General features: G+C 54.4%; 57 protein-coding genes and 2 tRNA genes (2 of these 59 cut by a window edge). 28 read left to right on the forward strand and 31 right to left on the reverse strand.

Annotated elements, in window-relative coordinates:
* Positions 1 to 462, forward strand: the final stretch of a protein-coding gene (gene agp / locus HV127_RS18485; protein WP_182237783.1) for a bifunctional glucose-1-phosphatase/inositol phosphatase. 786 nt of this gene lie to the left of the window's left edge; the window shows 462 of its 1,248 coding nt (coding positions 787-1,248); the start codon falls outside the window, past its left edge; the stop codon is at positions 460 to 462.
* 158 nt (positions 463 to 620) lie between these two features.
* Here the strand turns inward: agp and HV127_RS18490 are convergent, their stop codons facing one another.
* Entirely contained in the window at positions 621 to 848 is a 228-nt protein-coding gene (locus tag HV127_RS18490) for a YccJ family protein (RefSeq protein WP_142512388.1), read from the reverse strand.
* 10 nt (positions 849 to 858) lie between these two features.
* Complete coding sequence (gene wrbA, locus HV127_RS18495) at positions 859 to 1,455, reverse strand: NAD(P)H:quinone oxidoreductase (protein WP_181482736.1); 597 nt, start codon at positions 1,453 to 1,455, stop codon at positions 859 to 861.
* Between the two features lie 361 nt (positions 1,456 to 1,816).
* Between wrbA and HV127_RS18500 the strand changes: the two genes are divergently transcribed.
* Both HV127_RS18500 and HV127_RS18505 read left to right on the forward strand, forming a co-directional pair.
* Entirely contained in the window at positions 1,817 to 1,990 is a 174-nt protein-coding gene (locus HV127_RS18500; protein ID WP_110277165.1) for a general stress protein, read from the forward strand.
* A gap of 160 nt (positions 1,991 to 2,150) precedes the next feature.
* Entirely contained in the window at positions 2,151 to 3,095 is a 945-nt protein-coding gene (locus tag HV127_RS18505) for a DMT family transporter (protein WP_182237785.1), read from the forward strand.
* A 295-nt stretch (positions 3,096 to 3,390) separates the two neighbouring features.
* On the opposite strand, the gene rutG is transcribed toward HV127_RS18505, so the two are convergent.
* Genes rutG through rutA form a run of 7 tightly spaced genes read right to left on the reverse strand, consistent with a single transcriptional unit; the run spans position 3,391 to position 8,812 of the window.
* Entirely contained in the window at positions 3,391 to 4,713 is a 1,323-nt protein-coding gene (gene rutG, locus HV127_RS18510) for a pyrimidine utilization transport protein G (protein WP_182237787.1), read from the reverse strand.
* 21 nt (positions 4,714 to 4,734) lie between these two features.
* Positions 4,735 to 5,229: an NADH-dependent FMN reductase RutF gene (gene rutF / locus HV127_RS18515; RefSeq protein WP_112215192.1), complete on the reverse strand. Its 495-nt coding sequence runs from the start codon at positions 5,227 to 5,229 to the stop codon at positions 4,735 to 4,737.
* A 9-nt stretch (positions 5,230 to 5,238) separates the two neighbouring features.
* Positions 5,239 to 5,829: a malonic semialdehyde reductase gene (locus HV127_RS18520; protein WP_182237789.1), complete on the reverse strand. Its 591-nt coding sequence runs from the start codon at positions 5,827 to 5,829 to the stop codon at positions 5,239 to 5,241.
* Positions 5,826 to 6,629 carry a pyrimidine utilization protein D gene (rutD, locus tag HV127_RS18525; RefSeq protein ID WP_182237791.1) on the reverse strand — a complete coding sequence of 268 codons (804 nt, stop codon included), beginning with the start codon at positions 6,627 to 6,629 and terminating at the stop codon, positions 5,826 to 5,828. Before rutD ends, HV127_RS18520 begins: the two co-directional genes overlap by 4 nt.
* Complete coding sequence (gene rutC, locus HV127_RS18530) at positions 6,626 to 7,018, reverse strand: pyrimidine utilization protein C (protein ID WP_182237793.1); 393 nt, start codon at positions 7,016 to 7,018, stop codon at positions 6,626 to 6,628. The genes rutD and rutC overlap by 4 nt, the downstream gene beginning before the upstream one ends.
* A complete protein-coding gene (gene rutB / locus HV127_RS18535) occupies positions 7,011 to 7,721 on the reverse strand; it encodes a pyrimidine utilization protein B (protein WP_182237795.1) in 711 nt (236 codons plus the stop codon). The genes rutC and rutB overlap by 8 nt, the downstream gene beginning before the upstream one ends.
* Complete coding sequence (rutA, locus tag HV127_RS18540) at positions 7,721 to 8,812, reverse strand: pyrimidine utilization protein A (protein ID WP_182237797.1); 1,092 nt, start codon at positions 8,810 to 8,812, stop codon at positions 7,721 to 7,723. Before rutA ends, rutB begins: the two co-directional genes overlap by 1 nt.
* Positions 8,813 to 9,095: 283 nt before the next feature.
* Between rutA and rutR the strand changes: the two genes are divergently transcribed.
* Complete coding sequence (gene rutR, locus HV127_RS18545; protein ID WP_142512394.1) at positions 9,096 to 9,734, forward strand: HTH-type transcriptional regulator RutR; 639 nt, start codon at positions 9,096 to 9,098, stop codon at positions 9,732 to 9,734.
* On the opposite strand, the gene HV127_RS18550 is transcribed toward rutR, so the two are convergent.
* The gene (locus tag HV127_RS18550; protein WP_182237799.1) at positions 9,731 to 10,126 is read right to left on the reverse strand and encodes a lysozyme inhibitor LprI family protein; all 396 of its coding nucleotides are present in this window, start codon (positions 10,124 to 10,126) and stop codon (positions 9,731 to 9,733) included. The two genes, rutR and HV127_RS18550, sit on opposite strands and share 4 nt — an antisense overlap.
* On the opposite strand from HV127_RS18550, the gene HV127_RS18555 reads away from it, so the two are divergent.
* Entirely contained in the window at positions 10,126 to 10,389 is a 264-nt protein-coding gene (locus HV127_RS18555) for a hypothetical protein (protein ID WP_182237801.1), read from the forward strand. The two genes, HV127_RS18550 and HV127_RS18555, sit on opposite strands and share 1 nt — an antisense overlap.
* A 17-nt stretch (positions 10,390 to 10,406) precedes the next feature.
* On the opposite strand, the gene putA is transcribed toward HV127_RS18555, so the two are convergent.
* Positions 10,407 to 14,369, reverse strand: coding sequence for a trifunctional transcriptional regulator/proline dehydrogenase/L-glutamate gamma-semialdehyde dehydrogenase (gene putA, locus HV127_RS18560; RefSeq protein WP_182237804.1), 3,963 nt, complete (start codon positions 14,367 to 14,369; stop codon positions 10,407 to 10,409).
* 555 nt (positions 14,370 to 14,924) lie between these two features.
* On the opposite strand from putA, the gene putP reads away from it, so the two are divergent.
* Together putP and HV127_RS18570 are read left to right on the forward strand one after the other, a co-directional pair.
* Positions 14,925 to 16,433 (forward strand): sodium/proline symporter PutP, encoded by a 1,509-nt coding sequence (gene putP, locus HV127_RS18565; RefSeq protein WP_110277510.1) that lies wholly within the window; start codon positions 14,925 to 14,927, stop codon positions 16,431 to 16,433.
* Between the two features lie 112 nt (positions 16,434 to 16,545).
* Complete coding sequence (locus tag HV127_RS18570) at positions 16,546 to 16,980, forward strand: DUF3574 domain-containing protein (protein ID WP_181482726.1); 435 nt, start codon at positions 16,546 to 16,548, stop codon at positions 16,978 to 16,980.
* A 145-nt stretch (positions 16,981 to 17,125) separates the two neighbouring features.
* On the opposite strand, the gene HV127_RS18575 is transcribed toward HV127_RS18570, so the two are convergent.
* Positions 17,126 to 18,310, reverse strand: a complete 1,185-nt coding sequence (locus tag HV127_RS18575) for a nucleoside transporter C-terminal domain-containing protein (RefSeq protein WP_182237806.1) — start codon at positions 18,308 to 18,310, stop codon at positions 17,126 to 17,128.
* 273 nt (positions 18,311 to 18,583) lie between these two features.
* Between HV127_RS18575 and efeU the strand changes: the two genes are divergently transcribed.
* The 4 genes from efeU to phoH all read left to right on the forward strand — a co-directional run bounded on the left by efeU (position 18,584) and on the right by phoH (position 23,180).
* Positions 18,584 to 19,414: an iron uptake transporter permease EfeU gene (gene efeU / locus HV127_RS18580; RefSeq protein ID WP_110277513.1), complete on the forward strand. Its 831-nt coding sequence runs from the start codon at positions 18,584 to 18,586 to the stop codon at positions 19,412 to 19,414.
* 46 nt (positions 19,415 to 19,460) lie between these two features.
* Positions 19,461 to 20,597: an iron uptake system protein EfeO gene (efeO, locus tag HV127_RS18585; protein ID WP_182237808.1), complete on the forward strand. Its 1,137-nt coding sequence runs from the start codon at positions 19,461 to 19,463 to the stop codon at positions 20,595 to 20,597.
* 4 nt (positions 20,598 to 20,601) lie between these two features.
* On the forward strand, positions 20,602 to 21,882 hold the full coding sequence (gene efeB / locus HV127_RS18590; RefSeq protein ID WP_182237810.1) for an iron uptake transporter deferrochelatase/peroxidase subunit: 1,281 nt from the start codon (positions 20,602 to 20,604) through the stop codon (positions 21,880 to 21,882).
* 509 nt (positions 21,883 to 22,391) lie between these two features.
* Positions 22,392 to 23,180 (forward strand): phosphate starvation-inducible protein PhoH, encoded by a 789-nt coding sequence (gene phoH / locus HV127_RS18595; RefSeq protein ID WP_181421921.1) that lies wholly within the window; start codon positions 22,392 to 22,394, stop codon positions 23,178 to 23,180.
* Positions 23,181 to 23,231: 51 nt separating this feature from the next.
* Here the strand turns inward: phoH and HV127_RS18600 are convergent, their stop codons facing one another.
* The 4 genes from HV127_RS18600 to HV127_RS18615 form a co-directional block, all read right to left on the reverse strand.
* Positions 23,232 to 23,525, reverse strand: coding sequence for a YciI family protein (locus HV127_RS18600; protein ID WP_182237812.1), 294 nt, complete (start codon positions 23,523 to 23,525; stop codon positions 23,232 to 23,234).
* A 138-nt stretch (positions 23,526 to 23,663) separates the two neighbouring features.
* Positions 23,664 to 23,751: transfer RNA gene (locus HV127_RS18605), tRNA-Ser, on the reverse strand.
* A 145-nt stretch (positions 23,752 to 23,896) separates the two neighbouring features.
* Positions 23,897 to 24,574 (reverse strand): isochorismatase family protein, encoded by a 678-nt coding sequence (locus HV127_RS18610; protein ID WP_182237814.1) that lies wholly within the window; start codon positions 24,572 to 24,574, stop codon positions 23,897 to 23,899.
* A gap of 19 nt (positions 24,575 to 24,593) precedes the next feature.
* Positions 24,594 to 25,454 (reverse strand): pirin family protein, encoded by an 861-nt coding sequence (locus HV127_RS18615; protein WP_182237816.1) that lies wholly within the window; start codon positions 25,452 to 25,454, stop codon positions 24,594 to 24,596.
* Positions 25,455 to 25,568: 114 nt separating this feature from the next.
* Between HV127_RS18615 and HV127_RS18620 the strand changes: the two genes are divergently transcribed.
* On the forward strand, positions 25,569 to 26,474 hold the full coding sequence (locus tag HV127_RS18620) for a LysR family transcriptional regulator (protein ID WP_182237818.1): 906 nt from the start codon (positions 25,569 to 25,571) through the stop codon (positions 26,472 to 26,474).
* A 166-nt stretch (positions 26,475 to 26,640) separates the two neighbouring features.
* On the opposite strand, the gene HV127_RS18625 is transcribed toward HV127_RS18620, so the two are convergent.
* Positions 26,641 to 26,728 (reverse strand) — tRNA-Ser (locus HV127_RS18625).
* A 268-nt stretch (positions 26,729 to 26,996) separates the two neighbouring features.
* Here HV127_RS18625 and ghrA point away from each other — a divergent pair.
* The 7 genes from ghrA to HV127_RS18660 all read left to right on the forward strand — a co-directional run bounded on the left by ghrA (position 26,997) and on the right by HV127_RS18660 (position 31,794).
* Positions 26,997 to 27,935 (forward strand): glyoxylate/hydroxypyruvate reductase GhrA, encoded by a 939-nt coding sequence (ghrA, locus tag HV127_RS18630; RefSeq protein WP_182237820.1) that lies wholly within the window; start codon positions 26,997 to 26,999, stop codon positions 27,933 to 27,935.
* Between the two features lie 85 nt (positions 27,936 to 28,020).
* A complete protein-coding gene (locus HV127_RS18635) occupies positions 28,021 to 28,758 on the forward strand; it encodes a phosphatase (RefSeq protein WP_182237822.1) in 738 nt (245 codons plus the stop codon).
* A 22-nt stretch (positions 28,759 to 28,780) separates the two neighbouring features.
* Positions 28,781 to 29,335 (forward strand): molecular chaperone, encoded by a 555-nt coding sequence (locus HV127_RS18640; protein WP_181482718.1) that lies wholly within the window; start codon positions 28,781 to 28,783, stop codon positions 29,333 to 29,335.
* Between the two features lie 103 nt (positions 29,336 to 29,438).
* On the forward strand, positions 29,439 to 29,921 hold the full coding sequence (locus HV127_RS18645) for a DUF1097 domain-containing protein (RefSeq protein WP_182237824.1): 483 nt from the start codon (positions 29,439 to 29,441) through the stop codon (positions 29,919 to 29,921).
* A 280-nt stretch (positions 29,922 to 30,201) separates the two neighbouring features.
* Entirely contained in the window at positions 30,202 to 30,507 is a 306-nt protein-coding gene (locus tag HV127_RS18650) for a type 1 fimbrial protein (RefSeq protein ID WP_182237826.1), read from the forward strand.
* Positions 30,508 to 30,596: 89 nt separating this feature from the next.
* Positions 30,597 to 31,121 carry an O-acetyl-ADP-ribose deacetylase gene (gene ymdB, locus HV127_RS18655; RefSeq protein WP_182237828.1) on the forward strand — a complete coding sequence of 175 codons (525 nt, stop codon included), beginning with the start codon at positions 30,597 to 30,599 and terminating at the stop codon, positions 31,119 to 31,121.
* Between the two features lie 82 nt (positions 31,122 to 31,203).
* Positions 31,204 to 31,794 (forward strand): TetR/AcrR family transcriptional regulator, encoded by a 591-nt coding sequence (locus HV127_RS18660; RefSeq protein WP_182237830.1) that lies wholly within the window; start codon positions 31,204 to 31,206, stop codon positions 31,792 to 31,794.
* 39 nt (positions 31,795 to 31,833) lie between these two features.
* Here HV127_RS18660 and mdoC read toward each other — a convergent pair whose 3' ends face one another.
* Entirely contained in the window at positions 31,834 to 32,994 is a 1,161-nt protein-coding gene (gene mdoC / locus HV127_RS18665) for a glucans biosynthesis protein MdoC (RefSeq protein ID WP_182237832.1), read from the reverse strand.
* A gap of 252 nt (positions 32,995 to 33,246) precedes the next feature.
* Here mdoC and mdoG point away from each other — a divergent pair, with 252 nt between their 5' ends.
* The 3 genes from mdoG to HV127_RS18680 all read left to right on the forward strand — a co-directional run bounded on the left by mdoG (position 33,247) and on the right by HV127_RS18680 (position 37,615).
* Positions 33,247 to 34,800: a glucans biosynthesis protein MdoG gene (mdoG, locus tag HV127_RS18670; RefSeq protein WP_112217198.1), complete on the forward strand. Its 1,554-nt coding sequence runs from the start codon at positions 33,247 to 33,249 to the stop codon at positions 34,798 to 34,800.
* Entirely contained in the window at positions 34,793 to 37,321 is a 2,529-nt protein-coding gene (gene mdoH / locus HV127_RS18675; RefSeq protein WP_112217199.1) for a glucans biosynthesis glucosyltransferase MdoH, read from the forward strand. The genes mdoG and mdoH overlap by 8 nt, the downstream gene beginning before the upstream one ends.
* A gap of 66 nt (positions 37,322 to 37,387) precedes the next feature.
* On the forward strand, positions 37,388 to 37,615 hold the full coding sequence (locus HV127_RS18680; protein ID WP_182237834.1) for a YceK/YidQ family lipoprotein: 228 nt from the start codon (positions 37,388 to 37,390) through the stop codon (positions 37,613 to 37,615).
* On the opposite strand, the gene HV127_RS18685 is transcribed toward HV127_RS18680, so the two are convergent.
* The 3 genes from HV127_RS18685 to HV127_RS18695 all read right to left on the reverse strand — a co-directional run bounded on the left by HV127_RS18685 (position 37,616) and on the right by HV127_RS18695 (position 40,441).
* Positions 37,616 to 38,002 (reverse strand): MysB family protein, encoded by a 387-nt coding sequence (locus HV127_RS18685; protein ID WP_182237836.1) that lies wholly within the window; start codon positions 38,000 to 38,002, stop codon positions 37,616 to 37,618. It lies immediately after the preceding gene.
* A gap of 92 nt (positions 38,003 to 38,094) precedes the next feature.
* Positions 38,095 to 39,345: a multidrug efflux MFS transporter MdtG gene (gene mdtG / locus HV127_RS18690; protein WP_182237838.1), complete on the reverse strand. Its 1,251-nt coding sequence runs from the start codon at positions 39,343 to 39,345 to the stop codon at positions 38,095 to 38,097.
* Positions 39,346 to 39,520: 175 nt separating this feature from the next.
* Complete coding sequence (locus HV127_RS18695) at positions 39,521 to 40,441, reverse strand: Kdo(2)-lipid IV(A) acyltransferase (RefSeq protein WP_182237840.1); 921 nt, start codon at positions 40,439 to 40,441, stop codon at positions 39,521 to 39,523.
* Between the two features lie 208 nt (positions 40,442 to 40,649).
* Here HV127_RS18695 and HV127_RS18700 point away from each other — a divergent pair, with 208 nt between their 5' ends.
* Positions 40,650 to 41,714 (forward strand): rhodanese-related sulfurtransferase, encoded by a 1,065-nt coding sequence (locus HV127_RS18700; RefSeq protein WP_181482709.1) that lies wholly within the window; start codon positions 40,650 to 40,652, stop codon positions 41,712 to 41,714.
* Here the strand turns inward: HV127_RS18700 and HV127_RS18705 are convergent.
* The 8 genes from HV127_RS18705 to mdtH form a co-directional block, all read right to left on the reverse strand.
* A complete protein-coding gene (locus HV127_RS18705) occupies positions 41,700 to 41,813 on the reverse strand; it encodes a DUF2770 family protein (RefSeq protein WP_182237842.1) in 114 nt (37 codons plus the stop codon). The two genes, HV127_RS18700 and HV127_RS18705, sit on opposite strands and share 15 nt — an antisense overlap.
* Before the next feature lie 75 nt (positions 41,814 to 41,888).
* Positions 41,889 to 43,007 carry an N-methyl-L-tryptophan oxidase gene (solA, locus tag HV127_RS18710; RefSeq protein WP_182237844.1) on the reverse strand — a complete coding sequence of 373 codons (1,119 nt, stop codon included), beginning with the start codon at positions 43,005 to 43,007 and terminating at the stop codon, positions 41,889 to 41,891.
* 125 nt (positions 43,008 to 43,132) lie between these two features.
* Positions 43,133 to 43,387, reverse strand: a complete 255-nt coding sequence (gene bssS, locus HV127_RS18715; RefSeq protein ID WP_004101039.1) for a biofilm formation regulator BssS — start codon at positions 43,385 to 43,387, stop codon at positions 43,133 to 43,135.
* A gap of 285 nt (positions 43,388 to 43,672) precedes the next feature.
* Positions 43,673 to 43,918, reverse strand: a complete 246-nt coding sequence (gene dinI, locus HV127_RS18720) for a DNA damage-inducible protein I (RefSeq protein WP_110277098.1) — start codon at positions 43,916 to 43,918, stop codon at positions 43,673 to 43,675.
* Positions 43,919 to 43,990: 72 nt separating this feature from the next.
* A complete protein-coding gene (pyrC, locus tag HV127_RS18725; RefSeq protein WP_182237846.1) occupies positions 43,991 to 45,037 on the reverse strand; it encodes a dihydroorotase in 1,047 nt (348 codons plus the stop codon).
* Between the two features lie 122 nt (positions 45,038 to 45,159).
* Positions 45,160 to 45,720, reverse strand: a complete 561-nt coding sequence (locus HV127_RS18730) for a lipoprotein (protein ID WP_182237848.1) — start codon at positions 45,718 to 45,720, stop codon at positions 45,160 to 45,162.
* A gap of 136 nt (positions 45,721 to 45,856) precedes the next feature.
* Positions 45,857 to 46,504: a glutaredoxin 2 gene (grxB, locus tag HV127_RS18735; protein ID WP_182237851.1), complete on the reverse strand. Its 648-nt coding sequence runs from the start codon at positions 46,502 to 46,504 to the stop codon at positions 45,857 to 45,859.
* Between the two features lie 65 nt (positions 46,505 to 46,569).
* Complete coding sequence (mdtH, locus tag HV127_RS18740; protein ID WP_182237853.1) at positions 46,570 to 47,778, reverse strand: multidrug efflux MFS transporter MdtH; 1,209 nt, start codon at positions 47,776 to 47,778, stop codon at positions 46,570 to 46,572.
* Between the two features lie 229 nt (positions 47,779 to 48,007).
* On the opposite strand from mdtH, the gene rimJ reads away from it, so the two are divergent.
* From rimJ to murJ, 4 genes are all read left to right on the forward strand, one after another.
* Complete coding sequence (gene rimJ / locus HV127_RS18745) at positions 48,008 to 48,592, forward strand: ribosomal protein S5-alanine N-acetyltransferase (protein WP_182237855.1); 585 nt, start codon at positions 48,008 to 48,010, stop codon at positions 48,590 to 48,592.
* A 9-nt stretch (positions 48,593 to 48,601) separates the two neighbouring features.
* Complete coding sequence (locus tag HV127_RS18750) at positions 48,602 to 49,249, forward strand: YceH family protein (protein WP_182237857.1); 648 nt, start codon at positions 48,602 to 48,604, stop codon at positions 49,247 to 49,249.
* Positions 49,250 to 49,251: 2 nt separating this feature from the next.
* On the forward strand, positions 49,252 to 50,175 hold the full coding sequence (locus HV127_RS18755; RefSeq protein WP_182237860.1) for a Gfo/Idh/MocA family oxidoreductase: 924 nt from the start codon (positions 49,252 to 49,254) through the stop codon (positions 50,173 to 50,175).
* A gap of 112 nt (positions 50,176 to 50,287) precedes the next feature.
* Positions 50,288 to 51,823: a murein biosynthesis integral membrane protein MurJ gene (murJ, locus tag HV127_RS18760; protein ID WP_112217210.1), complete on the forward strand. Its 1,536-nt coding sequence runs from the start codon at positions 50,288 to 50,290 to the stop codon at positions 51,821 to 51,823.
* A gap of 53 nt (positions 51,824 to 51,876) precedes the next feature.
* Here murJ and HV127_RS18765 read toward each other — a convergent pair whose 3' ends face one another.
* Entirely contained in the window at positions 51,877 to 53,091 is a 1,215-nt protein-coding gene (locus tag HV127_RS18765) for an MFS transporter (RefSeq protein WP_182237862.1), read from the reverse strand.
* 109 nt (positions 53,092 to 53,200) lie between these two features.
* Here HV127_RS18765 and HV127_RS18770 point away from each other — a divergent pair, with 109 nt between their 5' ends.
* Positions 53,201 to 54,136, forward strand: coding sequence for a LysR family transcriptional regulator (locus HV127_RS18770; RefSeq protein WP_182237864.1), 936 nt, complete (start codon positions 53,201 to 53,203; stop codon positions 54,134 to 54,136).
* Positions 54,137 to 54,177: 41 nt separating this feature from the next.
* On the opposite strand, the gene rne is transcribed toward HV127_RS18770, so the two are convergent.
* Positions 54,178 to 56,003, reverse strand: the 3' portion of a protein-coding gene (gene rne / locus HV127_RS18775) for a ribonuclease E (protein ID WP_182237866.1). Its footprint extends 1,417 nt past the window's final position; only the last 1,826 of its 3,243 coding nucleotides appear in the window; its start codon lies off the right edge, out of view; it ends in the stop codon at positions 54,178 to 54,180.

The following is a 56,003-nucleotide window of genomic DNA, read 5'->3' on the forward strand; positions in this document are numbered from 1 at the left end:
GTGCTGTCGAAGCTGAAAAACGGTTACCAGGATAGCCTGTTTACTTCCCCAGAAGTAGCGCGCAACGTGGCTAAACCGCTGGTCAAATACATTGATAACGCGCTGGTGGGTGATGCAACAAAGGCAGCGAAAGTGACGCTGCTGGTAGGCCATGACTCCAATATCGCCTCGCTGCTGACGGCGCTGGATTTTAAACCTTATCAGCTGCATAACCAGTATGAGCGCACGCCGATTGGCGGCAAGCTGGTGTTCCAGCGCTGGCACGATAACAGCGGCAACCGCGATTTGATGAAAATTGAGTATGTCTATCAAAGTACCGAGCAGTTGCGCAATGCCGACGCGCTGACCCTGCAATCACCGCCGCAGCGGGTGACGCTAGCGCTGAACGGGTGTCCGGTTGATGATAACGGCTTCTGTCCGATGGATACCTTCAAAAAGGCGATGGCCGAGGCGACGAAGTAACGAAGGTAATAAAAAACCCGGAGCAATCCGGGTTTTGCAGCTGACGGTTGAGCAAGACTTTGTAGCCCGGACAGGCGCAACGCGCCGCCTCCGGGAAGCTCATGCAATAACTCCCGGAGGCGGTACTGCGTACCTGTCCGGGCTACAACGACAGATAGTCAGACGTTTTTGCGCTCAATGGTTTGCTCGCCCCAGAACAGGGAATCTTTATCCGTTTTGGCGAAAGCGCGGGGCAACACTTCATCGCTGCCTTCTTCCCAGATTTTCTCCGCAAGCTTCTCATCGTAATTGGCTAATTCAAAAATTGCCTCGGCAATTTCGGGAGAGGTATTGCGTAAACTTGCCCATTCACCCACGCGGTGGGCTTTAGCTTCTTGAGTCGGCATGCTTTTCCTCCTAACCGTTTAATTTAACCGCCAGACCGGCGACATGTTCACCCTGATAGCGGGCAATCGCCAATTCTTCTTCGCTTGGCTGACGAGAACCATCGCCACCGGCAATGGTTGTTGCACCGTATGGCGTACCGCCGCGAACCTGCGACACATCAAACAGCTCCTGGGCACCGTAGCCAATCGGCACAATAATCATCCCGTGATGGGCAAGGGTGGTCCAGGTGGAGGTAATGGTTTGCTCCTGACCGCCGCCGGTACCGGTCGAACTGAATACGCTGGCCAGCTTGCCGTACAGCGCGCCGGATGCCCACAGGCCGCCGGTCTGATCAAGGAAGGTGCGCATCTGTCCGGACATGTTGCCGAAACGAGTTGGGGTACCAAAGATGATGGCGTCATACTCTGCCAGCTCCTGTGGCGTGGCAACGGGGGCGTTTTGTGTTTTCCCGCCTGCTTTGGCAAAAATCTCTGCCTGCATGGTTTCCGGCACGCGCTTCACGACCACTTCGACACCGTCAACTCGGTTTGCCCCTTCAGCGACGGCATGCGCCATGGTCTCGATGTGTCCATACATTGAATAATAAAGCACCAGAATCTTAGCCATTTGCATCACTCCTCGGTTGCGTTATAGACCAGTTACTTGACTGGCTACCTTTAAAGATAAGACCTCTGGCGAAGAGTGCAAATGCAACAATCATTTGTTTGATTTATAACAAAATTGCAAAGATTAAAGGTTGTTGCAAAAAGATACATATTTAACCCGACGTTTTTCGGCAATCATAAGAGGCGCTTAGCGAACGCCCGGCATGGCAATGGTCGTTCTTATGGAAAATCTATTTCAGGATGTGACTATATCCATTGAGCAGGGTTTTCATTCGCTAACCTTAAAGGCACGCGATACGACACCTGTATCGTGGAGGCTACGGTCTTGTGATTCACTAATGCAGCATGTATGGAGGTCCATAATGGCAAACCATCGTGGCGGTGCCGGCAACTTTGCCGAAGACCGTGAAAGAGCATCAGAAGCCGGTCGTAAAGGTGGCCAGCATAGCGGGGGGAACTTTAAAAACGATCCCCAGCGTGCTTCCGAAGCTGGCAAGAAAGGAGGGAAAAACAGTCACGGCAACCGTGAGAGTTAGCGGTTAATCTGACTGTTTCCTGATGGGGGTTAATCTCCCGGGCCCGACCCCATCACCCTCGCCGCCGACATGTTGTCGGCGGTTTTTTTATGGGTGAATGGTTGCCTCTGCGGGGGGCAGACTGCACACTAGCGGGCTATTTATTATGATTGGCTGTGTGATGTCTTCGTTTAAATTCTCCCTTACCCGCCAGGAAGCCATCCTGCTTGTTATCACCATGTTCTGGGGTGGTACGTTTCTCGCCGTTCAGTATGCGGTGACGCTAAGCGGGCCGCTGTTCTTCGTCGGACTGCGTTTTGGTACCGCCGCGCTGGCGGTCGCTTTACTGTCGCTGCGTACATTACGCGGCCTGACATGGCTGGAGCTAAAAGCGGGCGTGGCGATAGGTATCTCGATTGCGCTGGGCTACGGACTGCAAACCTGGGGGTTGCAGTCGATCTCCAGCAGTAAATCGGCGTTTATTACCGCCATGTACGTGCCGCTAGTGCCGCTATTGCAATGGCTGTTCCTCAGACGGATGCCGGGGATGATGTCCTGCGTAGGTATTGTGCTGGCGTTTATCGGCCTGATCCTGCTGGCCGGCCCGGAGAGTAACCTGCTGGCGCTGGGTGTCGGCGAGATGATCACTCTTGCCAGCGCGGTGGCGATTGCGGCAGAAATTATTCTGATTAGCGCCTGGGCGGGGAAGGTGGATATTCGCCGGGTGACGGTAGTTCAGCTGGCGACGGCGTCGCTGGTGGCGTTTGCTGGTATGGCCCCAGTTGGAGAAAGCATTCCGCCGATGACGCCGGGGCTGATTGGCGTTGCGCTGGGATTAGGCATCTTCAGCGCCATTATTCAGGTGACCATGAACTGGGCGCAGCGCAGCGTGTCGCCGACGCGGGCAACGCTGATTTACACCGGAGAACCGGTGTGGGCGGGGTTGTTTGGCCGTATTGCCGGAGAGCGTTTGCCGCTGCTGGCGCTGGTGGGCTGCGTGTTTATTCTGGCGGGCGTGCTGGTTAGCGAGCTGAAGTGGAAGCGGAAAAAGATCCTGCCGCCAGAGAAGCTCCCGGATGGCGGCGTGAACGCCTTATCCGGGATGAGGGATCGTGCCGAACCTTAGCTGAGTATTCCCGGAGGCGGTGCTGCGCACCTGTCCGGGCTACCAGATCGCAGACGGCGATGGACCTGTAGCCCGGGCAAGGCGCCCTGCGCCGCCCCGGGAGCACAGCGCAGGATGGTATAATTTCCCGGAGGCGGTGCTGCGCACCTGTCCGGTCTACCAGATCGCAGACGGCGGTGGACCTGTAGCCCGGGCAAGGCGCCCTGCGCCGCCCCCGGGAGCACAGCGCAGGATGGCATAATTTCCCGGAGGCGATGCTGCGCATCTGTCCGGGCTACAGGTACGTGCCAGCGGGTTAAACAGGGGTGACGTCAGGTTGTTTGACTTCATGCTGACGGCGGTTAAGCAGGGCGTGGAGCAGAATCGCGCCGAATGTCGCCGTACCGATCCCGCCGAGGGTAAAGCCGCCCAGCGATAGCGCAAAATCACCCGCGCCCAGTACCAGCGTCACAGCGACCATAATCAGATTGCCGTTCTGGCTCAAATCCACCCGGTTTTGTACCCAAATCCGCGCACCCGCGACGGCAATCAAACCAAACACCACAATGGATGCGCCGCCGATAACCGGCCCGGGAATGGTGTGGATCAGCGCACCGAATTTCGGCGAAAATCCGAGCAGCATCGCAATCACCGCCGCCGCGACGAACACCAGCGTGGAGTACACTTTGGTCACCGCCATCACGCCGATATTCTCTGCATAGGTCGTGACGCCGCTGCCGCCAACCGAACCTGAAAGCATGGTTGCCAGCCCGTCGCCGACGAACGCGCGCCCCATATACGGGTCCATATTGCGCCCGGTCATCCCGGCAACCGCCTTCAGGTGGCCGAGGTTTTCCGCTACCAGAATCACTGCGACCGGTGCGATCAGCATCATCGCCTGGCTGTTAAACGTCGGAGTGGTAACCTGCGGCATGCCAAACCACGCCGCCTGCTCAAGCAGGCCAAAATCGAGCGGCTTGCCCAGCCCAAGCACGTTCGCCAGCAGCGCGTAGAGCGCGCAGGCGACAATCAGCCCAACGAGGATCAGCAGCCGCTGCAGCATCCCGCGGGTAAACACTGCTACCAGGCCGATGCACAGAACGGTCAGCACCGCCATCCAGCCGTCGAACGGCGTTGCCGACACGCTGCGCACCGCGATGGGCGCGAGGTTCAGGCCAATCGCCATCACTACCGCGCCGGTAACGACCGGCGGCATCATCCGCTCAATCCAGCGGGTGCCGATCTTCATCACTACCAGGCCAATCAGGGTATAAACCAGCCCGCAGATAATAATGCCGCCCAGCGCGACGCTCAGGTGTGGGTTCAGCCCCTGACCGTTGAAACCGGTGACGGCGATGACCACGCCGACGAAGGCGGCACTGGAGCCAAGATAGCTCGGCACGCGCCCGCCGGTAACCAAAAAGAACAGCAACGTACCAACGCCTGACATTAGGATCGACAGGTTGGGATCCAGTCCCATCAGGATTGGCATCAACACGGTTGCGCCAAACATCGCCACCGCGTGCTGAACGCCCATCACCACGGTTTGCCCGGCAGACAGCCGTTCATCGGGAGCGACGACGCCGGACGCGGCGGAGGGGGAGGTTAACTGCCAGCGAGGAAAATCGAAGAGAGCCATGATGAGATCCTGGGTTTAAGGTTAACAGGCCGGGCGCATTAGCGTGTGGTAGCCGCGGTCGAACCACATCAGTCCGCGCGGGTCCGGATGGCGAACAATTGCCGCCACTTCACAAAACAGAATGTCGTGAGTCCCGACGCTAACAATCTGGCTGATGCGGCAGTCAAAGCTCACTAGCGCCTGTTCCAGACGCGGGCAGCCGGTCGCTCCGGTTTGCCAGTCGGCGGCGGCGAAGCGCTCCGCCATCGGCGTTTTGCCGCCAAACATGTTCGATAATCCCTCCTGGCCGGCCGCCAGCGTGTTGACGCACAGCGCTTGGTGCTGGCTGAATATCGGCCAGACCGAGGCTGAGCGATTCAGACACACCAGCAGCGTGGGCGGCGCGTCGGTGACGCTGCAGACGGCGCTGGCGGTAAACCCCGCGCGGCCTGCCGGGCCATCGGTGGTAATAATGTTAACTGCTGCACCGACGTGGGCCATGGCGTCGCGAAAGCTTTGTTTATCGGTAATAGACATGCGGGCTCCTTATGCCAGCTGGCAGGCATCATCAAAGGGCAGACGCGGCAGGCGAGCGTACAGTTTGCTGGTATCGCCGTAGCCGATATTAATCAGCAGGTTGCTTTTCCAGCCGCCGTCGGCAAAAAACGCCGCATCGACCTTTTCGCGATCGAAACCCGACATTGGACCGGTATCCAGGCCCAACGCCCGACAGGCGAAAATCAGATATGCCGCCTGTAATGAGCTGTTGCGAAAGGCCGTCTCTTCCGCCAGCTGTGGACTGGAGGTGAACCAACTACGGGCGTCACCGTGGGGAAACAGCTCCGGCAGGCGGTCATAGAACGCGCTGTCCCAGGCCACAATCGCGGTGACCGGGGCCTGCATGGTCTTCTCCAGATTGCCGCTGGACAGGGTCGGGCGCAGTGTCTCTTTGCCCTCCGGGGTGCGGATAAAAACGATACGCGCCGGTGAGCAGTTGGCGGAGGTGGGCCCCATTTTCATCAAGGCGTAGATTTCACGCAGCTGGTCGTCGGTGACCGGTTTGTCCAGCCAGCCGTTGTGGGTTCGGGCATCGGTAAACAGCGTGGCGCAGGCGGCCAGGCTAATGGCTTCGCTCATAGATTCTCCTTGGTAACGGGCAGCAGGCTGGCCAGCCCGTCGCATAAAATAGGGTTAAAGTTGGCGGTGTCAGTGACGTTACAGGCGTGGCCGCCCCAGGCCATTTCCACCCGTTGGCTGGCGGGGATTGCCGCTTGCAGCACGCGGGAGCAGGAGGCCGGAACCAGCAGATCGTCAGCCGCGCTGATAATGAGCGTCGGGCAGGTTATTGCCGCTGCCCGCCGTGAAAAGTCGGCCTGCTTAAGGGCATTGAGTCGTTTGAGCAGATTATCTTTGCCCTGAAAATGGCTGATGGCGAGCGCGTCTTCGGCCTCGAGGCGCGGCAGGCGCGCGGCCATCCACTCCGCCGGATAGAGAAACAGCGGCTGCGCTTCGACCCATGCCTGAGCGCCGCCCGCGTGCAGCAGGCGCTCGCGCACCAGAAAGCAGCGACGGGTATGCGGGGAGAGCGTCAGCCAGCCGTTAATCAGCACGAGGGCGCTGACCGATTCGGGAAAATCCAGCGCCAGCTGCAGGCCAATCAGCGCGCCCAGCGCGTGACCGACCAGGGCAAAACGTGAAACTCCCGCCTCTTGCAGCGCCGCGTACAGCTCCTGCGCCATGGTCGCCATGCTGTAGCCTGCGGGCAGCGGGCCGCTGTTTTCACCGGTGCCGTTATGGTCATAGCTCACCAGTTGATACCGTGTTTCCAGCACCGCCCGCTGCGCCAGCCAGTAGCCGCCCGCGCCGCCGAGCCCGGCGCTCAGCACCACCACCGGCGCGCCCGGATAAGGCGGCGGGGAGATATTGAGCTTAATCATGCCGGTTTCCCGATATGCGCGACGGTCGCTATCTCTACCAGCGCTTCAGGCTTCACCAGCCCGCACTGAATGCAGAAACGCGCCGGTTTATCGCCGGGGAAGAATTCAGCGTAGACCTCGTTAATCGCGGCGTAGTTTTTCCAGTCGGTGATAAAGATGCTGTTGAAGGTCACATCCTCCATACTGCCCCCCGCCGTCTCGATAACGCTCTTGATGGTGTCGAGCACGTGACGGGTTTGCGCCTTTGGGTCGCCGATATAAACCACGTTGTTTTGCTTATCAAACGGCAGCGTGCCGGAGACGTAAACCACGCCGTCGGCCAGCGTACCGGGGACAAAAGGCGCGATAGGCGTGGTGGTGCCTGGCGGAATAATTACCTGTTTAGGCATAACGTTTCTCCTCCGGGAATGAGAGCGGTGCTGCGGGCTCAAGGGCCGAGCAGAAGCTGGCGACGTCGCTGACCCAACCAAAGAAGGTTTCAATATTGAACAGCGCCGCCTGCTGGGCGAACGACGGCCCGGCCTGGTGGGTGGCATCTTCAAGCACGATGCCGAAATATTCGAGGAAGAAGCCGTCGCGCAGGGTCGATTCCACGCAAACGTTGGTGGCGATCCCGGTGAACACCAGATGGCGAATGCCGCGACTGCGCAGGATGCTGTCGAGCGCGGTGTTGAAGAAACCGCTGTAGCGCGGTTTTGGCAGCACGATATCGCCCGGTAGCGGCTTAAGCTGATCGACCAGCTGATAGTCCCAGCCGCCTTTTGCCAGCAGTTTGCCCTGCAGCTCAGGGTTTTTACGCATGGTTTTCAGCGCGTTGGATTTATGAAAATTCGGTGAGCCGGGGCCACCGGCTTCTACATACTGGTCGTCCCATCCGTTCTGGAACCAGATAATCAGCATTCCGGCGGCGCGCGCGGCGGCAACGGCGGTGTTGATATTGTCGATTACCGGTCGGGTGGCGGAAACGTCAAATCCGGCGAGGTCAAGATAACCCCCAACGCTGGCGTAGGCGTTTTGCATATCCACCACGATCAGCGCGCTCTGCTGCGGCGCAAAGGTCAGGGATTCCGGGCGAGCGGGAAGGGTAATCATCAGGCAACCTCTTGAGTGAGTGTGGCGATATGGTCGCGGCAGCGCATCAGCGGCTGAATGCGCTGACCAAAGGCTTCGATGCCGATAAGGAAATCATCAAACGTCAACAGCACGCCGTCGGTGCCGGGGACAGCCGCCACTTCGTCGAGCATGCGGGCGACGTTGGCGTAAGAGCCGACGAGAGTACCCATATTGATGTTGACCGCCGAGGTGGGGTCAGCCATCTGGCGGACGTTAGTGTCGCTGCCGGAGCGGGTATCTTTCTGGCTCTGTTCGGTCAGCCATGCCAGCGCTTCTTCATCTGCGCCATCTTTGTAGTGCTCCCATTTGGCGCGGGCCGCCTCATCGGTTTCATCGGCAATCACCATAAACAGCACGTAGGAGCCGACATCGCGGCCGGTTTTTTCCGCTGCCCGCATCATCCGCGCTGCGGTGGGTGCGAAGGCGGCAGGGGTGTTAACCCCTTTCCCGAAGCAGAAGTTGTAGTCGGCGTGCTGGGCGGAGAACGCCATTCCAGCATCGCTCTGCCCGGCGCAGATCACTTTCATCGGCTGCGACGGCTGCGGGCTAACGCGACAATCGTTCATGGTGAAGTAGTCGCCCTTAAAGTCGCTGCGCCCGGTGCCCCACAGGTCGCGCAGAACCTGGACATATTCAGTGAGATAGTCGTAGCGGCTGGCGAAGTAATCATCCCCCGGCCACATGCCCATCTGCTCATATTCCGGTTTTTGCCAACCGGTCACCAGATTGACGCCGAAGCGCCCGCCGGAGATAGAGTCGATAGTCGAGGCCATACGGGCGACGATTGCCGGGGGCAGCGTCAGCGTGGCGGCGGTGGCGTAGATCTGAATGCGCGAGGTGACTGCCGCTAGCCCGGCCATCAAGGTGAAGGATTCAAGGTTGTGATCCCAAAATTCAGTTTTGCCGCCGAAACCGCGCAGTTTGATCATTGAAAGGGCGAAATCGAAATTATAGTGCTCGGCTTTCTGCACGATGGCCTTATTCAGCTCGAACGTCGGCATGTACTGGGGAGCATGGGTGGAAATCAGCCAGCCGTTATTACCAATCGGAACGAAGACACCAATTTTCATACCTACCTCTGCATGTCGTTGAACAAGAAGTCGCGCGGCGCTGCATCCTGCATCTCCTTTGGTCGCCCCGTGTCAAAGGTAAAGCAAAGGCGATGCCAGTTTTGCAAAGGCTAATGTTATTAATGTGTTGCTGAGTGGTTGCTGAAAATAACAGCGAAAAAGTAGACTAAATGGTCAAAATCAGTGCACGAAAAAACCGCAGTCATGCGCAATCGAGGTGCAGAGAGTCGTGTCGGCGTTGGGCTTTTGCTATGCTGATGGCGTAAAAAGAAGGAGATAATCAATGGCACAGGGCGCCGTGAAAAAGACCGGAAAACGTTCACTGGCGGTGAGCGCGAAAAAAGAGGCTATTCTGGCCGCTGCGCTGGACGCGTTCTCGCAGTTTGGTATCCACGGTACGCGCCTTGAGCAGGTCGCCGAGCTGGCCGGGGTGTCAAAAACCAATTTGCTCTATTACTACCCATCGAAAGAGGCGCTGTATATTGCCGTGCTGCAGCAGATTCTGGCTATCTGGCTGGCGCCGCTGAAGGCCTTTCGTGAAGATATCAGCCCGCTGGTGGCGATTGGTGAATATATTCGCCTGAAGCTGGAGGTGTCGCGCGATCACCCGCAGGCGTCGAAGCTGTTTTGCCTGGAGATGCTTCAGGGCGCACCGTTGCTGATGGGCGAGCTGACCGGCGATTTAAAAGCGCTGGTGGATGAGAAATCGGCGATTGTTTCCGGCTGGGTCGAGAGCGGCAAGCTGGCGCCGGTCGACCCGCAGCATCTGATTTTTATGATTTGGGCGACCACCCAGCATTACGCCGATTTCGCTACTCAGGTTGAGGCGGTGACCGGCGCAACGCTGCGCGATGAGGCATTCTTTCAGCAAACCGTCGATAACGTGCAGCGGATGATTATCGAAGGGATTCGCCTGCGTTAATTGGCGGGTGGGAGAGGGCAGCTTTGATCGCCATCTTCGCACTGTAGCAGCGAGGCAAGGAACGACTCGCGCTCAACGGTTTTATCGGACATGCACTGGTTGATCAGCATCGGCTGTACGCTGCCGCCGTCTGCGCCGGAGGCGAGGAATTTGCAGTCGTCATCGCGCAGCGTAATCCATGCCAGCTGCGCTTTTTTGAGTAATTCCTGCTGCTTGCCGGAGGCGCGCTTCAGTGCTTCCTGATAGGTTTCATTCAGTTTTTTATCCGCCGCCTGGTATTGGGCGGCGGTGCACTGATTCATCTCCGTTTGATTGCTGGCGTTATTGCATTCGTCCGCCAGCGCATGAGTGCTTGCCAGCAGCGCGGTAAGCGCGAGTAAAGTGCGTTTCATTGTTCAACTCCCATAAAAAAAGCTCCCGTCCGGGAGCCTTAATTAACCACAGCCTGCGCCTGGTGTCATCAGCTGACGTTGATGCCGGTCTGTTTTCCCGGGGGCGGCGCCTTGCCCGGACTACGGGCTGCGATCTGGTAGCCCGGACAGATGCGCAGCATCGCCTCCGGGAAATGGTGCTGTTCTGCGCGATGCTCCCGGGGGCGGCGCAGGGCGCCTGCCCGGGCTACGGGTCCACCACCGTCTGCCGGGTAAGGCGTTAGCCGCAACCCGGGGGGCTTTAACCAATCGTCATCAGGCTGGCGTTACCGCCTGCCGCGGCGGTATTGACGCTGAGCGAACGTTCAATATAGAGGCGTTCCAGCAACAGATTGTTCTCGCCGCGGGCGAAGCCCTGCACCGAAACAATCGCGCCATCGCGTGCCGCTACCTGTTCGCACAGTTCCCGCAGCTGATCGGAGTCGCCGTGATAGATAACCGCATCGAAAGGTTCGGTCATCAGGGTTTCCGTTTTGGCAAAGTGGATGCGTTCGCTGACTTCGCGCGGCAGCTTTTTCGCCAGTTCGCGCTGGAGAGGCGCATCTGGCCACAGCACTTCACAACCGACGGCGGTAACGCCCGCCAACTGGGTCAGCGCATCCTGCTCGTTATCGGCCACGCACAGCACCCGGTCGCGCGGCATAAAGGTCAGGGTGTTGCGCTCGCCGGTTGGCCCCGGCAGCAGACGCTGTGTTCCGGCCTGTGCCTGTTCGCTGAACGCCTGGCACAGGGCCTTCAGCTCCGGTCGATCTGCCGCCCACTGCTGTAGCGCAACCAGCGGTTTTTCCAGCAGCGTTTTCAACTGGGCATCCAGCGGGCGCTCGGCGTCCTGGCGGGCGAGGGTGATCCCGACGGCGTTTTGCGGACGGCTGGAGAGTAGGCGGTACAGGTACAGCGGGCCGCCTGCTTTCGGACCGGTACCCGACAGCCCTTCGCCGCCGAACGGCTGCACGCCGACTACCGCGCCGACCATATTGCGGTTGACGTACAGGTTGCCGACGTTAGCGCTGCCGGTCACCTGAGCGATCGTCTCGTCGATACGGGTATGCACGCCGAGGGTCAGGCCGTAGCCGGAAGCGTTAATCTGCTCGACCAGTTGATCCAGTTCGTTGCGGTTATAGCGCACCACATGCAGCACCGGGCCGAAGACCTCTTTTTTCAGCTCGTCAAAGCTGTCGAGTTCGATAAGCGTTGGCGGAACAAAGGTACCGCTGGTCCATTCGCGGGAATCTTCTCCATTTTCGCGCACCGCCTGGAAAACTTTGCGCCCTTTGGCGCGCAAAGTCTGGATATGGCGCTCGATGTTCTCTTTGGCTTCGGCATCGATCACCGGTCCGATATCGGTAGTCAGACGGCCCGGATTGCCCATCCGGCATTCGGCCATCGCACCGCGCAGCATGGTCAGCGTATGCTCGGCGATGTCGTCCTGCAGGCACAGCACGCGCAGGGCGGAGCAGCGTTGACCTGCGCTGTCGAACGCCGAGGCGAGTACGTCGATCACTACCTGCTCAGTCAGGGCCGAGGAGTCGACGATCATCGCGTTCATGCCGCCGGTTTCGGCGATAAGCGGCGTCGGGCGACCCTGCGCGTCAAGACGGCTAGCGATATTGCGTTGTAATAAGGTGGCGACTTCGGTCGATCCGGTAAACATCACGCCGCGCACGCGCTCATCAGAAGTTAATGCAGCGCCGACGGTTTCCCCACGCCCCGGCAGCAGTTGAATAACGCCCGGCGGCACGCCTGCTTCCAGCAGGATCGCCACGCCCTGAGCGGCGATAAGCGGCGTCTGCTCGGCGGGTTTCGCCAGAACGGTGTTGCCCGCCGCCAGCGCGGCGGCTATCTGGCCGGTAAAGATCGCCAGCGGGAAGTTCCACGGGCTGATACACACCACCGGGCCCAACGGGCGATGGGTTTCGTTATCAAAATCGTCGCGCACCTGTCCCGCGTAATAGTGCAGGAAATCCACCGCTTCGCGCACTTCGGCGATGGCGTTGCTGAAGGTTTTACCCGCTTCGCGCACCAGGATGCCCATCAGAGTCGGCATCTGGCTTTCCATCAGTATGGCGGCGCGTTCAAGGATGGCCGCGCGCTCCTGCGGAGGGGTGGCGAACCAGATTGGCGCATTGTTGACCGCGTTGCTCAGCGCCTGCTGAACTTCAGCCTCGCTGGCTTCACGCACGTGACCGACAATATCTTTTGGCTCCGCCGGGTTAATCACCGCCTGCGTTTCGCCTTCGCCAACCGGTTGTTCCAGCATCGGCAGCGCCTGCCATTTATGCAGGGCGCTATTTAATAAAGAAGAGGAGAGGGAGGCCAGGCGATGTTCGTTGGCCAGATCCAGACCGGCAGAGTTGCTGCGGCCTTTGCCGTACAGATCGCGCGGTAGCGGAATTTTCGGATGCGGCAGGCCGGTCTGACCTTCCTGCTGTGCCAGTTTTTCCACGGCGGTTACCGGGTCGGCAACCAGTTCATCCAGCGGCAGGGTATTATCGGCAATACGGTTAACGAATGAGGTGTTAGCGCCGTTTTCAAGCAGACGACGCACCAGATACGCCAGCAGCGTTTCGTGGGTGCCGACCGGGGCATAAATACGGCACGGACGGTTGAGCTTGCCGTCGGCGACGGGGCCTGTGACCTGCTCATACAGCGGCTCACCCATGCCGTGCAGGCACTGGAATTCGTACTGTCCCGGATAGTAGTTCTGCCCGGCGAGTTGATAAATCGCTGCCAGTGTATGGGCGTTGTGGGTTGCGAACTGCGGATAAATCAGGTTCGGTACTGCCAGCAGTTTCTTCGCGCAGGCCAGATAAGACACGTCGGTGTAGACCTTGCGGGTATAGACCGGATAGCCTTCGAGGCCATCCATCTGCGCGCGTTTGATCTCGCTGTCCCAGTAAGCGCCTTTCACCAGGCGGATCATCAGACGACGGCGGCTTCGCGTGGCGAGGTCGATCAGGTAGTCAATGACAAACGGGCAGCGTTTCTGGTAGGCCTGGATAACAAAGCCAATGCCGTTCCAGCCCGCCAGTTCCGGCTCAAAACAGAGTTTTTCCAGCAGATCGAGAGAGATCTCCAGACGGTCTGCCTCTTCGGCGTCGATGTTGATGCCAATATCGTACTGGCGCGCCAGCAGGGTCAGGGACTTCAGGCGCGGGTAAAGCTCTTCCATCGCGCGATCGTACTGAGCGCGGCTATAGCGCGGGTGCAGCGCGGAGAGCTTAATTGAGATCCCCGGACCTTCATAAATTCCGCGCCCGTTCGAGGCTTTGCCGATGGCGTGAATCGCCTGCTGATAGGAGACCATATAGGCCTGAGCATCGTCGGCGGTTAACGCCGCCTCGCCGAGCATATCGTAGGAGTAGCGGAAACCTTTATCTTCCAGCTTGCGGGCGTTAGCCAGCGCCTCAGCAATGGTTTCGCCGGTAACAAACTGCTCACCCATCAGCCGCATCGCCATATCGACGCCTTTGCGGATCAGCGGTTCGCCGCTCTTACCGATAATGCGGTTCAGCGAGCGCGACAGGCTGGTTTCGTTATGCGTAGAGACCAGTTTGCCGGTAAACAGCAGCCCCCAGGTGGCGGCGTTGACGAACAGCGACGGGCTGCGGCCGATATGCGACTGCCAGTTGCCGTTGCTGATTTTGTCGCGAATTAGCGCATCACGGGTGGCTTTGTCGGGGATGCGCAGCAGCGCTTCCGCCAGGCACATCAGAGCCACGCCTTCCTGTGAGGAGAGCGAGAATTCCTGCAACAGGCTTTGCACCATGCCGGCGCGACCGCTGGCGGTTTTCTGATTACGCAGCTTTTCTGCCAGTTGATAAGCCAGCTTGTGCGCCTGTTCGCCCAGGTTTTGCGGCAGACGGGCCTGCTCCAGCAGCATCGGCACGGCATCGGTTTCGGCCCAGCGCCAGGCGGCGGTAATGGAAGCGCGGGAGACGGACTGCGGCAGGATCTGCTCGGCGAATTCAAGGAACGGCTGATAAGGCTCGTCGCCCGGAGTGCCTGTCTCATCGCTTTCGTTAGCCGCGCCAGCGAGCAGCGCTGGCAGCTCCGGAAGCGTCTCGTCGTTTTCCAGCTTTTCCAGATAGTTGAAGATGGCCTGTTTAATCAGCCAGTGCGGCGTGCGGTCAATACGGCTCGCCGCGGATTTAATGCGTTCGCGCGTCGCGTCGTCAAGTTTTACACCCATGGTGGTGGTGCCCATGTCAGGAACTCCTGTTATTGGTCATTCGCTTCATCCTTCAACCTGCCTCTTTGTTGGCTGCATTTGTGCGCCCTGGTCACATAGTTATCTATGCTCCCAGGGACTTACAAATTTGCCGCCTCGACGCAGATTGAATGATTTTGCGAATTCGCTTCTGTGCAGTTATGCGGTTGCGTAGAAATATCTATCATGTTGCAACTTTGTGCAACCTTGTTAATTGAGAATTGTGTGGCAGGCTGAAAATTGCTTTGATTGTTAAATTTTATGGTGAAAGTGGTAGGTATTTATTCCCTGTATATGAGGGGCGTTATATGCGTGAGTTAACACTTTTGCGTGGTGCAACCGCTAAAAACGTGAGAGAGTGCAACCTATAACAAAATGAAGTTTGGTCCCGGAAGTATTTCGTGTAAATGCTGTGTTAAATCGTTTGTGAAAAAACAAAGCTTCCGTCAGGATACGGTCGCCCAATACAACCAATATGCCATTACCCCGTTCCGGTAGTGGAAAAAACGACAAAGTTGGACGCTGTCGACAAAAAATTCTGGAGATTTTTGCATGGCTATTAGCACACCCATGTTGGTGACTTTTACTGTTTATATTTTTGGCATGGTACTCATTGGTTTTATTGCCTGGCGATCGACCAAGAACTTTGATGATTATATCCTTGGCGGCCGTAGCCTTGGCCCATTTGTTACGGCGCTCTCCGCCGGGGCCTCGGATATGAGCGGCTGGCTGTTAATGGGATTGCCGGGGGCGATATTTATTTCCGGTATTTCCGAAAGCTGGATTGCCATTGGCCTGACGCTGGGCGCATGGGTTAACTGGAAGCTGGTGGCGGGGCGTTTACGTGTTCACACCGAGGTCAATAATAACGCGCTGACGCTGCCGGATTATTTCACCGGCCGTTTTGAGGACACCAGCCGGGTGCTGAGGATTATTTCAGCGCTGGTTATTCTGCTGTTCTTCACGATTTATTGCGCATCCGGCATTGTCGCTGGCGCTCGTCTATTTGAAAGCACCTTCGGGATGAGCTACGAAACCGCACTGTGGGCCGGTGCGGCGGCAACCATTATTTATACCTTCGTTGGTGGTTTCCTCGCGGTGAGCTGGACCGATACCGTTCAGGCCAGCCTGATGATATTTGCCCTGATTCTGACTCCGGTCATGGTGATTATTTCCGTCGGTGGTTTTGGCGATTCCCTGGAAGTCATTAAACAAAAGAGCATTGAGAACGTCGATATGCTCAAAGGGTTGAACTTTGTGGCGATTATTTCGCTGATGGGCTGGGGTCTGGGCTATTTCGGTCAGCCGCATATTCTGGCGCGCTTTATGGCGGCGGATTCGCACCATAGCATCGTTCATGCCCGTCGCATCAGCATGACCTGGATGATCCTCTGCCTGGCGGGCGCGGTTGCCGTCGGTTTCTTCGGTATCGCTTACTTTAATAACAATCCGGGCGTTGCGGGCGCGGTGAATCAAAACGCCGAACGGGTGTTTATCGAACTGGCGCAGATTCTGTTTAACCCGTGGATTGCCGGGATCCTGCTGTCGGCGATTCTGGCGGCGGTGATGTCGACCCTGAGCTGCCAGCTGCTGGTGTGCTCCAGCGCGATTACCGAAGATCTGTATAAAGCGTTCCTGCGCAAAAATGCCGGTCAAAAAGAGCTGGTGTGGGTAGGGCGCTTTATGGTGCTGGTGGTGGCATTGGTGTCCATCGCCCTGGCGGCAAACCCGGAGAACCGCGTGCTGGGTCTGGTGAGCTACGCCTGGGCAGGCTTCGGTGCGGCGTTTGGCCCGGTGGTGCTGTTCTCGGTGATGTGGTCGCGAATGACGCGTAACGGCGCGCTGGCCGGGATGATCATCGGCGCAGTGACGGTGATTGTCTGGAAGCAGTTTGGTTGGCTGGGCCTGTATGAAATCATTCCTGGTTTTATCTTCGGTAGCCTGGGGATTGTGGTATTCAGTCTGCTGGGGAAAGCGCCGTCGGCAGAAATGCAAAGACGCTTTGCCGAAGCGGACGCGCATTATCATACTGCGCCGCCGGTACGTGCTACTGCGCAGTAATCCTCTGAATTGACCTCAAGCCCGCGTTCTGCGGGCTTTGTTATTTGTGCCTCTTGCTAATTGCTTGAAAATACGCTGATATCTCAGCACAAATAACAACGAGGGTAGCAAAATGAATTTCAGACAGGGTGCGCTGGCGCTGGTACTGGCAGGGATATTAAGCGGCTGCGTGGCGCCTGCCGCGAAGACGGCCCCGGCGGCAGACGCTAACGCCTGCCCGGCGGATAACGCCATGGTGCAGACGACGCTTTATTTCGGCTTAAGCCGTCCTGCGGGGAAAGATATTACCGCTCAGGAGTGGCAGCAGTTCGTGGACCGCGACGTGACGCCGCGCTTTCGCGATGGCCTGACGGTATTTGATGCGCGCGGTCAGTGGTTGGGCAATGACGGCACCGTCGCGCGCGAGCAGAGCAAGGCGCTGATGCTGATCCATGGCAAAGAGGCGAAGAGCGAAGAGGGGATTGAGGCGCTGCGCAATACTTACAAATCACGTTTTGCGCAGGAGTCGGTGATGCGCGTTGACCAGCCGGTCTGCGTACATTTTTAAACGGTGCCCTGATGGAGTTTCCCGGAGGCGATACTGCGTATCTGTCCGGGCTACAACCCCAGACCGCACGCACCCCTTAGCCCGGGCAAGGCGCTTTGCGCCGCCCCCGGGAAAACAGGCCAGCATTGAAGCCAACATTCAACGATTATAGTACCAGCCCCGCGAAGCTTGCGGAGAGCAAACTCACCAGCGTTGCGCCATACACCAGGCGCAGGCCGAAGCGGGAAACAATATTTCCCTGCTGCTCATTCAGTCCTTTAATCGCCCCGGCAATAATGCCGATAGAGGCGAAGTTGGCGAAAGAGACCAGGAAGACCGACAAAATGCCCAGCCCGCGCGGCGTCATGCTGGCGGCAATTTTTTGCAGCTCAATCATGGCGACGAATTCATTCGCCACCAGCTTGGTCGCCATTATGCTGCCCGCATTAAGTGCATCGCTTAGCGGGATACCAATCAGCCACGCCAGCGGATAAAAAACGTAACCAAGGATCTGCTGGAAGCTCAGGCCAAATATCATGGCGAACAGCGCATTAATCGCGCTAATTAAGGCTATAAAACCAATCAGCATAGCCAAAATAATCATCGCGACTTTGAAACCGGCAAGAATATATTCACCGAGCATTTCAAAGAAGCTCTGAGATTCGTGCATCTTTTCGAGCTTAATTTCCTCCTCGCTGCCGGGACGCGTTGGGTTAATTATCGACAGCACGATAAAGGTGCTGAACATATTCAGAATCAGCGCCGCCACAACATATTTCGCATCGAGCATACTCATGTAAGCGCCGACGATCGACAACGAAACCGTCGACATTGCGGTGGCTGACATAGTGAACAGACGGCGAGAGGAGAGGTCCCCGAGCACTCCTTTATAGGCAATAAAGTTTTCCGATTGCCCGAGGATCAGTGAGCTGACCGCGTTAAAGGATTCCAGCTTGCCCATACCGTTAATCTTTGACAGCAGGGTACCAATCAAGCGAATGAAAATGGGGAGAATACGCCAGTGCTGAAGAATACCGATCAGCGCTGAGATAAAGATAATGGGGCAAAGTACGCCGAGGAAAATAAACGCCAGGCCTTTTTCGCCCATGCCGCCAAATACAAAATTGGTCCCTTCGGCGGCGAAACCGAGCAGTGATTCAAAGAAGCCAGCAATATTTTTAACCAACCACAGGCCGCTTTCGGCGTGGAGAAAAAAGAAAGCCAGGGCAATTTCAATAATAATTAACTGGATAATATAGCGGATGCGGATTTTTTGTCGGTCATAGCTGGCGAGCCAGGCGAGGCCCAGAATAACCGCCAGCGCCAGCAGGAAGTGCAAAAATTGAGTCATGTTGTTCATTTCGCAGGTCAATTAGGCCGCCATTTAGCCACAGCCGTCGGACCGGGTAAATATCCGTCGTGAAAAAATCCCTTATCCTGTGGTTTTCCAGGATGCCAGGCAGATAATCCCGCAAGTCATTATTTGTTAGCGATTAATTTACAACTCGTCATCATTCTCTACACATTTCACTTGTGTTTCTGATTATTGTAATGATAATCACTATCAGAAATATTTACCTATCTTTGCATCAATTGACTGCGGTTCACATTTAAGGGTGTCGGCATGTTTGTCCCATTTCTCATCATGTTACGTGAAGGCCTGGAAGCAGCGCTGATTGTCAGCCTGATCGCCAGCTATCTGAAACGCACTCAGCGCGGCAACTGGATAGGCGTAATGTGGATTGGCGTGTTCCTCGCGGCGGCGCTTTGCCTTGGTCTGGGGATCTTTATCAACGAAACAACCGGCGAATTTCCGCAGCGCGAACAGGAGCTGTTCGAAGGCATTGTGGCGGTGATCGCCGTGTGCATTCTGACCTGGATGGTGTTCTGGATGCGTAAAGTGTCGCGCAACGTGAAGCAGCAGCTTGAGCAGGCGGTCGACAATGCCCTTCAGCGCGGTAACAACCACGGCTGGGCGCTGGTGATGATGGTCTTTTTCGCCGTGGCTCGTGAAGGTCTGGAATCGGTGTTCTTCCTGTTGGCCGCTTTCCAGCAGGATGTGGGAATCTGGCCGCCGATCGGCGCTATGTTGGGTCTGGCAACCGCAATTATTTTAGGGTTCCTGATCTACTGGGGCGGTATTCGCATGAATCTCGGCGTGTTTTTCAAATGGACCAGCTTATTTATTCTGCTGGTGGCCGCGGGGCTGGCGGCGGGGGCTATCCGCGCTTTCCATGAGGCCGGTTTGTGGAATCACTTCCAGGATGTCGCCTTCGATCTGAGCAACGTTCTTTCTACGCATACGCTATTTGGCACGCTGCTGGAGGGGATTTTTGGCTATCAGGAAACGCCGACCATCAGTGAAGTGGCGGTCTACTTTATCTATTTGATCCCGGCGCTGGTGCTGTTCATTCTGCCGCCGAGCAATAAAACCACTGCATCCCGAGCTGCTTAGTTGGGCATCGCGGATTGAAATAGTTACAACATACTTATCGAAAGGGATGGTCATCACCATGAATCAATTTCGCCGTAATGCGTTGCAGCTCGCCTTCGCTGCGCTGTTCAGCTCTGCCTTTTATGCCCAGGCTGCAGATATCCCGCAGGTCAAAGTGACCGTCACCGACAAACAGTGTGAGCCGATGAACGTCACCGTGAAAGCGGGCAAAACCCAGTTCATCATTCAGAACCACAGCCAGAAAGCGCTGGAGTGGGAAATTCTGAAAGGCGTGATGGTGGTGGAAGAGCGCGAGAATATCGCTCCTGGTTTTACGCAAAAGCTGACGGCGAACCTGCAGCCTGGCGAATATGACATGACCTGCGGCCTGTTGACTAACCCGAAAGGTAAGCTGACGGTGACCGGTGAAGCCACCAAAGACGCTGCCAAAGCTGATGCGCTGCTCAGCTTGGGTGAAGCTATTACCGCCTATAAAGCCTACGTTACCGCTGAGACCGCTGAACTGGTTAGCGGCACCAAAGCCTTTACCGATGCGGTGAAAGCGGGGGATATCGAGAAGGCAAAAGCCCTCTACGCGCCGACGCGTCAGCACTATGAACGCATTGAACCCATTGCCGAGCTGTTCTCTGACCTCGACGGCAGTATTGATGCCCGTGAAGATGACTACGAGAAAAAAGCAGAAGATCCGAAGTTCACCGGCTTCCACCGTCTGGAAAAAGCGCTGTTTGGCGATAACAGCGTCAAAGGAATGGATAAATATGCCGATCAGCTGAACACCGATGTTCTCGACCTGCAAAAACGCATCAGCGAACTGGCTTTCCCTCCATCAAAAGTGGTCGGCGGCGCAGCTGGTTTGATTGAAGAAGTGGCGGCCAGCAAAATCAGCGGTGAAGAAGATCGCTACAGCCATACCGACCTGTGGGACTTCCAGGCCAACATTGACGGCGCGCAGAAAATTGTCGACCTGCTGCGTCCGCAACTGCAAAAAGAGAACAGTACGCTGCTGGCGAAAGTGGATGCCAACTTCAAGAAAGTGGATAGCATCCTGAGCAAATACCGCACTAAAGACGGCTTTGAGACCTACGACAAGCTGACGGATGCGGATCGCAATGCGCTGAAAGGCCCGATCACCACTCTGGCGGAAGATCTGGCACAACTGCGCGGGATCCTCGGTCTGGACTAAGTCGATGGCAGAGCAAAAGTATGATGTCAATGAACCGTCGCGTCGGCGGTTATTAAAAGGGATCGGTGCGCTTGGCGGCGCGCTGGCGATTACCGGTGGCTGCCCGGTGGCGCACGCGGCAAAAGACAACAGCTCTCCGGGGACGTTGTCGCCAAATGCGCGCATGGAAGCGCAGCCGTTTTATGGCCCGCATCAGGCGGGTGTGCTGACGCCACAGCAGACGTCGATGATGGTTGTCGCTTTCGATGTGTTGGCTAGCGATAAAGCAGACCTTGAACGTCTGTTTCGCCTGCTGACTCAGCGTATTGCCTTTTTGACCAAAGGTGGGCCAGCGCCGGAGACGCCAAACCCGCGTTTGCCACCGATGGATTCAGGGATTCTGGGGCCGTGGATCGCCCCGGATAACCTGACGGTGACCGTGTCGGTTGGTCATTCGCTGTTTGACGAGCGTTTTGGCCTGGCCAACCGCGCGCCGAAAAAGCTGCAAAAGATGACGCGTTTTCCGAATGACTCTCTGGATGCTGCACTTTGCCACGGCGACCTGCTGCTGCAAATTTGCGCGAATACTCAGGATACGGTGATACATGCTTTGCGGGATGTGATTAAGCACACCCCGGACCTGCTCAGCGTACGCTGGAAGCGGGAAGGCTTCATTTCCGATAGCGCCGCGCGCAGTAAAGGTAAAGAGACGCCGGTTAATCTGCTGGGCTTTAAAGACGGTACCGCTAATCCTGTCAGTACCGATAACGCGCTGATGGATAAAGTGGTGTGGGTTACTGCCGACCAGGAAGAGCCTGTGTGGGCAACGGGCGGCAGTTATCAGGCAGCGCGTATTATTCAGTTTCATGTCGAGTTCTGGGATCGCACGCCGCTTAAAGAGCAGCAGACGATTTTTGGTCGCGATAAGCACAGCGGGGCACCGTTGGGTATGCAGCACGAGCACGATGTGCCGGATTACAGTAAGGACCCGGACGGTGACACCATTGCGCTCGATAGTCATATTCGTCTGGCCAATCCGCGCACTCTGGAGACCGAGTCCAGCCTGATGATGCGCCGGGGCTACAGCTATTCGCTGGGGGTGACTAACTCAGGCCAGCTGGATATGGGGCTGCTGTTTGTCTGCTATCAGCACGATCTGGAAAAAGGCTTTCTGACGGTGCAAAAGCGCCTGAACGGAGAAGCGCTGGAAGAGTACGTTAAGCCGATCGGCGGGGGCTATTTCTTTGTTCTGCCGGGAGTTATCGACAGTCAGCACTATCTTGGGCAATCGCTGCTCGAAGCCTGACGCTCCTGCCCGTAAGGGCAGGGCGTTTTCTGCTGTTTTTCCATTCTTTTTTTGTATTTCCTGCCTTGTTTAATTTTTCTGTAATCTTAATGTCGGAAACTCCAAACAGCTGCAGTGAGAATTATTTGTTGTCTTTTTGTGAAAAATAAGTTGCATTAAGAATTATTTTTGATGTACTTATTAAAGACGCGGTAGTTCCCGGCAGTGATGTCGTCTCACTATGGAGATCGCGAATGCCCGATTGCTGTAACGGAAAACGTCAAACCTCATACCGTACTTATCAGCACGGGGGCCACATTTCCGGCCGCGATTCCCACACCCCAAATTTATCCCCCACTACAACAGAAAACTCGAACCCAGACAGGGTGCGCGGTGCGCGTAGCCGTGACCCGTTGTCAATTCGACAGGCAAGCAATGGCTTACAAGGAAGCCAAACCTCAATCGTTCGTGCGCATAATCGCGTCGATGTTGACGCGTGTGATGTAAACCAACAACGCAAGGTGCTATCCATGGGAAGACAAAAAGCAGTGACCAAAGCTCGTCGTGAGGCCAAACGTGTGCTGAGACAGGATTCGCGCAGCCATAAACAGCGCGAAGAAGAATCGGTCACATCGCTTGTGCAAATGAGTGGCGTAGAAGCAATTGGTATGGCGCGGGATAGTCGTGATGCATCGCCAATTGAAGCGCGCAATGACGCTCAGGCGCATTATTTGAATGCCATCGACAATAAACAGCTGATCTTTGCGACAGGCGAGGCCGGGTGCGGGAAGACCTGGATTAGTGCGGCAAAAGCAGCTGAAGCCCTGATCCATAAGGATGTGGACAGAATTATTGTTACCCGTCCCGTTCTGCAAGCCGACGAAGATCTCGGCTTCTTACCGGGAGATATCGCCGAGAAATTCGCTCCCTATTTTCGACCGGTTTATGACGTGCTGGTGAAGAGGTTGGGCGCTTCCTTTATGCAATACTGCCTGCGTCCGGAAATTGGCAAGGTGGAAATCGCTCCGTTCGCTTATATGCGCGGACGTACATTTGAAAATGCGGTCGTGATTTTGGACGAGGCCCAGAACGTGACTGCTGCGCAAATGAAAATGTTTTTGACCCGCCTCGGGGAGAACGTGACGGTTATCGTCAATGGCGACATTACCCAGTGTGATTTACCCTCTGGCGTGAGGTCTGGCCTGGTCGATGCGCTGGCGCGTTTTGAAGAAGATGAGATGGTGGGCGTGGTGCGCTTCACGACCGATGACTGCGTGCGCTCGACGCTTTGTCAGCGCGCGCTTAAAGCCTACTACTGATTGTTTTTGAGCTTGCAAAGCCCGGGAAGACCGGGCTTTGTTTTTGCTGGTTTAAAGCAAGTTCCGCAGCGGGGGAGCGGCCATGGTGGCTTCGAAAGGAATAATATCGACTTTCGCGACGCCCGATTGCTGGAACGGATCCTGACTCAGCCAGGCCCTTAGCAAATCCATGTTATCGCCTTTTGCCAGAATGACTCCGCCAGATCTGGGGATCTTACGCCCTGAAGCAAGAAACAATCCGTCAGCGTAGCCTTTTTTAAGCCATTCCACGTGTGCGGAAAGCTGCGCGTCAACTTCATCTAACGGTTTAACGTAAGTCAGAACAATAACTGCAATGGTGCTCATTTGGATGTCCATCTTTTATATGGGTATATAAAAGTAGCATGCGGAGAGTTGCGGGTGATAGTAGGCCGAATGCAGTTTCTGGATGGTGCAACAGGCGAAAAAAAAGCCCGTACTTGCGTACGAGCTCTTCTTAAAATATGGCGGTGAGAGAGGGGTTCGAACCCTCGATACGTTGCCGTATACACACTTTCCAGGCGTGCTCCTTCAGCCACTCGGACACCTCACCATATTGTTTCGCTGCTCACCTTAGGTGGGCAACGGGGCGCTACTATAGGGAGTTGCGCTAAAACGGTCAAGCAGTATTTACTCTTTCTTTACCGTTCGGTCAAGCAATGAACACTACCCCGCCGTCGGGCGGCAGGGCAGGCATTTTAACGCTGTGAATCAAGCTGTTCGTTGTTTTTCACCACGTCCTGCGCTTTGGCGTAGCTCTCGATCAGTAACTGGTATGCCGGGAAGATTTTGGTATAAACCTCAGCCCACTCTGCGGCATCCGGGCGATTCCAGGTACGCTGTAGCTCGGAAGCGACCGCGGCGGTATCCATTGGCACCACGCCTGCCTGAACCACGCGGGCGAGGGTGATTTCCTGCGCCATTTTGCTGTAGGTACCGGAAGCGTCAATCACGGCGAAGACTTTATAACCATCGGCAACGGCGGCAATGGACGGGAACGCCATGCAGACGCTGGTAATGGTTCCGGCGATAATCAACGTTTTACGCCCGGTTGCTTTTACTGCGTCTACGAATTCCGGGTTATCCCAGGCGTTGATCTCGCCCTTACGCGCAATATATTTCGCGTGCGGTGCGTTCTGGTGAATCTCCGGGATCAGTGGGCCGTTTGGCCCCTGCGGGACTGATGCCGTGGTGATCACCGGGATCCCTGCTAATGACGCCATTTTTGCCAAGGCAGCGGCGCGGGCTCGCAGTTCCGGCATCGGCATGTCGCCGACGGTCTGAAACAGGCCGCTCTGATGGTCAATCAACAACATGGCGGTATCATTCACATCAATCACCGGACGAGAACCGTTAAAGTTAGCTGGAGTCGACATACTATTCACCTCTGTAATATTAGATTTGGCCGAAGCGGCCGCTGTTAAAATCACGAACGGCTTCCGCGATTTGCGCTTTGGTATTCATCACAAATGGGCCGTAACCGACAATGGGTTCCTGTAGTGGCTCGCCGGCCATCAGCAAGACTTTCGCGTTGGAACTCGCCTCAAGATGGAGTGATTCCCCTTTCTGGCTGAGCACCACCAGTTGGCCTTCACGGGCGCTTCCCTCTCCGTTCACCTTAACTTCACCTTCCAGCACGACCAGCGCGGTGCTCCAGCCATCGGGCTGATGCAGCGTTATGTCCTGACCCTGATTAAGCTGCAGGTCCCAGACATTGAGCGGTGAAAAGGTATGCGCCGGTCCGACAACATCGCCGTAGCGGCCCGCAATGACCCGCATACGACCCGCGTTATCGGGCAGAGCAACGACAGGGATCGTATCAGCGGTGATGCTCTGGTATCCCGGATGCGTCATCTTGTCTTTTGCCGGAAGGTTGACCCAGAGCTGAATCATTTTCAGCTCGCCGCCGGTTCGGGTGAAATTCGCCGAGTGGAACTCTTCGTGCAGTATTCCGGCACCTGCCGTCATCCACTGCACATCACCGGGGCCAATAACGCCGCCTCGGCCGGTAGAATCTCGGTGCTCTACTTCCCCTGAATACACGACGGTGACGGTTTCAAATCCACGATGCGGATGCTCACCAACGCCGCGTTTCTCTGTCCCTGCCGGGAAGTGGTGCGGGCCAGCATAGTCAAGCAGCAGGAAGGGGCTTAGCTGTTCGCCGTGAGTCTGATAAGAGAACATCGAGCGAACCGGGAAACCGTCGCCTACCCAGTGCTGCGAGGGGGCGGTATAGATGCCAGTAATCTGTTTCATGGTGGTCTCCTGCATGTCTGTTTCTGATGTGAATAAGCATATATTCAGTTCTAATTGCCCGGTAGATAGTGAAAATGGCCTATACTGTTCTAAAAATGGAACGATGGAGGAAGGATGCAGGATCTCAATGATTTAGCCTGGTTTGTCCAGGTGGTCGATCACGGCGGTTTTGCTGCGGCAGGGAGAGCGCTCGATCAGCCTAAATCAAAATTAAGCCGCCGGATTGCTCAGCTTGAAGAACGTCTCGGGGTGCGTCTGATTCAGCGTACTACCCGGCAGTTTGCGGTGACCGAGGTCGGACATACCTTTTATCAACACTGCAAAGCGATGTTGATAGAGGCGGAGGCGGCTGAACAGGCGGTGGAAACGCTGCGTTCAGAGCCGTGCGGCAGCGTGAAGCTGACCTGCCCGGTGACGCTTTTACATGTGCACATCGGCCCGATGCTGGCGCGGTTTATGCAGCGTCATCCGGGGGTAACGCTATTATTGGAAGCGACGAACCGGCGGGTTGATGTAGTGGGGGAAGGCGTTGATGTGGCTATTCGCGTGCGGCCAAGGCCTATAGAAGATAGCGATCTGGTGATGCGCGTATTGGCCGACCGCGGGCATCGGCTGGTGGCGAGTCCAGCGTTAGTTGAGCGGCTGGGCGTGCCCCAGGCACCGTCTGAACTCAGCGAGTGGCCGGGATTAAGTATCGGTGCAGGAAAACATCAACATCACTGGCAATTAACCGGCCCCGAGGGCGCGCGGGCGGAGGTCTATTTCGCTCCCCGGATGGTGACAACGGATATGCTGGCGCTGCGAGAAGCGGCGGTTGCCGGAGTTGGCGTGGTGCAGCTTCCTTTATTAATGGTGCGCGATCAGCTGGCGGCAGGGGAACTGGTGGTTGTGCTTGATGAGTGGCAACCGCGCAGAGAGGTGATCCATGCGGTTTTTGCTTCACGTCGTGGTCTACTGCCGTCGGTCAGGGCGCTGGTTGATTTCCTGAGCGAAGAGTATCAGCGGATGGAGGAGGATTAGGATTTGATAAAATCCGTAAGGAGCAGCGCTGTCAGAAGATAGTCTGAAGCCGCAGAAGACTGGCTGTTCCCGGAGGCGGCGCGATGCGCCTGTCCGGGCTACCGGGTGGTGGGGGGCAATATGCGAAAAAAAAGCCCGTACTTGCGTACGAGCTCTTCTTAAAATATGGCGGTGAGGGAGGGATTCGAACCCTCGATACGTTGCCGTATACACACTTTCCAGGCGTGCTCCTTCAGCCACTCGGACACCTCACCATATTGTCATTCCCTTTGCTGCCGGGAACGGGCGCTAATTTAGGGAAATACGTAAGTCTCGTCAATCAACTTTTTTAAAAAACCGTGCGTTTAGCCAAACTTCAAGCAACTTGCTTTCTAAATGCGCGAGAATCGATTTTTTTGTCACCATTTCTTTTTTAACACGATAGCCAGACGAAATTTGCTATGCTGACAAACCAATAGAAAACAACGAATAAAACACGACGCTAACCTAACCTGCCTGGGGCGTCGGCTATCAGGAGCCATCATGGAGATTATCTTTTACCACCCGACGTTTGACACTTCGTACTGGATTACGGAGCTGGAGAAACAACTGCCCGGTTCGCGAGTGCGCGAGTGGAAACCGGGCGATAACCAACCCGCCGACTATGCGCTGGTCTGGCATCCTCCGGTAGAAATGTTGCAAGGGCGTGACTTAAAGGCTGTCTTTGCCCTTGGTGCTGGCGTCGATTCAATCCTTAGCAAGCTGCGGGAACATCCGGAAATGCTGCCGCTGTCGATTCCGTTATTCCGTCTGGAAGACACCGGCATGGGCTTGCAGATGCAAGAGTATGCGGTGAGCCAGGTCCTGCACTGGTTCCGTCGTTTTGATGATTACCAGGCATTAAAGCAGGAAGCCCGCTGGCAGCCTCTGGATGAGTATCATCGCGAGGAGTTTACTATCGGGATTATGGGCGCGGGCGTGCTCGGCGCTAAAGTGGCAGAAGGGCTGCAAGCGTGGGGATTTCCGCTGCGCAGCTGGAGCCGTAGCCGTAAGTCCTGGCCGCAGGTGACGAGTTTTGCTGGGGCAGAAGAACTGGGCGAATTTCTGAGCAGCACTCGTGTGCTGATTAACCTGTTGCCTAACACTGCGGAAACCGTTGGCATTATTGATAAAACGCTGTTGGCGCAGCTTCCGGATAATAGCTATGTGCTGAATCTGGCGCGTGGAGTTCATGTGGTTGAAGACGATCTGCTGGCGGCGCTGGATAGCGGTAAGCTTAAAGGGGCTATGCTCGACGTGTTCAGCCGCGAACCATTACCGAAAGAGAGCCCACTTTGGGCGCATCCACGGGTTGCGATGACGCCTCATGTTGCAGCTGTCACCCGGCCTCAGGAAGCCATTGCTTATATTGCAGGAACTATCGGCCAACTGGAACGAGGCGAAACGGTAAGCGGGCAGGTCGATCGCCAGCGAGGATACTAAGAGATAACCCCGCTGCGGCGGGGTTTTTGCTGATCATGAGCGCATATTCCTGCTATTCTTGCCACAAACAGAGAAGGAGAATGTGATGTATCCTGTTGACCTGCACATGCATACCATTGCCAGCACCCACGCTTACAGTACCCTGCACGATTATATTGCCGAAGCAAAGCGTAAGGGGATCAAACTCTTTGCCATTACCGACCATGGCCCTGACATGGCTGATGCGCCACATTACTGGCATTTCATTAACATGCGCATCTGGCCGCGGCTGGTGGACGGCATTGGCATTCTGCGCGGCATTGAAGCCAACATCAAAAATACACAGGGCGAAATAGACTGTACTGGGCCAATGCTCACCTCTCTGGACCTGATTATTGCAGGTTTCCACGAGCCGGTGTTCCCGCCTCAGGATAAAGCGACTCATACGGAGGCGATGATCGCCACCATGGCCAGCGGCGCAGTGCATATTATTAGTCATCCCGGTAATCCCAAATTCCCCGTTGATGTCCCGGCCATTGCTGCTGCGGCGGCGAAATACCATGTTGCGCTGGAGATCAATAACTCATCTTTTGTCTCATCGCGCATTGGAAGTGAAGATAATTGCCGTGCCGTCGCGCAGGCCGTGCGTGATGCCGGAGGTTGGGTTGCGCTGGGGTCGGATTCCCATACCGCATTCACGCTGGGCGAATTTACCGAATGCCGTAAGATCCTTGATGCCGTTGATTTCCCGGAGGATCGCATCCTTAACGTGACACCCCGGCGTATGCTTGATTTCCTTGAATCACGAGGAATGGCGGCGATCCCTGAATTTGCTGAACTTTAATTTGAATAACTGGAAGAAATGAATGAACGAGTTTTCTATCCTCTGCCGCGTGCTGGGTTCACTGTACAACCGTCAGCCGCAGGACCCGCTGCTGGTCCCGCTATTTACCCTTATTCGTGAAGGGAAGCTGGCGGCGAGCTGGCCGCTGGAGCAGGATGAGCTGCTGGAGCGTCTGCAAAAGAGTTGTGATATGCAGTCGCTGGCCGCCGAATATAATGCCCTGTTTGTTGGCGAAGAGTGCAGCGTTGCGCCTTACCGTAGCGCATGGGTAGAAGGGGCGACAGAAGCTGAAGTTCGCGGTTTTCTGAGTGCACACGGGATCCCAACCGGAGAAAGCGCAACGGATCATATCGGATCGTTGCTGTTGGCTGCCTCATGGCTGGAAGATCATGCCACTGAGGATGAAAGCGAGACTCTGGAAACGCTGTTTGCCGATTACATTCTGCCATGGTGTGGGGCCTTCCTTGGTAAAGTTGAAGCGCATGCGACTACGCCATTCTGGCGTACCATGGCGCCGCTGACCCGCGAAGCTCTCTCTGCAATGTGGGATGAACTGCAGGAAGAAAATGAGCAATAATTTGTGATGTAAATCACAAAATTAATGCAACACAAAATTAGACATCTCACATAATGTGTTCTATGTCGCATTTGCCAGGTGCGTATCTGCTATGATGCGCACTATGAACATACTCTTCGCAATCGCATTAACGACTGGCATTCTCTCCGGAATTTGGGGATGGGTGGCTGTCGCGCTTGGCCTGCTGAGCTGGGCGGGTTTCCTCGGCTGCACCGCTTACTTTGCCTGTCCGCAAGGTGGGTTAAAAGGGCTGCTCATTTCCACCTGTACGGTCATGAGCGGCGTGATATGGGCGCTGGTGATTATTTATGGCAGCGCGCTGGCGCCGCAGTTGGAAATCCTGAGCTATGTGATGACAGGTATCGTGGCGTTTCTGATGTGCATACAGGCGCGTCAGCTGCTGCTCTCCTTCGTACCCGGTACGTTTATTGGTGCATGCGCGACGTTTGCGACCAACGGCGACTGGCGTTTGGCGGTACCTTCGCTGGCATTGGGCCTGGTCTTTGGCTACGCTATGAAAAATAGCGGACTGTGGCTGGCGGCGCGAGCCGCGAAAAATAAAGCACTGGCTAACGAAAACAGCTAATCACGTATAAACCACACGCTTTACCTTAAAACAGGGCTTCAGGTCCTGTTTTTTTGTGTCCGGAATTCCTTTCATTAAACCTCCCTCCCGTCTACACGTTCTTGAGTCACTGTACCGTCAGTCAGTGAATCGATTTTGTTAACAATATTGCTATAAATGAAATTAACTTGTTTTTGTTTTGTTAATATAAATGCGTTAGTTGTAAGTGGATGTGACTCGATGCACTCATGGATGGCTTGTGCTTTTTGATAGCTATGCAGATATGCCGAGGAGTTTTATCATGAAAAAATATCAATGCGCGTTAGTTGCTGCTTTATGTGTTTTGCCCACGTTATTTAGCCCGGCCATGGCGGAGCAGGTGCAGGCTGGCGTCATCCATTTCTACGGGCAGGTTGTAGAAGCACCTTGCCAACTCAATGCAACAGACAATCAGGTTGTTATGGATTGCCCACGGGCGAAGACGGTACGGATATCAGCTCAGCAGCTTGAAAAAGGAAATATTCACAACGAAAACATCCGCTCGGCGCAGTTAAGATACATTAACCCGCAACGTACCCTCGCTATTCTGGACGTCGATTATCGGTAACAACTAGCCCCCAGGCTTTCGTCCCGGGGGCTATCATGCCATATTATCCTCAAGTATTTATCCTTAGACGTATGCCGACAGGAGGAGAAATGGCTGTTCAACCTGAGGTTATTCTCGGCGACATTACAACGCTCGCGGTCGATGTTATCGTCAACGCCGCAAACCCTTCATTGCTTGGCGGCGGTGGGGTAGACGGCGCGATTCATCGCGCTGCCGGCCCTGAACTGCTGGCTGCCTGTAAAATCGTTCTTCAACAGCAGGGAGAATGCCCACCAGGTCATGCAGTCATTACCGTCGCGGGAAATCTACCTGCCAGCGCGGTCATTCACACCGTAGGGCCAATTTGGCACGGCGGCGACCGGCAGGAGGCAGAGTTGCTGGCAGATGCTTATAAAAATAGCCTGCTATTGGCTTCAGCAAATAACTATCGCTCAATTGCATTTCCCGCTATCAGCACTGGCGTTTATGGGTATCCTAAAGAGGCTGCGGCAGAAATTGCCGTACGCACGGTAAATGCGTTTCTCACTCGCTACAACCCTCTGGAACGCGTCATTTTTGTCTGTTTCGATGCTGAAACGGCTGGCATTTATACCCGATTGCTTCAGACGCAGTAGTTCGTTATACAGATCCCTTGCAGGAATAAGATATGATAGTTTCCCGCATTCGCAGGAAATTATCATCACTGGAGATTTACGCGTGGTTGAAGGGAAAGTACTGCATAAACAACAGATTCGCCGTGCGGAAATTGTGGCTGCAGCACAGAAATGTTTGGCGGAAAAGGGACTGCATGGCGCCTCCGTTGCGGACATTGCGCGTCAGGCTGGTCTGAGCGTAGGGCAGTTGTATCGTATCTTTGCCAGTAAAGAAGAGATCGTTGAAGCGATCGTCAGTGAAATAGTCAATGCCAGGGTTGGCGAGATGGTGGACGGAAACCATGATTTGGTCCGGATGGCCTCAGTTTTAGCCGGCGTGATCCCAGCGACCGATGACACAAAGACTGATAATTATCTGTTGATGGAAATTAACGCGGAAGCATCCAGAAATCCCCGCCTGCGCGAAATTATGCATCAAGCCGATCGTCGTCTGAAAGAAGAGGGCGGGCGACTGACCCGACACTATCATCCTGAAATGAGCGCAGAACAAATTAATGTCGCCTGTGAATTTATCGCGATCTTAACTGAAGGTGCAGCCTATCGGTGTGAACTGGCAACGACCTCGACAGTTGATAAGACGGCGATGGAGGCGCTTTACCGCAACGTATTTCATCTGTTGTTCATGAAAGAGTAGAGCTGCCGAACGCAAAATACACGGCAGCTTTTGACTTTATCAACCCGCTGAAATCTGTGGTTTAGCTGTTTTTTGTTGGAACTTCCCGGAGAAAAGGAAGCGCAGGAGCGGTATCCGCAGATGGATTTCATACAGAATCAGCGCAATCCCAACAACAAAGACCAGTCCGGTAATAAACCCTAAGGTATTTGATTTAATCACCGGGGTTATCCATGCGCCATAGAGTAAGGTCAGCGGATGGTGAACCAAATAGATAAAGAGTGACGCGTTGACGAAATAGGTGACTCGCGCGGACTGGAAGTTCAGCAACCGGTGACCAAGGGAAAAGACGACGTTGACCATCCACAGGCCAAGGACCATGGTGATGACGTATTCCGTTTCATACATCCAGCCATCGCCAGACCCATACTGCTGATTCAGGCGGTAGGCGATAAAGCCCAGCAGCGCCCCAACAAAGCACCAGGGTGATGAGGTGGTGAACATCGCTTTCAGGCGTGAGTTAATAAACGTCTGGGCGCCAAGAATAAAGAAAGGCAGATAGAAAAGCGTCTGCATGACAATAAAGTTGAACAGGCCATTACTGAGAACAGGCGGGTAAACCATAAACAGGGTGCGACGAATCACCGCATACAGTACGCCGAGCGCCAGAAAAATCATCGATAGCTGGCCCATTGTGACGGTGTCACTGAAGGTGGGGGCGGTGTCAGAACGTCGACTTGTCAGCCATTTAAACAGCACAATACCTAGCGTCGTCAGCACAACCAGCACCAGTAAAAACCATAGATGTGAAATTAATTCCCAGGCCAGGGTGTTAAACTTGTCATATCCTGAGAGGGTATGCCAGTTTCCAGCCTTGCCGTTGACGTACTGCAGCATAATAAACTGCGGCAAGGTCAGTAGCGGAATGGCGGTTAGCATGGGAATGCCTACGCGCTCAACGCGCACTTTCCACCATTTCTTAAGCGGATAGCGCAGAAAAAGCATGTAGGAAAAATAACCGGAAATCACAAAGAAGACCTGCATCCGAAAGGCATGGATGAAGTCGTTGAACAACGTCAACCACCATGAAGGTTCTACGCTATTAACATGCCAGCTGTGGCTGGAGTAGATGAGCGAGATGTGAAAAGGAATTCCCAGCAGCATCAGCCAGGCGCGGATGCTATCGAAAAAATATTCACGCTGTACTGGAGTATTATTCATACAATTTCGCTACATTCTCAGACAATTCGTCTTATCACTCAACGTGATAACCTTTAAATTCTTTGCAACCCTACATGAACTCTGGGTATCTGTCTCCAGGATAAGCACGCAAAGTGCAAGTGGGACAGTGAACTGTTTATTCCCTGTGCCGCCAGGCTGAACAATGCAGGGATTATGTTGTCGGATTGCCCGAGTTTCCATTAAAATAGATCGGATCGATTTAAGCACACAAAGGGGGAAGTGCTTACTTATATGAAACATAAACCACAGATGATGAAAATGCGTTGGTTAAGCGCAGCCGTAATGTTGTCCCTGTGTACTTCATCTGCATGGGCATTCAGCATTGATGACGTCGCAAAAGAGGCTCAAACGTTAGCTGGCAAAGGCTATGAAGCGCCGAAAAGTAACCTGCCCTCTGCTTTCCGCGATATGAAGTATGCGGATTATCAGCAAATTCAGTTTAATCACGATAAAGCCTATTGGAATAATCTTAAAAGCCCGTTCAAGCTTGAGTTTTACCACCAGGGGATGTATTTCGACACGCCGGTCACCATTAATGAAGTGACTGCGACCAGCGTGCGTAAAATTAAATATAACCCGGATTATTTCAATTTTGGTAATGTTCAGCACGACAAAGACACGGTTAAAGACCTGGGCTTTGCTGGCTTTAAAGTCCTGTATCCGATCAATAGCAAAGATAAGAACGACGAAATTGTCAGCATGCTCGGAGCAAGCTACTTCCGCGTACTGGGTCAGGGCCAGGTTTATGGGCTTTCTGCCCGTGGACTTGCTATCGATACTGCACTGCCTTCTGGCGAAGAATTCCCGCGTTTTCGTGAGTTTTGGATCGAACGTCCGAAAGCCACGGATAAACGCCTGACGATTTATGCGCTGCTGGATTCCCCGCGCGCAACCGGAGCCTATCGCTTTGTAGTGATGCCGGGCCGTGACACCGTTGTTGACGTGCAATCGAAGGTCTACCTGCGCGACAAAGTGGGCAAGCTGGGCGTTGCTCCGCTGACCAGCATGTTCCTGTTTGGGCCGCACCAGCCGTCTCCGACGACCAACTATCGCCCGGCGCTGCATGATTCCAACGGTCTCTCTATCCTCGCCGGAAATGGTGAATGGATTTGGCGTCCACTGAATAATCCAAAACATTTGGCCGTCAGCAGCTATGCGATGGAAAACCCGCAAGGCTTTGGCCTGCTGCAGCGTGGCCGCCAGTTCTCTCGTTTCGAGGATCTTGACGATCGCTACGACCTGCGTCCAAGCGCGTGGATCACGCCAAAAGGCGACTGGGGTAAAGGTAAAATCGAACTGGTTGAAATTCCGACCAATGACGAGACCAACGATAATATCGTCACCTACTGGACGCCGGACCAATTGCCGGAGCCAGGCAAAGAGATGAACTTCAAATACACCATCACCTTCAGTCGCGATGAAGACAAACTGCATGCGCCAGATAACGCGTATGTGATGCAGACTCGTCGTTCCACTGGTGACGTGAAGCAATCGAATCTGATTCGCCAGCCGGATGGTACCATCGCCTTTATCGTCGATTTTACCGGCACTGAGATGAAAAAACTGCCCGCTGACACCGCGATAACCGCTCAGGCAAGCATCGGCGATAACGCTGAAATCGTTGAAAATACGGTGCGCTATAACCCGGTAACTAAAGGCTGGCGTATGATCCTGCGCGTGAAAGTAAAAGATCCGAAGAAAACGACGGAAATGCGCGCTGCGCTGGTCAATGCCGATCAGACGTTGAGTGAAACCTGGAGCTATCAGCTGCCTGCTAATGAATAAGATAACGAAGTACATCGACGCATTGCCGCTGTCGGATGCAGAAAAAGCCGCGTTGCCTGACGCCAGCCTGCAGGCCGTACATGAAGCACTGGACGCTGAACATCATGTCTATAAGCGTGAAGATGACTCGCCGCTGGGGTCAGTAAAATCACGACTGGAACACAGCTGGCCGGATTCACTGGCCGGTGACCAGTTGATGAAGGATGATGAAGGGCGTACTCAGTTGAATGCGATGCCGAAGGCAAAACGTTCCTCTATGTTCCCGGACCCCTGGCGTACTAACCCGGTCGGGCGCTTTTGGGACCGGCTGCGTGGGCGCGATGTCACCCCGCGCTATCTTTCTCGTCTGACGAAAGAAGAGCAGGAGAGTGAGCAGAAATGGCGTACCGTCGGCTCGATTCGTCGCTACATTCTGCTGTTGTTGACGCTGGCGCAGACCGTCGTGGCGACCTGGTACATGAAAACTATTCTGCCTTATCAGGGCTGGGCGCTGATCAACCCGGCAGATATGGTAGGGCAGAACCTGTGGGTCTCCTTTATGCAACTGCTGCCGTATGTGCTGCAGTCGGGGATTCTGATTCTGTTCGCCGTGCTTTTCTGCTGGGTTTCCGCTGGGTTCTGGACGGCGCTGATGGGCTTCCTGCAACTGCTAATTGGGCGTGATAAATACAGTATCTCTGCTTCGACGGTGGGGGATGAGGCGCTGAACCCGGAGCATCGCACGGCGCTCATTATGCCTATCTGCAACGAAGACGTTGATCGTGTTTTCGCTGGTCTGCGTGCAACCTGGGAATCGGTAAAAGCTTCCGGGAATGCTGAGCACTTTGACGTCTATATCCTCAGCGATAGCTACAACCCGGATATTTGCGTGGCTGAGCAAAAAGCGTGGATGGAGCTGATTGCTGAAGTGCAGGGCGAAGGGCAGATATTCTATCGCCGCCGCCGCCGCCGCGTGAAACGTAAAAGCGGCAACATCGATGATTTCTGCCGCCGCTGGGGTAGTCAGTATAGCTATATGGTCGTGCTGGATGCCGACTCAGTGATGAGCGGTGAATGCTTGAGCGGTCTGGTGCGCTTGATGGAAGCGAATCCGAATGCCGGTATTATCCAGTCATCCCCGCGCGCATCCGGTATGGATACGCTCTACGCTCGCTGCCAGCAGTTTGCCACCCGCGTTTACGGTCCGTTGTTCACCGCAGGCCTGCACTTCTGGCAGTTAGGTGAATCGCACTACTGGGGCCATAACGCTATCATTCGCGTAAAACCTTTTATCGAGCATTGTGCCCTGGCACCGTTGCCTGGTGAGGGTAACTTCGCAGGCTCGATTCTGTCGCACGACTTCGTTGAAGCTGCATTGATGCGTCGTGCCGGGTGGGGGGTATGGATTGCCTACGATCTCCCTGGCTCTTATGAAGAGCTGCCGCCAAACCTGCTGGACGAACTGAAGCGCGATCGTCGCTGGTGTCAGGGAAACCTGATGAACTTCCGCCTGTTCCTGGTTAAGGGGATGCACCCGGTTCACCGCGCGGTATTCCTGACTGGTGTCATGTCCTATCTGTCGGCACCGCTGTGGTTTATGTTCCTTGCGCTCTCAACCGCTTTGCAGGTGGTGCATGCATTGACCGAACCGCAATACTTCCTGCAGCCGCGACAGCTGTTCCCGGTCTGGCCACAGTGGCGTCCGGAGCTGGCTATCGCGCTTTTTGCGTCAACGATGGTGCTGTTGTTCCTGCCGAAGCTGCTGAGTATCATTCTGGTATGGTGCAAAGGTTCGAAAGAGTACGGTGGATTCCTCCGCGTCACTCTTTCGCTGCTGCTGGAAGTGCTCTTCTCAGTACTGCTGGCGCCGGTGCGTATGTTGTTCCACACCGTGTTTGTGGTCAGTGCGTTTCTCGGTTGGGAAGTAGTCTGGAACTCACCGCAGCGCGATGATGACTCGACTCCGTGGGGCGAGGCGTTTATGCGCCATGGTTCACAGATGCTGCTGGGGCTGGTCTGGGCGGTCGGTATGGCGTGGTTGGATCTGCGTTTCCTGTTCTGGCTGGCGCCGATTGTGGTTTCGCTGATTCTGTCGCCGTTCGTGTCGGCACTCTCCAGCCGTGCCACGCTAGGTCTGCGCAGTAAGCGCTGTAAGCTATTCCTGATCCCGGAAGAGTATTCGCCACCGCAGGTGCTGAAAGATACCGATGCGTACTTGACGCTGAATCGTCAGCGCTCTCTGGACGATGGTTTTATGCATGCCGTGTTTAATCCATCATTCAACGCATTGGCAACGGCAATGGCAACTGCGCGTCACCGCCATGGTCATATTCTGGATATCGCCCGTGAACGTCATGTCGAGCAGGCATTGAACGAGACGCCGGATAAACTCAATCGCGATCGTCGTCTGGTGTTGCTGAGCGACCCGGTTACAATGTCGCGTTTGCACTATCGCGTGTGGGCCGCGCCGGAGAAATACTCTTCGTGGGTGGATACCTACCAGCAATTGACGTTGAATCCGTTGGCGTTGAAAGTGAAGTAAGCCGTACGTAAAGGAAAATACCGGCAAAAATGCCGGTATTTTTTTACCTGAAAATAGAGGTTATAGATGAGAGTTTTACTGGTTATCGCCATGACGCTGGTTCTCAGCGGCTGCGGTAGCATTATCAGTCGTACGGTGCCGGGGCAGGGACATGGAAACCAGTATTATCCCGGCGTACAGTGGGATGTGCGTGATTCCTCATGGCGCTATATCACGATTCTCGATCAGCCCTTTTCGCTGGTGTTTGATACGCTATTGCTGCCGCTGGACGCCAGCCATGGCCCCTACAATTAATTAGCGTTCATCCCATTCATCGGCAGCGGCCTGGCCCTCTTCGGTATCAAGAGAGGGTTCGAGCTGAAATTCACCTTCGTCCCACTCATGCAGCGTATTTTCTTCCAGCCACTCCTGACGTAGCTCAATCTCATCATAGTCACCATCAAAAACGCTTTGCGCTGCCTGGCCGCGAAGTATTGGCAAACATTCGCCTTGCTCATCTTCATCGGCAAAAAATTCTGCTTGCCAGGCGATATCCCCATCTTGCAGCACGTATTTTTGAATATTTAATTGCTCGACGTTGGCGCTCTCTTCGTCGCTATCCGGATTATTAACAAGAAACTCTTCGCGGGCCGCATCGATAGCTTCTTCGAGCGTGGCATAGAACATCGAATCCTTTGGCATGGCTAACCCCCTAAGAAGAATAGAAATGAACACGATTCAATCTATAGAAGTCAGTTGGCAAAGCGTCAAGGGAGGTGACCCCCTTCGCGTTATTAATTTACTGAATGATTGCCGGAACTCGCGTCGTCCGTGGGTGAAACACGGCGCGGACGACGCAGAGTGAGGGTAGAGTAAACCGCGTTGAACAGAACCACGCAGGCGGTGACTAAAAAGACCGCGCGAAAACCGTAATTGGCGGAAACCGATGCGCCAATCAATGGACCCGTCACGTTGCCAATATCGCGGAACGATTGGTTATAGCTGAAGATTCGTCCGGCAATTTGGCTGGTAGAGTTATATACCAGCAGCGTTTGTACGGCGGGCAGTAGCGCACCGTCGGCGGCACCCAACAGGAAACGCAGAATCCCAAGCTGCAATGGTGTCTGGACGAACGACATCGGTATCAACAGTAGAACCGAAATCACCAGGGCGACAACCAAGATTTTTTCCGGGCCAATTCGGTCGCCGAGCTTCCCTAATCGAGGGGCGCTGAGGAGGGCGGCGATACCGGGTACCGAGGCAATCATGCCGCTGATGAACGCAATATTGCTGACGTTACCGGCCAGATCGCGCACGTATAGCGTCAGAATTGGCGCAATTGAGCCAGTGGCAACCTGGATAATTAATGAGGTTACAAACAGGCTTAGGACCAGTTTGGGATTTTTCAGCGAAGAGAAAACATCTTTCGCACTGAGCATCTCTTTTTTGCTGACCGCGACGAAATTCTCGCGAATGAGGGACAGGGTAAACAAGAAGCAGATAAACAGAACAGCCGCAGTCATAAAAAAGACGGTACGCAATCCCCAGTGGTCGGCCAGGAAACCGCCAGCCAGAGGCCCAAGCAGCGCGCCGCTAACTGCGCCCGTTGACAGCGTACCAAGTGCCCAACCACTTTTATGCCGGGGGATTTGGGTCGCTATCAGGGCATTGGCATTGGGAATGAACCCACCCAACAGGCCCAACAGCGCGCGCAAGATCAGAAATTGCCAGATATTCTGCGCCAGCCCCATCAGCAACATGACAATAGCCATACCGAGCGCAGAACGCAGCAGCATAATTTTGCGCCCTTTACGATCAGCAAGGCCGCCCCAGAACGGTGAGGCAATTGCAGAGAATAAAAAGGTGATACTGAAGACTATCCCCGACCACATGTTGAGGGCGCTATGACCGGTTACGCCGAGCTGTTCAACGTAGAGAGGAAGAAAAGGCATCACCAGGCTAAACGCGGCGCCGGTTAAAAAGCAGCCGAGCCAGGTCACGGTGAGATTGCGTTTCCAGTTAATCGGGGTATCAGCAGAGGGCATAGGATTCCACTGACCTGCGAAGCAGGTCAAATAATTGAAAATATGAGCTTGCTAATTATGCGCCTGAGAAATGATCGTCGCAATGGACGACAGCTTTTAAAGCTAAAACAGGTCCAGAGTCTGCTCGCCAATCCCTACATCTGCGCTCAGATGTGGGATCGGGGCATTTGCCGGATCAATAACGAGAGGGGACGCCAGGTGGACGAGTCTTGAAGCGACGGTGCATCCACATGTATTGCTCTGGGGCCATCAGAATGCATTTCTCGACGATTTTATTCATCCAGATAGCCGTTGTCTCGGCATCGTCCAGGGGCGGATCGCATTCCGGCGGCAGCATAATCAGCTCATAACCTTTACCGTCAGGTTTGCGACGAGGCACGAACGGGACAATGCAGGCTTTCGACATTTTTGCCAGCATCCAGGTTCCTGAGGTTGTGGCAGCCTGATCGACCGCGAAAAAGGGAGCAAACACGCTGGCTGCCGGGCCGTAATCGTGATCCGGTGCGTACCAGATCACATCCCCTCTCTTCAGTGCGCGGATCATGCCTTTTAGATCCTTGCGGTCAATCATATCTTTGTTGGAACGTAATCGCCCCCACGTCTGCAGCCAGTCGATAAGCGGATTGTCGTTTGGGCGGTAGACGCCGATACCTGGCTCATTCATACCGAACATGCGCGCACCCATCTCCAGCGTCAGGAAGTGGATGCCAATAAGCAGAATACCGCGATTCTGTGCCTGTACGGCCCGAATATGTTCAACGCCAATGGAATCGGTCCAGCGCGCGATACGCCTGGCTGGCCAGAACCAGGCCATGCCGGTCTCCATTAAACCCATACCGACAGATTCAAAGTTGGCAACCACCATCCGGCGGCGCTCTTGCTCGCTCATTTCGGGAAAACAGAGTTCCAGATTGCGAGAGGCTATTTTAGCCCGGCGACGCATCAGGCGTCTGGCCAGGTGGCCCAGCCCGGTACCAAGGCGGTAAATCACCGGATAAGGAAGTTGTACGACCAACCAAAGCAGGCCAACGCCAAACCAAAGTAACCAATAACGTGGATGCAGCAACGCTGCAGAAAATTTAGGTAAATGGGTCATCTCATACCTGTTCTATTAAGCAACGCGTTCCATTATCGCATTTTTTTATACATCAGCCAAAATGACAGTCTCTGAAGGCATTTATTGTTAATAGTCATTAATGTGGATGAGAGAAATGTAGCTCAAAATGTGGGGATGTAAATTGTTGGTGTTTGCTATATGATGCCCGCCGTTTATTGACCCATTGATTATGCCGAGCAGGTACACCATGCCAGTGTTACATAACCGCATTTCAAATGAGACGTTAAAAGCGCAAATGTTGGCTGAAACCGAGCCGCGCACGACGATCTCATTTTATAAGTATTTCACCATTATCGATCCGAAAGCGACCCGTGATGCGCTGTGGCTAGCGCTGACCAAATTGAACGTTTTTGGACGCATTTACCTGGCCCATGAGGGTATTAACGCACAGATCAGCGTTCCGCAGAGTCGAGTCGATGCGTTACGTGAATTTTTGTATGGCTTTGACCCGGCACTGAAAGGCCTGCGCCTCAATATCGCCCTGGACGACGATGGTAAATCCTTCTGGGTTCTGCGCCTCAAAGTTCGTGACCGCATTGTCGCTGACGGTATTGATGATCCAACGTTTGATGCTTCAGACGTGGGAGATTATCTGAAGGCCGCGGAAGTGAATGCGATGCTTGATGATCCAGACGCGGTCTTTATCGATATGCGTAACCATTACGAATTCGAAGTTGGTCATTTTGATAATGCGCTGGAAATTCCAGCGGATACTTTCCGCGATCAGTTGCCGAAAGCCGTCGAAATGATGCAGGAACATAAAGATAAAAAGATCGTTATGTACTGCACCGGCGGGATTCGCTGTGAAAAAGCCAGCGCCTGGATGAAGCATAACGGCTTCAGTAAAGTCTGGCATATTGAAGGCGGTATAATCGAGTACGCCCGCCGCGCCCGCGAGCAGGGGCTCCCGGTACGCTTTGTCGGTAAGAATTTTGTTTTTGATGAGCGTATGGGCGAGCGGATCTCAGACGATGTGATCGCTCATTGTCATCAGTGCGGTACATCCTGCGATAGCCATACCAACTGTCTGAACGATGGCTGTCACCTGCTGTTTATTCAGTGTCCGGACTGCGCGGAAAAATTTGCCGGGTGCTGCAGCGAAGCCTGTATGGAAGAGCATAAGCTGCCGGAAGAGGAGCAGCGGAAACTGCGTGCCGGGCGCGAAAATGGCAATAAAATCTTCAATAAATCTCGCGGTCGTCTGAACACCAGGTTAGGGATCCCGGATCCTGAGTCTTCAGAAAAACCATAACCAGATGAGATCGATAATCGCCAGTAGAAGCCACAGCGCCAGATAAATCATAAAATGCTCGCGGACGTTGTTAACCAGTAATTCAAACAGGCGACGCATAAAATCTCTCAATGATTAACGGCCTCAATCGAGGCCGTTGTTTTTGGCACGGTTGCAGAACCGCAGAGTTGGCTATTATTGCTGAAAGCGAGCCAGCAAAAAGGGTGTCAGATCAAACTCAGAAGGTTCACCAAGTGCGAACTGTACGGCAAGTTCTCCCAGTACCGGAGCGAATTTAAAGCCGTGTCCGCTTAACCCGGTAATCAAGAGCGTATTGGGCTGTTCGGGAAGAGTATCAATAATGAAGTCTTCATCAGCCGTATTATCGTAGGTACAGGATGCGCCATGGAGACAGCCGCCGATACCGGGCAATACGTTGCGCAGAAAGTTGAAAGATTCGGAGCCATCAGTAGCAACAGCGCCGAAGGGTACGCGCTCTTCGGGGGCTGAAATGAGCTGCCCCCCGTTATGTTTGCCTATTTTCAACTCATTGTCTTCGGCCGGGAAACCGTAATATTGATCGCCATTGGGTAATTCGCCCGTAAACGCCGGGAAGTTATTCTTGGTACTGTAGCGGCCATCGGCCTGAAACCAGGCAAAAATCTTTCTGACCGGTTGAACAGGCAGATTTGGTAGCAGGCGAGTGGCCCAGGTTCCGGCGCTGACTAGCAGTTTTTTACCGCTGTATTCACCATCTACTGTTTCTACGGTTATACCGTTCGGTTGATGATGAATGGCGGAGACCGGGCAATTGAATAGCTGGGCCGCGCCCGCTTCACGGGCGAGGCGGATCCAGGTCTCAATAGCCAGCTCGCTGCGCAATATACCGGATGCCGGTTCAAATATCGCCTGATAATCATGTGGTACACGGATTTCCGGCCAGCGAGCCATAACGGCCTGGCCATCCATTTCTTCGATATTGAGCTGGAATTGGCGCGCGCTGTTGGCAACGTTGCGCAGAAATTCGGAGTTTGCGGGCCCAAGATTAATGACCCCCGTGCGTTCAAAAACGGCTTCACCGCTGGTGGCGGCAAATTCATCCCACATTTTTTGTGCTCGTAGCACCAGAGGGACATACCTTTCGCCTTCGCCATAGGCGTGACGAATGAGGCGCGTGTTACCGTGATGGCTGCCTTCCTGATGTGGAGGCTGATGTGAATCTATCATCAGAACGTTAAGCCCTGCCTGTCGCGCATAATAGCCTGCGGCGGAGCCAACGGAGCCGCTACCGATAATGATGAGGTCATATTGCATGGTGAGTTCCGGGTTATTGCTTTATTAGCAGGGTAATTAACAACCCGCTGTTATACAAGTCCGAAAATAGTTCAGGCACCCATAGGTGCCTGTTCAGTGAATATTTAGACATTAGTGCGTTATTGCTAATGTCTGCGATACTCATTTTCCTGGTATTCGCCGGATTCAATCTTCGCAATACCTGCTTCCAGAATAGAAATAAACTGACGTGCGACGTCCGTTGTTAGCCATAGCGTCTGGCCAATTTCTGCGTCTCTACTGCTTTCTTGAGCGGGGTTTTGGTAGTGCAGGCGCAACATCAGCGCATCGTAGCTATCCACGGTGCTGATGTCCCATCCAACGAGGGGATGGGTCTGGATGACTTCATTATTCTTTTCCATCATAACCCCTTCTTCATATGTTAAAAGACAACAGTTCTCGAGGTTTAATGCATATTTTCTGAAGCAAATTAATTATATCAGTAGTCAAGAGTAAACTCGAGAAATTAAACGAAATAGAGATACATACACCACTGATTGCTGATTTTTTGTGCGCACAAGGCTTCATTCTTCGTTATTTTATAAGGGTGTAAGCGGGGGCAATAGGGAATGTCTGAGTATGAAAAGAATAAAAAAGCCGGGGCGACCCGGCAAAAAGTTGCACAATGAGGGAGCAAATTTAATTGACTAGTCGCGGACAAACCAATCGTCGGCGCTTTCCCAGGTTTCTTGCAGGATTTCGCTAATCCGGTCTTTATCTTCTTTCAAACCGCCGATGACCGACAAATTGTTATTGGCCGCATATCGGACCGTCACCTGACTTGACATCGAAGGGAACTGTTGATCGATACGCCGCGAGAGTTCATTGTTCAGCGCTTCTAAGGCGCCGCTGGGTAAGGCTGTAGATTTGGCGATAGACACTTCAATGCGCATAATTGCCCCCTGTGTAATATACTGTTTATTTATACAGTATCATTTGCACGTTTACAACAGGGAGCGCGGGATTTATTTTTTCATCGTCCAGCGCACGGTTTCTCCGGCGAGGAACGGCACCAGTGAATCGCCTGGCAGCGAGATACTCTCTACCACTGTGCTTTCCTCACGCACCAGTTCAACATAGGTTTCGTTGACCGGCAGACCATAGAAACGTGGGCCATTAAGTGAACAAAAAGCTTCAAAGTGCTGTAGGGCATTCATCTCTTCAAACACCGTCGCGTAACTTCCCAACGCGGTTGGCGCGTTGAAACAGCCTGCGCAGCCGCAACTGGCCTCCTTGCGGTGACGGGCATGCGGCGCGGAGTCGGTGCCAAGGAAGGCTCGCTTGAAACCGCTGGCGACCAGTTCACGCAGTGCCTGCTGGTGGATATTGCGTTTCAAAATCGGTAGACAGTATAGGTGAGGGCGCACGCCGCCAACCAGCATATGGTTGCGGTTAAACATCAGATGCTGAGGGGTAATGGTGGCCGCCAGCAGGTCGTTACCATCGCGTACATACTCAGCGGCGTCTTTCGTGGTGATGTGTTCGAAGACAACCTTCAGGCCGGGCAGACGCTGGCGCAGAGGATCCATGACCGTGTCAATAAAGCGTGCTTCTCTGTCGAAAATATCGATATCAGAGTGGGTGACTTCACCGTGAACCAGCAGCGGCATGCCCAGTTTTTCCATACGCTCAAGCACTGGCATGATGGCATCGGTGCTGGTAACGCCATGGCTGGAGTTGGTCGTGGCATTGGCCGGATAGAGTTTGGCGGCAGTAAACACGCCCTCGTTAAATCCGCGTTCCAGTTCTGCCGGGTCGAGTGTATCGGTCAGATAGCAGGTCATTAGCGGTGTAAAATCATGATCCGCAGGGACGGCATCAAGAATACGCTGGCGGTAGGCGATGGCGGCTTTTACTGTGGTGACAGGAGGGACCAGATTCGGCATCACGATCGCCCGGCCATAAAATTCACTGGTATAAGGCACGACGGTTTTTAACATATCGTCATCGCGCAGATGAATATGCCAGTCGTCAGGGCGGCGGATTTTCAATACCTGGGATTGTGCTGTCATGGAAGGCTCCGGCTAATAAGTTCAGTCATCAGGGCTGTTTTTGCCGGGCACTAAGGATAAGCGTAAACGTTTTCCTTTGCATCAATTTCCGTAAAAAAACGGGCGCTGAAGCGCCCGAAAAATTAATTGGTGAAGGGGATGATGATCTCCCCAGGTTTCACCTCGATACCTTTAGCATACTTTTTCGCCAATGCTTCACCAGTGCTGGCATCTTCGCGCAGCACGTAAGCGGGCTGTTGATTGAAGTAGCTACGTAGTGATTGATTGAGATAGGGGATTAGCGTTTGGACGACAGACTGCAGCTTCTCAGGGTGGACTCTCGCATCAACAACTTCCATCTCCTGCAAGAAAATGGCCCCCTTCTCTTTATTAAATATCGGTAGCGCCTTGAGCTTCAGATCAATGGTTGCTTTCTGGTTACCGAATAATGAATTCAGATCTAAATTCGCCACTCCGCTTAGCGTCACTTTGTTCGGTTCTTCACGACCAATGGCGCTGGTAAGGTTTTTCAGCTCAATGTGGGCATCCGCTACGCCAGGCAGGCCAATATCCTTGGCGAAGTGATTACGTTTCTGCAGCGCCTGGTTGATTTCCTGCTCGCTAACTGAATATTGCGTAAGCTGGTTACAGCCGCTCAGAAGGCCGCTAACAATAAGCGCGGCCGCGATAAACATCTTTTTCATTGGGTTCCTTAATGTCATGCCATAGGTTCATCCTGACACAAAGCAGCATGGCCTACCAGCACGGGAGGTGCTAGCGGAAAAGACTGAAAAAGAAGCGAGGTGGCAGCGAACGACCAAACCTTTCGCTGCCTTAGGTCTAAATGGCCATAGATGACAGTAAATTAATCTGCGTCTGTTTGGCCATATTATCGCGGTAGGCGGCGACGCGACTTGGCCAGCTCACACCTGCGACCAGCGTCAGGCTGCGCAGCAGCGGAAAGAGATGAATATCATCTTCAGACAGTTCCCCATTAACGGCGTTCGGCTGAACTATCAGTTTATCCAGCGCCCGCAGATCGTCACTGATGTTCTTAACCAGCCCGGGGGAATGTGCGAGATGATCGGCAAAACTGCCAATTGACGCTTCTTTCTTATTCACAAAATAAGCGCGCGCTTCAGGCGTAGAGAATTCATCAAAGGCAGACTTTGCGAAACGCGGCATCAGCAGGCGGTTGGCATAGGTGTTGACTTTACGCAACCAAGTTTCAATCGCCGGATTACGCGGGCCGGTGAGCAGCGGTTGGCGATCCAGTTTATCGACGTAATGCACGATATCCATGCTTTCCGGCATGTAGCGACTGTCGTCTTTTTGCAGAATAGGCACCATCTTCTGACCGATCATTCGGGTCGGGGTTGATTCATCATCCTCCAGAATCGTGATCAGTTCGACGGGGATATTCTTCAGGCCGAAAATCATGCGGGCTTTAAGGCAGAATGGGCAGTGATCGTAGATATATAACTTCACGTTTCTCCTCCATAGTGACTGAGTGTCCTTAATTCATTATGGAAGAGAAACGAGGGTCCGGCAACTCAGGTGCGCGGTTCCAGCATTCCTGAGGTCGAACGTTTCGGGCTGAACTGCCACCACAGCGCGATAAACGTTGCAAAGCCGATGATGCCTAACATCAACCACGGTAGCTCAGGTTGTCCGGCGGCTTTACCAGCGTCAAAAAGCCAGCCTCCGCCGGCATAACCGAAGGCACCGCCAAAGGCTAATCCTAAGCGGCTAAAGCCCATGTAGCTACCTCTGGCTCTGGCATCCGCCAGCGAAGCCCCCAGCGTTTCACGTGCAGGTTCAGCAATAATAGAACCTATATAAAAGATGCAAATCAGCGTAAACAGTTGCTGTAGATTGCTGCTTAAGCCAATCGGCATCATGGCCAGCGTCATGACCAACAGGCCGGCCATCAAACGATGTTCAAGGCGAAAGCGTTTTTCACTCCAGCGGGCAATCGGATAAAGCAGGGTTAGTGAAATAGCCGCTTCAATGGCATACATCCATTTTACCGCTGATGGAGAACCGGCAATGTCGTTGACCATGATTGGCAGCATTAACATGACCTGAACCGCCAGCATATAGTAGCCCGTCAGCGTCAGAACATAGGTGACAAAGCGTTTGTCACGGAGTACCCGACCCAGCCCTTCACGCACGGGTGTTTTCACCGTAGAGAGTTTCCAGGCGGGAAGATACCAGGCGTTAAATGCCGCACAGACGATGAACAACGCAGCCCCGGCGCTACAAACCAGACGAAAATCATATTGCAACAGCCAGCTGCCTAACAGCGCGCCGATTACCGCTCCTGCGCTGTCCTGCATCATCAGAATAGAGAAAAAGCGGCCGCGCTGATGCGGGCGCACAAGTTTGACCACCAGGGCTGCTCGCGGCGGGTCGAATAGGGTGCCGCCAAGGCCGGAGAGAATGCAGGATAGCCATAATACCCACGGTTCATGGGCGACGGCCATGGCAGCAAAACCGCCGGCTCGCATCAGCATGCCGGTGACAATCATGGGTTTGGCGCCGAAACGGTCGGCAACCGCGCCGCCAAAGATACCTAATCCTTGCTGCACCAGCTGGCGCAGGCCGAGCGCGATCCCGACCATGAGTGCTGCCCAGCCCATTTGATCGACAAAGCGAATAGAGATCAGCGGAAATACGACAAAAAAGCCGAGCACCACCAGCATGTTATCGACTAACAGGAAATATTTACCCAGGCTCCGTGCCTGCGATACGCGGGACATTTCCCCTCCAGGGAAAAATAAGGATAAGCTCTGACATTCTGCGGGGTAGAAGGTTATTTTCCCAGCTAACTTGCGACAATATTTTTTTATCAAAATGCAAGAACGATAGAGGCTATTCATCGAAAAGCGGAGGTGGTGCAGAAAATGGTATGTTGCTGTTTTCACACTGCCGCGCAGGACAGGTATAGTAAAGTGAGCAAGTATTGCGTCAGGGGAACAGGAGAGGGGAATGTTTGGCTATCGCAGTAACGTACCGAAGGTGCGTTTGACGACGGACCGGCTGGTGGTACGCCTGGTTCACGATCGTGACGCCTGGCGTCTGGCCGATTATTACGCGGAGAATAAAGGGTTCTTAAAACCCTGGGAGCCAGTGCGCGATGACAGCCACTGTTACCCTTCCGGTTGGCAGGCGCGTTTGTCGATGATCTCGGAGTTTCATAAGCAAGGTTCGGCATTTTATTTTGCTCTGCTTGATGAGGAAGAAAAAGAAATTGTCGGCGTGGCGAATTTTTCCAATGTCGTGCGCGGGTCGTTTCACGCCTGTTATCTCGGTTATTCCATCGGTGAGAAAAGGCAGGGACAGGGACTGATGTTCGAAGCATTAACTTCGGCCATTCGCTATATGCAACGCACGCAACATATCCACCGCATAATGGCAAACTATATGCCGCATAATCAGCGCAGCGGCGATTTACTGGCGCGTTTGGGCTTTGAAAAAGAGGGTTACGCCAAAGATTATCTGCTGATCGATGGGCAGTGGCGCGATCATGTATTGACGGCGTTGACGACACCGGACTGGATCCCGGGTCGCTAAGGAGACACCATGAAATATCAGTTAACCGCGCATGAAGCGCGCGTCATTGGCTGCCTGTTGGAAAAACAGGTCACCACGCCGGAGCAATATCCTCTATCGGTTAATGCGGTCGTGACCGCGTGTAATCAGAAAACGAACCGTGAGCCGGTGATGTCGTTAAGTGAGAGCGATGTTCAGGACCTCCTTGATACGCTAGTGAAACGGCACTACTTGCGCACGGTGAGTGGGTTCGGCAACCGGGTGACCAAATATGAACAACGTTTCTGCAACTCTGAGTTTGGCGATCTGAAATTAACCTCTGCCGAGGTGGCTATCGTCACCACACTACTTTTGCGCGGCGCGCAGACGCCTGGTGAACTCCGGGGACGAGCACAACGGATGCATGAGTTCAGCGATATGGCGGAAGTTGAAAACGTTCTTGAAAACCTGGCTAAACGCGAAGACGGTCCGTATGTCGCGCGCTTGCCGCGTGAGCCGGGAAAACGTGAAAGTCGCTATATGCATCTCTTCTGCGATGATATGGATTCACTTATCACCGCAGTGGAAGCCGTTTCACCGCCGGGTGATGATCTTCAGGCCCGTGTTGAGGTTCTGGAAGAGGAAGTGGCAGAGCTAAAAGCGCGGCTGGATTCACTGCTGGCTCATCTGGGAGATTAAGCATGTCGGCAAAACTACGCGTAGGTGTTGTTGGTTTAGGGGGGATCGCACAAAAGGCCTGGCTGCCGGTGCTGGGGGCCGCGGACGGCTGGACGCTACAGGCGGCGTGGTCCCGTGGAAAAGAAAAAGCGTTGCCTGTCTGCGAAACCTGGCGTATTCCCTATGCCGATTCACTAGAGCAACTGGCAGCACAGTGTGACGCTGTATTCGTGCACACTTCAACGGCTTCACATTATGAAATTGTGAGCCAACTGCTCAATGCTGGAGTTCATGTCTGCGTTGATAAACCGCTGGCGGATAAGCTTAGCGATGCGGAGTCGCTGGTAGAACTGGCAGCCCGGCGTAACCTAACGCTGATGGTGGGTTTTAACCGTCGTTTTGCGCCGCTGTATCGTGAACTAAAAGCGCAATTGAGCAATGCGGCCTCGCTGCGAATGGATAAGCACCGCAGCGACAGCGTGGGCCACGATCTGCGCTTTACTCTGTTGGATGACTATTTACATGTTGTCGATACAGCATTGTGGCTGGCAGGTGATAAGGTGCGTTTGAGCAGCGGAACGCTGCAAACGACGGCGCAAGGTGAAATGCTTTACGCGGAACATCATTTCAGCTCCGCACAAATTCAGGTCACAACCAGCATGCACCGTCGCGGCGGTAGCCAGCGGGAGTGGGTGCAGGCGGTGACCGACGGTGGACTCTATGAAGTGCGGGATATGCGAGAGTGGCAAGAAGAGCGTGGGCTCGGCGTAATACAACGTCCGGTTCCCGGCTGGCAAACGACTCTGGAACAACGTGGATTTGCCGGCTGTGCGCGCCATTTTATTGAATGTGTGCAAAATCAGACGGTTCCCGAAACCGCAGGCGAACAGGCGCTGTTGGCCCAGCGCATTGTGGAAAAACTCTGGCGCGAGGCGATGAGTGAATAACCCGTTGTAACATCTGGCAGTAGTATTTCATCATGAACTCGGTAGACTATCGCCACTTTCCAGCGCCCGCATTTGCGGGCGTTTTACTCCAGGGTTGTGGAATTACACGTTAATGAATCTTTTAAAATCACTGGCGGCAGTCAGTTCGATGACCATGTTTTCGCGCGTGTTGGGTTTTGCGCGTGATGCGATTGTCGCTCGTATTTTTGGTGCAGGAATGGCAACCGATGCCTTCTTCGTCGCGTTCAAGTTGCCAAACCTTTTACGGCGTATTTTTGCTGAGGGCGCGTTCTCTCAGGCTTTTGTGCCAATTCTTGCCGAATATAAAAGCAAGCAGGGCGAAGACGCGACTCGCGTTTTTGTATCCTATGTCTCTGGGTTACTGACGCTGATACTGGCTTTGGTGACCGTTGCCGGTATGCTTGCGGCACCGTGGGTGATTACCGTGACGGCGCCAGGGTTTGCTGATTCGCCTGATAAGTTCTTGCTGACGACTCAGCTGCTGCGCATCACTTTCCCCTATATTCTGTTGATTTCACTGGCTTCTTTGGTTGGGGCGATTCTCAACACCTGGAACCGTTTTTCGGTACCTGCTTTTGCCCCAACTTTCCTCAACGTGAGCATGATTGGTTTTGCGTTGTTTGCTGCGCCGTACTTTAATCCGCCGATGCTGGCCATGGCGTGGGCGGTGACGGTTGGCGGTGTTTTGCAGCTCGCCTATCAGCTGCCGCACTTGAAAAAAATCGGTATGCTGGTGCTACCGCGAATTAATCTCAAAGATGCGGGAGCCGTACGGGTAGTTAAGCAGATGGGTCCGGCAATTCTTGGCGTATCCGTCAGCCAGATATCTCTGATCATTAACACTATTTTTGCCTCGTTTTTGGTCTCCGGGTCCGTTTCCTGGATGTATTACGCCGATCGCCTGATGGAGTTCCCATCCGGCGTGCTGGGTGTGGCGCTAGGGACCATCCTCCTGCCTTCGCTGTCCAAGAGTTTCGCCAGCGGCAACCATGATGAGTACTGCCGGTTGATGGATTGGGGATTGCGCCTGTGTTTCCTGCTCGCGCTGCCCAGCGCAGTGGCGTTAGGGATACTTGCCAAGCCGCTTACCGTTGCGTTGTTCCAGTATGGCAAATTTACCGCCTTTGATGCGGCGATGACGCAACGTGCGTTGGTGGCATATTCCGTTGGCCTGATGGGACTGATTGTTGTGAAAGTGCTGGCTCCCGGCTTCTATTCGCGTCAGGACATCAAAACGCCGGTAAAAATAGCGATAGTCACGCTTATTATGACGCAGGTAATGAACCTGGCATTTATTGGCCCACTGAAGCACGCGGGTCTGTCATTATCGATTGGCCTGGCTGCCTGCCTTAACGCCGCATTGTTGTACTGGCAATTGCGCAAGCAGAAAATTTTCACTCCTCAGCCGGGCTGGTTCCTGTTCCTGTTGCGCTTGGTGGTTGCGGTAGTGGTGATGGCTGCGGCGCTGCTCGGCATGATGTACGTGATGCCTGAGTGGTCGCTGGGGACGATGCCATTGCGTCTGCTGCGTTTGATGGCGGTTGTTGCGGTTGGCGTCATTGCCTACTTCGCGACGCTATTGCTGCTGGGCTTTCGCGTGAAAGAGTTCGCTCGGCGCACGGTCTGAGCCGGTTGACCAGAATAAAAAGCCGCTCTGCAATCTATGCAGAGCGGCTTTTTTTACCTAACGGTACGCTGTGCCGAGACGACCCGGGCGCTTTCCAGCAAGCGGATCCCAAGAGCAATCGCACCGGTAATGACCGCCAGCGTCACCACGCCACTCCAGCCCGCCGCTACATACAGTTTGCTGCCCAGGACGGAGCCCAGTGACATACCAATAAATACCCCGGTGAACAGCAGCGCGTTCAGGCGACCACGTGCCTGAGGTTCCAGACCATAAACCAGATTCTGGTGGGCCACGAGGCTCGATTGCAACCCGAGGTCAAAGCCGATAGCCGAGATGGCTATCAGGATCAGCTGGCCGTGCGGCGGCAGTATCGGTAGCAGGAACATCAGAGCAAAAGAGATGGTAACCAGTGCGGCACCCAATTGTGTGACCTTTTCTGCCCCAAATTTATCGGCGAGGCCGCCGGCCAGCGGTGCGGCGAGCGCCCCGGCGGCACCGGCAATACCAAACCCGCCGGCTACCGCGCTCCCCATTTGATAATGCGCCAGCAACATGACCGCCAGCGTTGACCAGAATGCGCTGAAGGCAATAGAAAGGAAACCCTGAGCAAATGCGGCGCGACGCAGTGCCGGATAGCGTTGCCACAGATGCGCCATAGATTTCATCAACTGCGGGTAGCTTAGGGTTGAGTGAATTTCAAAGCGTGGCAGCACGCGCCACATGACCAGGCCAATCAGCGCGATACTGACAGCTGCGGCCTGATACATCACTCTCCAGCCGAACAGGGCACCGACTAATCCGCTGACGGTTCGCGAGAGCAGGATCCCCAGCAGCAGGCCGGTCATAACCGTGCCCACCATTTTCCCTTGTTTGCCCGCCGGAGCCAGGATGGCCGCAGCCGGTACGATATCCTGGGCCATTGTTGCCGCCATGCCGATAAGCAGGCTGACAACCAACAGTGAAGTCAGTTGGCCAGTCAGGCTACACAACAGCAAAAGCACTGCCAGTGCGACGCTTTTCATCAGAATCAGCGTCCTGCGATCGTGGCGGTCGCCAAGCGGGAGAAGAAAAAGAATGCCCAGCGCGTAGCCCGCTTGCGTTAGGGTTGGAACCAGCCCCATACCCTCTATGCTCAGATGCAGGTTAGCCCCCATCAGCGGCAGTAGCGGTTGAGCGTAATAGATTGAGGCGACGCTGAAGCCTGCGCCCAGGGCGAGTATAAAAATAACCCATCCGGCGGCGCGAGAAGTGAGTGGAGTTGGTGTCATGATGAATTCCTCGTAGAAGCGATGGCGCTATTTTTCCCGGAATAGGGTTGGCGTGGTAGATAGACCGGTGGTAAAACGGTTATACGTATAGCGTATAGGCAAAAGAAAAATGAAGAAGCAGGAGCGTATAGATCGTATAGAACTGATGCGAACTTTTATTCGTATCGTTGAGGCTGGTTCTCTCTCAGCGGCAGCTGTACAGATGAATACGACTCAGGCAACGGTAAGTCGACGATTACAGTCTCTGGAAGGCCTGCTTGGCGCGAAGCTGATTCTACGTACCACCCATGCGATGAAGTTAACCGATGACGGTGAGCGCTGTTATCAGCATGCGCGGCAGGTTGTAGATGCCTGGCTGGCACTGGAAGACGATCTACGCATTACGGACGATCGGCCGGTTGGCGTATTGCGGGTAAGGGCGCCACACGCGTTTGGTCAGCAGCAACTATTAGGACCATTAGTCGGATTTCTACAGCGCTACCCGCAGCTGTCAGTGGAGTGGATGCTGAATGATAAGACAGTAGACTTTCTCAGTGACGGTATCGACTGCGCGATTCGTGTAGGCGCTGAAGTCGATCCAGCGACGGTGTCGGTACAGTTGGCTGTGGTTCCACGTAGCGTTGTTGCCTCACCGTCATTACTGGCGAACTCTCCGACCTTAAAGACTCCACAGGAGATGTCGGCACTGCCGTGGGTAGCAATCAGTACATTTTATCAGCATGAAGTGATGCTGCAATCTGAGACCGACGGTCGGCAAATTACCTTTGCTATTGCCCCCTGTCTGAGTACCGATAGCGTACATGTGGCACGCAATACCGCGCTGGCTGGGCTGGGAGTAGCGATAGTCTCAAGCTGGGCAGTTGCGGAAGATATTGCCGTCGGGCGGCTGGTTGAACTGTTTCCGCAGTGGAGAGCTTCTTCGCTACCGGTGCATCTGGTTTATCCGTGGGCGCGTTATTATCCGACACGGCTGCGTAAGTTTCTTGATTTGATGCGAGAGGTGATGCCGCAGGTAGCAGGGATGCAGCAGCCGAAAGGGGAATAAAAAAAGACCGGCACAAAGGCCGGTCTTTTTAGGTGCGGGACTTACTCTACAGGTTGCGGACGAGTAGGCCCAGCTGACGCCTGGTGGGTTGCACTGTGTCCGCCTGCCGCACCCTTACCATCAAAGGCGAAGTCCGGACGGACCCAGTCACTGTGGCGCGGTGCTTCCGACTCATAAGCTGGTGCAGGTGCGCGCGTCATCGGCGCGGTAGCGCTGCGATTAGCTACAACGACAACCGGGGCAACAACAACCGCTTCAGACTCAGCTTCAACAACCGGTTCTGCTACAGGTGCTGGCTGCGCAGTTACAGGAATTTCTTCTACCACAGCAACGTCTTCTACTGCGGCAGGTTCTTCTGCAACCACCAGCTCTTCTGGTTCGACAGTTTGTTCTGTAACTGCTTCTACGGCTTCAGCGACGACAGTTTCAGCCACGACCTCATCTGTTGACGCGATCAGCTGCGGCTGTTCATCAACCGGCGCGGCGATAACTTCCGGATGAGTTGTTTCGACAACCGGAACTTCAGGTTCGCTGATGGCGACTTGCGGCTCAGCGGTAATGACCTGCTCCGCAACGCTCTCTTCGACCACCGCCGGTGTCACAACTTCAGCGACAACAGGTTCTGCAACAACAGCTGGCAAAACAACAGGTTCTACCGCTGCAGTCGTGAACTCCTGAACCTGAGCTTCTTCTTGCTGCGGGTCCTGCGGGCGAACGACTGGGTAACGGATCCACACCTTACCTGACGCCATTTCCGGCGATGCACAGGCTACAGTGAGCGGCATCGGGGATTGAGTCGGGTAACGCTCGTCACGATAGCGACGACGACGCTGACCACTTACGCGCAGATGGCGAGGGGAGCGACGTGAGCGGCGCGGCATACCGTTAGATTCACGAGCATCGGCTTCGCGTGTATCAATGCTTTCGTCGTTCTCAGCGACAGTTTCAACAACAACCGCTGGCAGATCGACTTTTGCTAGCTCCGTACGCGGCGCGACGATTTCCGGCTGCGCAGCTTCAACCGTTTCAACAACCTGCTCGGCAGCAGCAGATTCAACACGAACCTTCTGTGCCAACTGGCGCGGTTTGCGACGTGGCATTGTCTGAACGCGTTCTTCCTGCTCGCTTTCCTGCACGACAGGTTCTTCAAGAGCCTGTGTTTTCGCTTCTTGTGGAGCCTGACGTTTATCATCATTACGACGACGGTTACGCTCGCGACGAGGTTGTTGCTCGTCACGGACTTTGCCTTTCTCCGCATCTTCACCGGTAGTCTGGCGAGGTTCACGCGCCTCGACGTTCTGCTGCTTCTCGCGGCGATTGCGGCGGTTTTCTTCGCGAGACTCGCGAGACTCCCGACCTTCGCCGTTATCAGCACGATTGTCCCGGTTATCACGATTGTCACGATTATCGCGACGATCGTTGCGATCGCGTCGGTTATTCGAACGCGGTTTACGGCGCTCTTGCTGACGTTCTGTTTTCTCTTCCGCTTTAGCTTCTACCTGAACTTCCGCTGGTTTGGCTTCTTCTGCGCCGGAGAACATGTTTTTCAACGCGCTGAAGAAGCGCGATACCAGGCCAGGCTGAGCCGGTGCAGCCGCTTTAGGCGTAGCAGATGCCGCTGGAGTGCTAGCCGCTGGTGAGCTGGTTGGTTCATCCTGTGCAGGAGCAGGCGGTGCATCTGGCATCACAAAAGCAGCCAGTGCAGGTTGTTCTGGAAGCTTGCGCTCTGGCGGCTCTTCATCAGAAGGCATCGCCATCTCTTCTTCGTGCAGTTTCGGCAGCAGATAGCTCAGAGTCGAGGTTTCTTCACCTTTACGCACGCGCAGTACAGAGTAGTGCGGGGTTTGCATCTCATCGTTCGGGACGA

Source organism: Klebsiella sp. RHBSTW-00215, assembly GCF_014103785.1.
GTDB lineage: Bacteria > Pseudomonadota > Gammaproteobacteria > Enterobacterales > Enterobacteriaceae > Klebsiella.

Excerpts from the sequence above, each read along its gene's own strand:
- HV127_RS18490 (WP_142512388.1), bottom strand. The coding sequence starts at position 848 with ATGCCGACTCAAGAAGCTAAAGCCCACCGCGTGGGTGAATGGGCAAGT.
- wrbA (WP_181482736.1), bottom strand. The coding sequence starts at position 1,455 with ATGGCTAAGATTCTGGTGCTTTATTATTCAATGTATGGACACATCGAG.
- HV127_RS18500 (WP_110277165.1), top strand. The coding sequence starts at position 1,817 with ATGGCAAACCATCGTGGCGGTGCCGGCAACTTTGCCGAAGACCGTGAA.
- HV127_RS18505 (WP_182237785.1), top strand. The coding sequence starts at position 2,151 with ATGTCTTCGTTTAAATTCTCCCTTACCCGCCAGGAAGCCATCCTGCTT.
- rutG (WP_182237787.1), bottom strand. The coding sequence starts at position 4,713 with ATGGCTCTCTTCGATTTTCCTCGCTGGCAGTTAACCTCCCCCTCCGCC.
- rutF (WP_112215192.1), bottom strand. The coding sequence starts at position 5,229 with ATGTCTATTACCGATAAACAAAGCTTTCGCGACGCCATGGCCCACGTC.
- HV127_RS18520 (WP_182237789.1), bottom strand. The coding sequence starts at position 5,829 with ATGAGCGAAGCCATTAGCCTGGCCGCCTGCGCCACGCTGTTTACCGAT.
- rutD (WP_182237791.1), bottom strand. The coding sequence starts at position 6,629 with ATGATTAAGCTCAATATCTCCCCGCCGCCTTATCCGGGCGCGCCGGTG.
- rutC (WP_182237793.1), bottom strand. The coding sequence starts at position 7,018 with ATGCCTAAACAGGTAATTATTCCGCCAGGCACCACCACGCCTATCGCG.
- rutB (WP_182237795.1), bottom strand. The coding sequence starts at position 7,721 with ATGATTACCCTTCCCGCTCGCCCGGAATCCCTGACCTTTGCGCCGCAG.
- rutA (WP_182237797.1), bottom strand. The coding sequence starts at position 8,812 with ATGAAAATTGGTGTCTTCGTTCCGATTGGTAATAACGGCTGGCTGATT.
- rutR (WP_142512394.1), top strand. The coding sequence starts at position 9,096 with ATGGCACAGGGCGCCGTGAAAAAGACCGGAAAACGTTCACTGGCGGTG.
- HV127_RS18550 (WP_182237799.1), bottom strand. The coding sequence starts at position 10,126 with ATGAAACGCACTTTACTCGCGCTTACCGCGCTGCTGGCAAGCACTCAT.
- putA (WP_182237804.1), bottom strand. The coding sequence starts at position 14,369 with ATGGGCACCACCACCATGGGTGTAAAACTTGACGACGCGACGCGCGAA.
- putP (WP_110277510.1), top strand. The coding sequence starts at position 14,925 with ATGGCTATTAGCACACCCATGTTGGTGACTTTTACTGTTTATATTTTT.
- HV127_RS18570 (WP_181482726.1), top strand. The coding sequence starts at position 16,546 with ATGAATTTCAGACAGGGTGCGCTGGCGCTGGTACTGGCAGGGATATTA.
- HV127_RS18575 (WP_182237806.1), bottom strand. The coding sequence starts at position 18,310 with ATGACTCAATTTTTGCACTTCCTGCTGGCGCTGGCGGTTATTCTGGGC.
- efeU (WP_110277513.1), top strand. The coding sequence starts at position 18,584 with ATGTTTGTCCCATTTCTCATCATGTTACGTGAAGGCCTGGAAGCAGCG.
- efeO (WP_182237808.1), top strand. The coding sequence starts at position 19,461 with ATGGTCATCACCATGAATCAATTTCGCCGTAATGCGTTGCAGCTCGCC.
- efeB (WP_182237810.1), top strand. The coding sequence starts at position 20,602 with ATGGCAGAGCAAAAGTATGATGTCAATGAACCGTCGCGTCGGCGGTTA.
- phoH (WP_181421921.1), top strand. The coding sequence starts at position 22,392 with ATGGGAAGACAAAAAGCAGTGACCAAAGCTCGTCGTGAGGCCAAACGT.
- HV127_RS18600 (WP_182237812.1), bottom strand. The coding sequence starts at position 23,525 with ATGAGCACCATTGCAGTTATTGTTCTGACTTACGTTAAACCGTTAGAT.
- HV127_RS18610 (WP_182237814.1), bottom strand. The coding sequence starts at position 24,574 with ATGTCGACTCCAGCTAACTTTAACGGTTCTCGTCCGGTGATTGATGTG.
- HV127_RS18615 (WP_182237816.1), bottom strand. The coding sequence starts at position 25,454 with ATGAAACAGATTACTGGCATCTATACCGCCCCCTCGCAGCACTGGGTA.
- HV127_RS18620 (WP_182237818.1), top strand. The coding sequence starts at position 25,569 with ATGCAGGATCTCAATGATTTAGCCTGGTTTGTCCAGGTGGTCGATCAC.
- ghrA (WP_182237820.1), top strand. The coding sequence starts at position 26,997 with ATGGAGATTATCTTTTACCACCCGACGTTTGACACTTCGTACTGGATT.
- HV127_RS18635 (WP_182237822.1), top strand. The coding sequence starts at position 28,021 with ATGTATCCTGTTGACCTGCACATGCATACCATTGCCAGCACCCACGCT.
- HV127_RS18640 (WP_181482718.1), top strand. The coding sequence starts at position 28,781 with ATGAACGAGTTTTCTATCCTCTGCCGCGTGCTGGGTTCACTGTACAAC.
- HV127_RS18645 (WP_182237824.1), top strand. The coding sequence starts at position 29,439 with ATGAACATACTCTTCGCAATCGCATTAACGACTGGCATTCTCTCCGGA.
- HV127_RS18650 (WP_182237826.1), top strand. The coding sequence starts at position 30,202 with ATGAAAAAATATCAATGCGCGTTAGTTGCTGCTTTATGTGTTTTGCCC.
- ymdB (WP_182237828.1), top strand. The coding sequence starts at position 30,597 with ATGGCTGTTCAACCTGAGGTTATTCTCGGCGACATTACAACGCTCGCG.
- mdoC (WP_182237832.1), bottom strand. The coding sequence starts at position 32,994 with ATGAATAATACTCCAGTACAGCGTGAATATTTTTTCGATAGCATCCGC.
- mdoG (WP_112217198.1), top strand. The coding sequence starts at position 33,247 with ATGAAACATAAACCACAGATGATGAAAATGCGTTGGTTAAGCGCAGCC.
- mdoH (WP_112217199.1), top strand. The coding sequence starts at position 34,793 with ATGAATAAGATAACGAAGTACATCGACGCATTGCCGCTGTCGGATGCA.
- HV127_RS18680 (WP_182237834.1), top strand. The coding sequence starts at position 37,388 with ATGAGAGTTTTACTGGTTATCGCCATGACGCTGGTTCTCAGCGGCTGC.
- HV127_RS18685 (WP_182237836.1), bottom strand. The coding sequence starts at position 38,002 with ATGCCAAAGGATTCGATGTTCTATGCCACGCTCGAAGAAGCTATCGAT.
- mdtG (WP_182237838.1), bottom strand. The coding sequence starts at position 39,345 with ATGCCCTCTGCTGATACCCCGATTAACTGGAAACGCAATCTCACCGTG.
- HV127_RS18695 (WP_182237840.1), bottom strand. The coding sequence starts at position 40,441 with ATGACCCATTTACCTAAATTTTCTGCAGCGTTGCTGCATCCACGTTAT.
- HV127_RS18700 (WP_181482709.1), top strand. The coding sequence starts at position 40,650 with ATGCCAGTGTTACATAACCGCATTTCAAATGAGACGTTAAAAGCGCAA.
- HV127_RS18705 (WP_182237842.1), bottom strand. The coding sequence starts at position 41,813 with ATGCGTCGCCTGTTTGAATTACTGGTTAACAACGTCCGCGAGCATTTT.
- solA (WP_182237844.1), bottom strand. The coding sequence starts at position 43,007 with ATGCAATATGACCTCATCATTATCGGTAGCGGCTCCGTTGGCTCCGCC.
- bssS (WP_004101039.1), bottom strand. The coding sequence starts at position 43,387 with ATGGAAAAGAATAATGAAGTCATCCAGACCCATCCCCTCGTTGGATGG.
- dinI (WP_110277098.1), bottom strand. The coding sequence starts at position 43,918 with ATGCGCATTGAAGTGTCTATCGCCAAATCTACAGCCTTACCCAGCGGC.
- pyrC (WP_182237846.1), bottom strand. The coding sequence starts at position 45,037 with ATGACAGCACAATCCCAGGTATTGAAAATCCGCCGCCCTGACGACTGG.
- HV127_RS18730 (WP_182237848.1), bottom strand. The coding sequence starts at position 45,720 with ATGAAAAAGATGTTTATCGCGGCCGCGCTTATTGTTAGCGGCCTTCTG.
- mdtH (WP_182237853.1), bottom strand. The coding sequence starts at position 47,778 with ATGTCCCGCGTATCGCAGGCACGGAGCCTGGGTAAATATTTCCTGTTA.
- rimJ (WP_182237855.1), top strand. The coding sequence starts at position 48,008 with ATGTTTGGCTATCGCAGTAACGTACCGAAGGTGCGTTTGACGACGGAC.
- HV127_RS18750 (WP_182237857.1), top strand. The coding sequence starts at position 48,602 with ATGAAATATCAGTTAACCGCGCATGAAGCGCGCGTCATTGGCTGCCTG.
- HV127_RS18755 (WP_182237860.1), top strand. The coding sequence starts at position 49,252 with ATGTCGGCAAAACTACGCGTAGGTGTTGTTGGTTTAGGGGGGATCGCA.
- murJ (WP_112217210.1), top strand. The coding sequence starts at position 50,288 with ATGAATCTTTTAAAATCACTGGCGGCAGTCAGTTCGATGACCATGTTT.
- HV127_RS18765 (WP_182237862.1), bottom strand. The coding sequence starts at position 53,091 with ATGACACCAACTCCACTCACTTCTCGCGCCGCCGGATGGGTTATTTTT.
- HV127_RS18770 (WP_182237864.1), top strand. The coding sequence starts at position 53,201 with ATGAAGAAGCAGGAGCGTATAGATCGTATAGAACTGATGCGAACTTTT.